Origin of the sequence: Nocardioides sp. Leaf374 (assembly GCF_916862475.1) — a bacterium.
Lineage (GTDB): Bacteria > Actinomycetota > Actinomycetes > Propionibacteriales > Nocardioidaceae > Nocardioides > Nocardioides kribbensis.
The window spans coordinates 54,480-109,465 of the sequence record NZ_CAKASO010000008.1 but is presented as its reverse complement, the minus strand read 5'-3'; the positions used below and the strand labels follow the sequence as shown (position 1 = coordinate 109,465).

Below are 54,986 nucleotides of genomic sequence, written 5' to 3'. Positions count from 1 at the left end.
ATCGCCCCGACGTCTTCGCGGACGTGCCCGACCCGTCGTGAGCCTGCTCCCGCGCGGTGCCACGGTCCGGCGCGACGCCGGGCTCTACGGCTACGAGCGCGCCCTGCGGCGCCACGGCATCGAGACCGTGGCCGGGGTCGACGAGGCCGGGCGCGGCGCCTGCGCCGGCCCGCTCGTGGCCGGGGCCTGCATCCTGCCCGCCGGTCGGGCGGGGATCGTTCCGGGACTGGCCGACTCCAAGCTGCTGACCGAGCGGGCCCGCGAGCGGTGCTACGACCAGGTCGTGCGGCGTGCCCTCGCCTGGTCGGTCGTCGTGGTCTCGCAGGAGGAGTGCGACCGCCTCGGCATGCACGTCGCCAACATCGAGGCGCTGCGCCGTGCGGTGGCCCTGCTCGACGTGGCCCCCGACTACGTGCTCACCGACGGCTTCCCCGTCGACGGCCTCGGCGCGCCGGGGCTGGCGGTCTGGAAGGGCGACCGGGTGGCCGCCTGCATCTCCGCGGCCTCGGTGCTGGCCAAGGTGACCCGCGACCGGATCATGACCGAGCTGCACGAGCAGTGGCCGGCCTACGACTTCGCCACCCACAAGGGCTACATCACCGAGACCCACACCGCGGCGCTGCGCGAGCACGGCCCCTCGCCGGTGCACCGGATGCGCTTCGTCAACGTCCGCCGCGCCGCGGGTCTGGAGCCCCCCGCGGGCTCAGAGCCGCTCGGGCAGCCCGAAGCGGGTCTGCACCCCGGTCGAGAACAGCACCGAGTCGGGCGCTGACCCGCTCACCCCGGGGAGCCCGGCCGCGGCGACCAGCTCGTCGTCGAGGGCGCTCACCCGGGCGCGGCGCAAGGGCCACGGGCCGTGGGTGTTGGGCACCCACAGCGTGCGCCCCAGCACGCTGGTGTGCAGCCCGAAGCGGGCGGTGAGGAAGAGGTCGAGGGGGTCGGGCTCGGCGACCGGCTCGCCCACCTCGATCTCGAGGCGACTGCGCGCGCGGCCGCGGGCGCGGCGTACGGAGTCGTAGCGGACGCGGGCGCCGGTGACGTCGGCGTCGTGGGGGAGCGCGGCCGGGTCCATCCTCATGCCGGCCCAGCGGTAGGGCACGTTGAAGGTGAGGTTGGCGCCGGCGACCACCGCGAGCCGCTCGGCCTCGAGGGAGCGGAAGACCACGCCGTGACGGCCGCGGTCGTCGGTGGAGTAGAGCCTGACGTTGGTCTCGAGGAAGGTGCCGAACCACGGCGCCGTGCTGCGCCGCCCGAAGCCCGCCTCCACCATCCGGAAGGGGATGAGGCCGACCCAGGCGCTGCCGTCGTACAGGTCGGGGCGCACCCCCGGTGGGAGCAGCGGTGCCACCCGGTCGGGATCGACGCGCCAGTGGACGAAGGTGATGTCGCGCCACCACTGGTTCATGATCGGGCGGCCCGGCAGCGGGGGCCCCTGGGCCTCGACGGGCCGCCCCGGGCCTGGGGGCACTCGGGTGTCGCTCACGTGTCTACGATGCCAGTGCGCACGGCCCGCGACCCCACCCCTCGGGCCCGCCCGCACCGACGACGAGGAGAGCGATGAGCGCCGAGGATCTCGAGAAGTACGAGACCGAGATGGAGCTGACCCTCTACCGCGAGTACCGCGACGTCGTGGGCATCTTCAAGTACGTCGTCGAGACCGATCGGCGCTTCTACTTGTGCAACCAGGTCGACGTGAAGGCGCGCACCGAGGCCGGCGACGTCTTCTTCGAGGTGTCGATGAGCGACGCCTGGGTCTGGGACATGTACCGCCCCGCCCGCTTCGCCAAGAACGTGAAGGTGCTGACGTTCAAGGACGTCAACGTCGAGGAGCTCAGTCCTTCGGACATGGATCTGCCCGAGAAGTAGTCCTTTCGGGCCATCTGCCCCCAGCTGGCCGCGCGCCCCTGAGCGCCTTCCCTAGCCTCGCTCGTGGAGCTCGGGGGCTGCTGTGCGGGGTGAGGGAGACATGGGTCTGCGACAGGGACGCGACCGCGAACGGGGCGCGGCCGCGGTCGAGTTCGCCCTCGTGGCACCGCTGCTGCTGCTGCTCGTCTTCGGCATCATCACCTACGGCTACATGCTGAGCTTCCGCCAGGCGATCAGCCAGGGTGCGGCCGAGGGCGCCCGCGCGGCCGCCGTCGGCGCCCAGGCCTTCAACACCACCCAGGAGGCCTCGCGTCGCACGGCGGCCCTGGCGAGCGTGAACGAGGCGCTCCAGAGCTACGGCGTCTCCTGCAGCTCCGGTGCCACCTGCACGGTCACCTTCACCACCTGCGGCAGCGCCCGCTGCGTGCAGGTGCTGGTGTCCTACCCCTACGCCGCCCAGCCGCTGACCCCCAAGCTCCCGCTCGTGCCGCTGCCGCAGACGCTGAGCTACACCGCGACGGCGAGGGTGAGCTGATGCTGCGGGGCACCTGGTGCGTCCACCGTGACGATCGCGGCCAGCGCGGCGCCGTCGCGGTCTTCCTCGCGGTCACCATCGCCCTGCTGCTCGCCGTGGCCGCGCTCGCCGTCGACCTCGGCACCCAGCGCGTCGTGCGCCGTGACATGCAGGCCATCGCCGACGTCGTCGCGCTCGACATGGCCCGTGAGATCGACGGCCGCTCCCAGGCCCAGCTGGCCGCGCTGGTGACCACCTCGTCCACCTCGCTGCTGAGCCAGAGCGTCGCCCGCAACAGCACCACCCTCGGCGACGACCTCGTCGTGACCGCCGACTGGGGATCGTGGAACGGCACGACCTGGAACACGACCGCCGAGCCGCCCACCGCCGTCAAGGTCGTGGCCAGCGCGAGCACCGACTTCGCCTTCGCCGCCGGCTCGGGCAGCGCGACGCGCACGGCGTACGCCACCTCGACGACGACCGCCTGCCACGCCCTGGGGTCCTACGCCGCGGCGGTGCGCAGCGACGACTCGGCCCTGCTCGCCCCGCTCAACAGCCTGCTGGGGGTCAACCTCACGCTGGTCGGCTACCAGGGCATCGCCAACACCGAGGTGAGCCTGGCCCAGCTGGCCGCGACCGCCGTGCTCGGCACCGAGACCGAGCTGCTCACCGCGCCGGTGGCCTTCGGCGACCTGGTCAAGGGCACCATCGACGTGCTCAACAAGGAGAAGCCGGCCGGCTACAGCGCGGCCGTCAGCGCCCTCGGCTCCTTCCTGGCCGTCGCCGGCAGCGTGCCGGCGGTGCGGCTGGGCTCGCTGCTCAACATCTCCCCGACCGACAGCGCCGCCCTGGAGACCGGGCTCAACGTGCTCGACCTGATCGCGGGCTCGGTCGGCGTCGCCACCGGCCAGCACGCCGTGGCCATCCCCAACCTCCAGGCCCAAGTGCCGGGCCTCGGCAGCCAGGTGACCGGCGGGATCTTCGTGCAGCAGGGCAGGCAGACCGCCTGCGGCGCGCCCAACTCGGCCGAGGCGCGCGCGGCCACCAGCCAGATCTCCGGCGACCTGGGCCTGACCTTCGTCAACCTCCCGAGCATGAACCTCAACCTCGGCCTGGTGAAGGGCACCCTGCAGACCCCCAAGGCCACCGGGAGCGTGCACCTCAAGCTCGGCAACGCCACCTCCCAGCTCGTCGACCCACCCCAGGTCCACTGCGGCAACGGCACCACGACCGACCCTTCGACCTTCTCCGTGGCCGTGGCCAGCGGGCTCGCGGAGTACAGCCTCACGGTCGACCTCGAGGTCAAGGGCACCCTCAAGCTCGAGCTGCTGCTGACCTCGGTCGACGTGGCGGTCGACGTGGGGGTCAGGCTGACCATGAGCAGCCCCGCCCCGGCCGCGACCAGCACCGTCTCACTGGCGCTGCCTCCCAACGACGTCACGCCGAAGTCGACCGGCGGCACCGTCAACGTGCTCAGCTCGGTGGTGCCCACCATCACCTCCTCCTCCATCACCGCCGCCGGCCTGACCCTCAACGCCAGCCAGATCACCTCCGTCACCACGGCGGTGCTCGACGGGCTCACCAACGGGCCCAACGCCTTCGTCAACAAGACCCTCACCCCGCTGGCCGGCAACCTCGACAGCCAGCTCGTCGGCCCGGTCGCCAGGCTCCTGGGCGTGCGGGTGGGTGGCGCCGACGTGTTCGCCCTCGAGGCGGTGTGCAGCCTCCCCGCGCTGCGCGGCTGAGCCGGTCGCCGTCCTCGGGCGGGACGCGGGCCGTGGTGGATCTGTTACCGATCTGAGGATCTCGCGTTGATTTTACCGAGCGAGCGCTCAGCACGGGTTCAGCCCGACCGATGCTCCTTGTCGCTGACGCGCGTCCACCGGGGGACCTGAGCAGCGCTCCCGAGAGGTGACCGGCTGTGGGCACGAGGCGAGCGGCACCGCAGCGCTCCGAGCGGGGCGCGACCGTCGTCGAGTTCGCCCTGCTCATGCCGGTGCTCTTCCTGCTGCTCTTCGGGATCATCCAGTACGGCCTGTACTTCTGGGCCATGCAGGGCGGCAGCGACATCGCCCGCAACGCCGCCCGGATGGCGGCCGTCGGCGACCCCGCGACCTGCGCCGCCTACCGCACCGCCGTCGCCGCCGACATCCAGGGCCTCACCGGGTCGGGCTCCACCGCGACCGTGCGGCGCAGCTACGCCACCGCGCTGCCGAGCCAGGTGCAGGTGGGCGACGTGGTCACGGTGACGGTGCAGTTCGACAGCTTCGACCTGCAGCTGCCGATCCTGCCCTTCGTCGACGACGGGGAGGTCAACGCCACCGCCGAGGCGCGCGTCGAGTTCGTGCCGCGCCAGCCCGAGGCGTGCCCGTGACCGGGTGGTGTTGCGCCCGCCCCGCCGCTCCCCGGGCGGCGGGGCGCTGCCGGCGTACGCGGGACGAGGGCGGGGCCATGGCGGTGATGATCGCCGTGATGGCCGTCGTGCTCTTCGGGGTGTCCGCGCTCGCGGTCGACCTCGGCAACGCCTGGTCCCGGGGGCGCGCGGTGCAGAAGCAGGCCGACGTCACGGCGACCAGCGCCGGGTGGCGCCTGCCGATGAGGGTGTCGGTGCCGGCGGCCGCGCCCGCGGCGATCGCGGCCGACGCGGCCCGTTACCTCAACGCCAACCGCGCCCCCGGCCAGCCGGTCGCCACCGGGTCGGCCCTGCTCGACGGCCAGCGCGCCAACGGAGAGGTGTCCTTCGAGCACGCCGACGGCACGGCCTGCACCGACGTCTGCGTGCAGATGGAGGTCGTGGCGCCGGCCGCCCACGTCGAGTTCGGCCTCGCCGGCGTGCTCGGCCGGACGGCCGTCGACGTGCAGCGGGTCGCGACGGTCAGGGTGGTCTCGCCGCTGCCGTCGCCCGCCGACATGGTGCCCTTCTGGCTGCCCGACGGGTGCGCCCTCGGCCCGGCCGCCGCCGACACCACCGGCGGCAACTCGCTCGCCGCGACCACGACCACGACCGTCGCCCCCAGCCCGACGCCCAGCCCGACGCCCAGCCCGACGCCCAGCCCGACGCCCAGCCCGACGCCCACAGCCACGGCAGGCGCCACGGGCAGCCCGACCGCGACGGCGAGCCCGAGCGCCACGACCACGACCGCGACCACGACCACGGTGGCCTCACCCGGCATCCCGGTGGGGTCCCACCGGATCACCAGCCCCCGCACCCTGAGCGTCACGGTCGGGCAGCAGCTCAGCGTCTCCCAGCTCCAGGTCGACTCCATCCCCAGCAACACCGACCGTGCCTCGATCCGGTTCTACTCACCCGACGGCTCCACCTACGTCGACTACGCCGCCCAGGACGTCGGCAAGACCAACCCGCTGGTCGTGCCGACCTTCACCGTGGGCGGCGAGGTGTCGGCCACCCCGGGCACGTGGCGGGTCTACGCCCTGATCCAGGCGAAGGGCAACGCCCGGCTGGAGATCTCCGCCAACCACCTCGACTACGTGGTGGTCGGCCCGTCGCCCTCGCCGACCCCCACCCCCAGCCCGACCCCGACGGCGAGCCCGACCCCGACGGCGAGCCCGACCCCGACGGCGAGCCCGAGCCCGTCCCCGAGCGCCGGGCCCTCGCCCACCCAGAGCTCGTCCCCGACGGCGACGCCGACCCCGACACCCGAGCCGGCGCCGTCGCCGACCGGGGTGCCCGTGGGCTGCGTGGGTCAGGACCGCGGCAACTTCGGCCAGCTCGACAGCCCCCGGCGCGACGGCCTCACGGGGCAGCGACGGCTCGCGGCCAACATCGCCGGCGGGCTCGACCACCAGCTGGTGCCCTACTCCTTCGCCGTGGGCCAGACCGTCACCAAGGAGTGCGGCAGCGGCTCCTCCTGGATCAGCGGAGCCGCGCCCGACGACCAGCCCCTCGACGGCCGCAACTGCATCCTCGGCGACACCGGCAACGACGGTCCGGCCCTCTACGACGGCTTCGTCAGCGGCACGGGGTCGAGGCCGGGGCGCCTCGACGTGCGCAACGGCGCCACCACCTGCCCGGGTCGCGGCGACCTCGTCGTCGGCAGCGTGCGGCTCAACAACGACGTGCTCTCCTGCTTCCTGCGCAACGGCGCGACGCTCGACTCGCTGACCCGCACGGGGGTGTCGGCCACGATGCTCGCGCCGGAGGTCGTCGACTCGCCCCGGCTCGTGTGGCTCCCGGTGGTCTACGCCACCGACCGGGCCCAGAAGCGCTTCCAGCCGATCCTGGACTTCGTGCCCGGCTTCCTCACCGACGAGACCCAGAGCAGCGCCGCCTCGGCCTCCAACGGCCTGGCGATCAACGGCAACTCGGTCAAGGCGCTCCAGGTCTTCGTCTTCGACAAGGCGGCCCTCCCGGTCGACGCGCAGGCGCCCACGGTGGCCTACGACGCCGACCTCGGGCCCAGCATCGTGCGCCTCGTCGGCTGAGCCGACGCGACGTCCGGCCCGGGCCGGACCACGAGTCGTCCACAGACGCGCGCGACCGGAACGTCCTCCACACCCTCCTGCAGCGGCACCCCACGCACCGGCGATCCGGAGGAGCCTCCTTCCCAGGAGGTCCCATGACGACGACGGCAGGATCACGACAGGCCCTGGGTGCCTACGGCGAGGCGCTCGCCGAGCGTCACCTCGTGGCGCAGGGGATGACGGTGCTCGCACGCAACTGGCGCTGCCCGGCAGGAGAGATCGACCTCGTCCTGCGCGACGGCGACGTCCTGGTGGTCTGCGAGGTCAAGACCCGCAGCAGCCTGGGCCGTGGCACGCCGCACGAGGCGGTCACCGACGCCAAGCTCGACCGGTTGCTGCGCCTCGGCGAGGCGTGGCGGGTGGAGCAGGGGTTGGGGCGCGTCGAGCTCCGCATCGACCTGGTGGCGGTGCTGCGGCCCCGCCAGGGCGCCTCGACGATCGACCACGTGCGGGGGCTGGTCTGATGAGCACGGCGACCGCGCGGTCGGTGTCCCTGCACGGCGCCCTGGGGCACCTCATCGACGTCCAGACCGACGTGTCACCCGGCCAGGTGGGGCTCACGCTCGTCGGCCGACCCGACGCCTCGCTCAACGAGTCGCGCGACCGCTGCCGCATGGCCGTCATCAACGGCGGCTTCGAGTGGCCCTCCACCAAGCGCATCACGATCCTGCTGTCCCCGGCCGACCTGCTCAAGCGCGGGACGCACTTCGACCTGGCCATCGCCGTGTCGGTGCTCGCTGCCGACGGCACGGTGCCGAAAGCCGCACTCGACGGGGTCGTGCTCATCGGCGAGCTCACCCTCGACGGCAACCTGCGCGGCGTGCACGGGGTCCTCCCGATGGTGCTGGCGGCCGCGGCGCGGGGGGTGCGCCGGGTCTTCGTGCCCGAGCCGCAGGCGCACGAGGCCGCGATGGTGCCCGACATGGAGGTCCTCGGGGTGCGGTCGCTGGGTCAGGTGGTCGCCGAGCTCCGCGGTGACGAGGTGCCCTGGGCGCCTCCGGTGGCCTCGGCGAGCGGGAGCCGTCTGCTCGCCTGGCGCGGCGACGAGCGCCGCGAGGAGGGCGACTTCGCCGACCTGCTGGGTCTCGAGGACACCCGCTTCGCCGTCGAGGTCGCCGCCGCGGGTGGCCACCACCTGATGCTGGAGGGGCCCAAGGGGGCCGGCAAGACCAGCATCGCCGAGCGCATCCCGACCATCCTCCCCGACCTCACCGGCTCGGAGTCCCTCGAGCTCACCGCGATCCACTCCCTGGCCGGGGTGCTGGAGCCGGGCGCGGGCATGGTGGTCCGGCCTCCCTTCAGCGCCCCCCACCACGACGCCAGCAAGGCCAGCCTGATCGGCGGCGGCAGCGGCGCGGTGCGGCCCGGCGAGCTGAGCCGGACCCACCTCGGGGTCCTGTTCCTCGACGAGTTCCCGCTCTTCCACAGCGACGTCATCGACGCGCTACGGCAGCCGCTCGAGAGCGGCGACGTCACCGTGGCGCGCCGCGAGGAGTCGGTCACGCTGCCGGCGCGGGCCATGGTGGTGCTCGCCTGCAACCCCTGCCCCTGCGGCGAGTACGCCCCGCGGTCGGGCTCGATGAGCTGCGGGTGCACCGAGCGCAAGCGTCGCGACTACCGCGCCCGCATCACCGGTCCCATCGCCGACCGCATCGACGTCGTGCGCTACGTCGAGCCCCTGGCCCCGCACGACCAGCGCGACGTGTTCAGCCGTGCCGAGCCCTCCGAGGTGGTGCGGCGCCGGGTGTCTCTGGCCCGTCGCCGCCAGGCCGACCGCTACGCCGGGTGCAGCTGGCGGCTCAACGCCCACACCCCGGGCCCGCAGCTGCGTGACCGGTGGCGGTTGGACGCCGACGCCCAGCGGGTGGTCGACGATCAGGTCTACGCCGGCCAGCTGACCGGGCGCGGTGCGGTGAGGGTCAACCGCCTCGCCTGGACCGTCCTCGACCTCCTGCCCGACGAGCGGGCCCGACCGGGGCTCGACGAGGTCGAGGTGGCGCTGCGGCTGCGCCGGGGCGAGCCGCTGCTGTCCTCGACGCTCCGGCGCGCCGGATGAGCCGGCGACCCACCGGGTCGGCGCCACGGGTCGGGCTCGCTGACCGGCTGGCCCGCGTCGCGCTGAGCAGGCTCGCCGAGCCGGGCGACCTGCGGATGAACACCCTGGTCACCGATCTCGGACCCGTCGCCGTCCACGAGCACCTCACCTCCCAGCACGACCTGCACGGCCTGCTCGACGACGTCGGGCAGCGGCTGGAGGCCCTCGATCCCGAGCGGGAGCTCGTGCAGGCCGAGGAGCGGGGGATCCGTTTCGTCGTGCCAGGCGACCCCGAGTGGCCCGCGGGCCTCGACGACCTGCGGTCGGCCGACCCGCTCCACGACCGCGGCGGCGTGCCGATCGGACTGTGGGTGCGCGGGCCCCTGCGTCTCGACGAGCTCGCCGGGGGAGTGGCGGTGGTCGGCTCGCGCTCGTCGACGACCTACGGCGAGAGCGTCGCGCGTGACGTCGCCGCCCGGGTGTCGCTCACCGGGCTCACCGCGGTCTCGGGGGCGGCCTTCGGCATCGACCAGGCGGCCCACCGCGGGGCGCTCGCCTCGGGTGCGCCGACCGCGGCGGTCCTCGCGTGCGGTGCCGACCGGAGCTACCCCGCCGCCCACTCGACCCTGCTGGACCACATCGCCGCCGTCGGCGCGGTGGTCTCGGAGACGGCACCGGGACTGCCGCCCACCCGCATCCGCTTCCTCAGCCGCAACCGGCTCATCGCCGCGCTGACCTGCGGCACCGTCGTCGTCGAGGCGGCCGCCCGCAGCGGCGCCCTCAACACCGCCAACTGGGCCGGCCGGCTCCACCGGGTCGTGATGGGGGTGCCGGGACCCGTGACCAGCGCGCCGTCGCAGGGCGTCCACCAGCTCCTGCGCTCCGGTGCCGCGGCACTGGTGACGGGCGGGGCCGACGTCCTCGAGCTCGTGGGAGCCAGCGGCGAGCACCTGGTCGAGGAGCCCCGCGGCCCGGTGCGCCGTCGCGACCGCCTCAGCCGGCGCGACCAGCAGGTCCTCGACGGGGTGCCGGTCGCGCGCGCCGCGCCCGCCGACTCCGTGGCCCGGGCCGCGGGGCTCGGGCTCCTCGAGGTGCAGTCGGCCCTGAGCCGCCTGCACCGCGCGGGGCTCGTGGAGCACGGTGAGGAGGGCTGGCGGCTCGCCGCCCTGGCTCACGACTGAGCAGGCCCGCCCGGCCTAGCATCGCCGGATGAGCACCCCGGCGCCGGACGACAGAGCAGCCGCCGTCGCCGCGTCGCCGGGCACGGGTGGGCCGGCTGACGACGGGCGGTCGGCCGAGCCCACCGAGCCCACCGAGCCCACCGACACGCTGCCGCCGGAGATGAGCCGCGTCCTGGCCGACTACGAGCGGCACCTCGCCGTCGAGCGCGACCTGAGCCCCCACAGCGTCCGCGCCTACCTCGCCGACGTCGCCGGCCTCCTCGAGCACGCCCGTCGCCTCGGCCACACCGACGTCGGCACCCTCGACCTCCGCACGCTGCGCAGCTGGCTGGCCAAGCAGCAGACGATGGGACTCTCCCGCACGACCCTCGCCCGCCGGGCGACCGCTGCGCGCGTGCTCACCGCCTGGCTCGCCCGCACCGGGCGGGCCCCCCAGGACGTCGGCGCCAGCCTCGCCAGCCCCCGGGCCCACCGGACCCTGCCCCCGGTCCTGCGCGCCGACGAGGCGGCCGACCTGATCCGGGCCGCGAGCGAGCTGGCCGACGACGGCAGCCCCGTGGGCCTGCGCGACGTCGCGATGCTCGAGCTGCTCTACGCCACGGGCGTCCGGGTCGGCGAGCTCGTCGGCCTCGACGTCGACGACGTCGACCGCGAGCGCAACGTCGTGCGGGTGCTCGGCAAGGGCCGCAAGGAGCGCACGGTCCCCTTCGGCCGGCCCGCCGCCCGCGCGGTCGACTTCTGGGTCCGGCACGGGCGACCGGCCCTCGTGCGCGCCGGGTCGGGCCCTGCGCTGTTCGTCGGCGTCAGAGGTGGTCGCATCGACCAGCGCGCCGTGCGGACCCTCGTGCACCGACGCATCGCGGACGTGCCCGGAGCCCCCGACATCGGACCCCACGGCCTGCGTCACACCGCGGCGACCCACCTGCTCGAGGGTGGCGCCGACCTGCGCTCGGTGCAGGAGCTGCTGGGCCACGCCTCCCTGGCCACGACGCAGCTCTACACGCACGTCACGACCGACCGCCTGCGCCGGGCCTACCAGCAGGCCCACCCCCGCGCCTAGGCCCACCGGGTGGCGCCTGCGCCGTGAGCCACCCGGGCCGTGAGCACCGCTGCCCGCGCCGCGGCACGGGTCGTCGAGCCGTCCGGGGCGACAGCACCGGTCGTGCGTCAGCCCCTCGGCCCCTCGGCCCCTCGGTCCACCAGCCCCAGCCACGGAGCCCACGGGACCCAGGCCACCCATGCGCCCCGGGGGAGCGGGGGCGCCCACGGCACCGGCGACGTCGCCGCCGGACCGGCCGGGCGCGGCCGGACCGCTCCCGCCCCGCCCGACCCCAGGGGGAGCAGGCGCACGGGCCCGGCCCCCACCAGGCGCAGGGGGTCGAGGTAGGTGTCGGGATCCGCGATCCACCCCCAGTGCAGGCAGGAGCGGGGCGCGCAGTGCGAGCCGCCGACCTGCAAGGCCCCGATCTCCTCACCGCCGGAGACGGTCGAGCCCACCGCGGCGGTCCCGGCCACCGGCTCGTAGGTGGTGCGGGTGGCGCCGTGGTCGACCACGACCACGCCGCGGCCCGCGATGGTGCCGGAGAAGGAGACCGTGCCCGGCAGCGCCGCCCTCACCGCCTGGCCCGGCCGGCCGAGCAGGTCGACCCCTCGGTGGCCCGGCGCCCACGGTGAGGCCGGCGCGTCGAAGCGCGCCGTCACCTCCGGAGGCGGGAGCAGGGGCCAGGTGCCCACCGGGTCCTCCCCGGCGCTGGCCGGCGCGACGACGCCGAGCAGCGACGCCAGCGTGAGTCCCGCGCCCGCCAGGAGCCGCCTCCGTGCCCGAGCGGAACCCGGCGGGCCGGCCGAGCCGGTCCCGGTGGTCCGGGGCGTCACGGCACGGACGGGGAGGGTCGGCGGGTGACGGCGCATGACCCCAGGCTCGAGGACCGTCGGGTGGACCGGGGAGGAGCGGGCGCACGGTGTGGAGGGGGCGCGGCGTCGCGCCGCCTGGGGGCGACTCGTGGGTCGTCGGATTGGGCTGCTGCGGCGGCCAGCGCGTAGGCTGGAGAGTGCGATCAGTGCGGCATGTCCGCAGTGGTCGACTTCGCACGTCGGCAGACCGCGTCGACCGCCCTCACCGGGGTGGTCGGTCTCCCGTGGGCGACGACCCTCGGTCCTGTGGCTCCCACTGCGCAGGTCGGGTCGCGTGCCGGCGTCAGGGCTCCCAGCACCCGCTGGGGGCGAACAACCGAGAACACGACCGGCCTCGAGCGCCGGTGCGTCCTCCCCGCCCCCGGGCGGAGGGCAAGGACGCACGCACGGGCTTGCGGCCACACAGGAGAAACCACACCATGGCAGTCGTCACCATGCGCCAGCTCCTCGAGAGCGGCGTCCACTTCGGGCACCAGACCCGTCGCTGGAACCCCAAGATGAAGCGCTTCATCATGACCGAGCGCAACGGCATCTACATCATCGACCTGCAGCAGTCGCTGGCCTACATCGACCGCTCCTACGCCTTCATCAAGGAGACCGTCTCGAAGGGCGGCACCGTGATGTTCGTGGGCACCAAGAAGCAGGCCCAGGAGGCGATCGCCGAGCAGGCGACCCGCGTCGGGATGCCCTACGTCAACCAGCGGTGGCTGGGCGGCATGCTCACCAATTTCCAGACGGTGCACCAGCGGATCAACCGTCTCAAGGAGCTCGACGAGCTCGACTTCGACAACGTCGCGGGCTCCGGTCGCACCAAGAAGGAGCTCCTGCAGATGAAGCGGGAGCGCGACAAGCTCGAGAAGACCCTGGGCGGCATCCGCGAGATGGGTCGCACCCCGTCGGCCGTGTGGATCGTCGACACCAAGAAGGAGCACCTCGCCGTCGAGGAGGCCCGCAAGCTCCGGATCCCGATCATCGGCATCCTGGACACCAACTGCGACCCCGACGAGGTCGACTTCCCGATCCCGGGCAACGACGACGCCATCCGCGCCGTCGGTCTGCTGACCCGCGTGGTCGCCGACGCCGTGGCCGAGGGCCTCATCGCCCGCTCCGGCGCCAAGACCGGGTCCGAGAGCGCCACCGCCGAGGAGCCGCTGGCCGAGTGGGAGCGCGAGCTCCTGGCCGGCGACGCCGAGAAGGCCGCCGAGACCGCCACCGCCTCCGACGCCACCGCGGAGGCCCCGGCCTCCGAGGCGACCGGTGCGTCCTCCGAGGGCGCCGAGTCCGCCGAGGTCGCCGCGTCGGCCGAGCCGGCCGCCGAGGCCCCCGCCGAGACCGAGACCGCCGAGGCCCCCGCGGCCGACGAGGCCAAGGCCTGATCCTGCTCCAGCCGTGACCACCGTCCGCGAGCGACGCTCGCGGACGGTGGCACGCCCGGACACCTCCCACTCACACAGAACCGAGGGACGAAGCACATGGCGAACATCTCCGCCGCGGACGTCAAGAAGCTCCGCGAGACCAGCGGCGCCGGCATGATGGACTGCAAGAAGGCGCTGACCGAGGCCGAGGGCGACTTCGACAAGGCCGTCGAGATCCTGCGCATCAAGGGTGGCAAGAAGATGGCCGAGCGCGCCGCCGAGCGCGAGGCCACCGCCGGCCTGGTCGCCACCTCCGGTGGTGCCCTCGTCGAGCTGCGCTGCGAGACCGACTTCGTCGCCAAGGGCGACGCCTTCGTCTCCGCCGCCCAGCGCATCGCCGACGCCGCCGACCAGGCCAAGGCCGTCGACGCCGAGGCGCTCAAGGCCGTCCCGCTCGACGGCAAGACCGTCGGCGAGGTCGTGGACGACCTGGCCGTCTCCATCGGCGAGAAGATCGAGCTGGGTCGTGTGGCCTACTTCGAGGGCCCCGTCGTGGTCTACATGCACAAGCGTGCCGCCGACCTCCCGCCGGCCGTGGGCGTCCTCGTCGAGTACGACGGCGACGAGACCGCCGCCAAGGGTGCCGCCATGCAGGTCGCCGCCATGCGCCCGCAGTACCTCACCCGCGACGAGGTCCCCGCCGACGTCGTTGCCAAGGAGCGCGAGATCGCCGAGGCGACCTCGCGCGAGGAGGGCAAGCCGGAGCAGGCCATCGCCAAGATCACCGAGGGTCGCCTCAACGGCTTCTTCAAGGACGTCGTGCTGCTCGAGCAGCCCTCGGTCACCGAGAACAAGAAGTCGGTCAAGGCCGTCCTGGACGAGGCCGGCACCACGCTGAAGCGCTTCGCCCGCTTCGAGGTCGGGGCCTGATCGCCACGACCCGTTCCGGCGTCATCCACTAGGTTGGCGCCACACGCTCGACGAGGAGGCCGGCCGACGATGACTCAGACCCTGATCATCGCCGCCGGCCTCCTCGCTGTGCACCCCCCGACCCGCTCTCGAAGGGACCGTCCGTGACCGGATACAAGCGTGTGCTCCTCAAGCTCTCCGGCGAGGTGTTCGGCGGCGGCAACGTCGGCATCGACCCCGACGTGGTGCAGGGCATCGCCAAGGAGATCGCCGCCGTGGCCGAGGCGGGCGTGCAGATCGCCGTCGTCACCGGCGGCGGCAACTTCTTCCGCGGCGCCGAGCTCCAGCAGCGGGGCATGGACCGTGTGCGGGCCGACTACATGGGCATGCTCGGGATCGTCATGAACTGCCTGGCGCTGCAGGACTTCCTGGAGAAGATGGGCGTCGAGACCCGGGTGCAGACCGCCATCACCATGGGTCAGGTCGCCGAGCCCTACGTGCCGCGCCGCGCGATCCGCCACATGGAGAAGGGCCGCGTCGTCATCTTCGGCGCCGGCATGGGCATGCCCTTCTTCTCCACCGACACCGTGGCCGTGCAGCGCGCGCTGGAGAGCCGCTGCGACGTGGTGCTGGTGGCCAAGAGCGGGGTCGACGGCGTCTACTCCGCCGACCCCCACCTCGACCCCACCGCGACCAAGTACGACGAGCTGACCTACGACGAGGCCATCTCGCAGGGCCTGCGGATCATGGACCAGACGGCGTTCGCCCTGTGCGGGGAGAACAAGCTGCCCATGATCGTCTTCGGCATGGAGCCCGAGGGCAACATCCTGCGCGTCGTGCAGGGTGAGAAGATCGGCACGCGGGTGAGCGCGGGCTGAGCGCCCGCCCCGCCCGCAGCAGTCCGCGACGACACAAGGAGCCCCTTCGGTGATCAACGACATCCTCAACGAGGCCGACAGCAAGATGAGCAAGTCGGTGGAGTCGACGCGCGAGGAGTTCGCCGCGATCCGCGCCGGCCGGGCCCACCCCAGCATGTTCAACAAGATCGTGGTCGACTACTACGGCTCGCCGACCCCGCTGCAGCAGCTGGCCAGCTTCACCGCCCCCGAGGCGCGGGTCATCCTGATCCAGCCCTACGACATGGGTGCGATGAACAACGTCGAGCGCGCGATCCGCGACTCCGACCTGGGCGTCAACCCCTCCAACGACGGCAAGGTGCTGCGCTGCGTGTTCCCCGAGCTCACCGAGGAGCGGCGCAAGGAGTACATCAAGGTCGCGCGCGGCAAGGCCGAGGACGGCCGGGTCGCGGTGCGCAACCTGCGTCGCACCGCGAAGCAGAACCTCGAGAAGCTCGAGAAGGACGGCGAGGTCGGCAAGGACGACGTCACCGGGGCCGAGAAGCGCCTCGACGGCACCACCAAGAAGCACACCGACGCGATCGACGAGATGCTCAAGAACAAGGAAGCGGAGCTGCTGGAGGTCTGAGACCTCCCACCACCGACTCGATGACAGACACCTCCCCGGACACCACCCCCGGCGCGACCCCACCGGTCAAGGACCACGGTCGCGCCGGGCGTGACCTGCCTGCCGCGTTCGCCTCGGCCTTCGTCCTGCTCGCGGCGATCGCCGCGTCGCTGCTGTTCTACAAGGCGGCCTTCATGGTCATCGTGGTCGCCGCCGTCGTGGTGGCGATCTGGGAGCTGCACCGTGGCTTCGGCGCCAAGGGCATCGACCTGCCCGAGCAGCCGCTCATGGTGGGTGGCGCCACGATGGTGGCCGTCGCCTACTTCTTCGGCGCCTCGGCCCTCGTCACCGCCACCGCGGTCGCCGCGCTGGTGATCATGCTGTGGCTGCTGCGCCGGGGCATCGACGGCTACGTCATGAATGCCACGGCGTCGGTCTTCACCCTGGTCTACGTGCCGTTCCTCGGCTCGTTCGTCGCGCTGCTGCTCGCCGAGGGCGGCTCGAGCGGCGCCGGCCTCGACAACGACGGCGTGCTGGCGGTCATCGTCTTCATCCTGGTCACCATCGCCTCCGACACCGGTGGCTACGTCGGCGGCGTGCTCTTCGGGCGCCACCCGATGGCGCCGGTCATCTCCCCGAAGAAGTCCTGGGAGGGCTTCGCGGGGTCGGCGGTCGCCACCGTCGCCGGCGGCACGGCCCTCGTGGTGTGGCTGCTCGACGGCGACTGGTGGGTCGGCGTGGCCCTCGGCCTGATCACCGTCGTGATGGCCACCCTCGGTGACCTGTGCGAGTCGGTCATCAAGCGCGACCTCGGCATCAAGGACATGAGCCAGGTCATACCGGGTCACGGCGGCCTCATGGACCGTCTCGACTCCCTGCTCGCCACGGCCGCGCCGATCTGGCTGCTGCTGCACTACGCCGTCTTCTGAGCCGGACCCTGCCGTGGCCGTCCACCTCGTGCGTCACGCGCGCCCGCTGGTCGAGCCGGGACGCCCGCCCCACACGTGGGGGCTGGACCCGGCGGGCTTCGACGAGGTCTGGGCGCTGCGCGAGTCGGGTCGGCTGCCGCGGCGGGCGGCATGGCTCAGCTCGCCCGAGCCGAAGGCGGTCGGGACCGCCCAGCTGTTGACCGACGGCGAGGTCGCCGTGCTCGACGGGCTGCGCGAGCACGTGCGGGAGTCGACGCAGTGGCTCGAGGACTTCCCGGCGGTCGTACGTCGTGCCTTCGCCGCCCCCGACGAGTCGGCCCACCCGGGCTGGGAGCCGCTCGCGGCCTGCCGGGAGCGGGTCGTGCGGGCCGTCGACGCCGTGCTCGCCGACCACGACGGGGACGAGGTCGTGCTCGTGGGCCACGGCACGGCGTGGACCCTGGTCGCGGCGCACCTGCGCGGCGAAGCGCCCGACCTCGACCGGTGGGAGGGGCTGGGCATGCCCGACGTGATCCGTGTCGACGACCCGCGCCGGGGCCCGCAGGCGCGGTGAGCGGCCCGCGCGGGCCCGCAGGTGAGATATTGCCTCCCATGGACACGACCCCCGACCGGCCCGTCGCGACCTCGCCGGACCCGTCGCACGAGCCCGCGACCGCGGAGGCCAGCCGCGCCCGGACCTCGGAGGTCGACCCGCCCGACCCGGGCGGGAGCAGCAGGGCCGACGAGGCCGCCCAGGAGGACGAGGGCGCCGGCGGCCCGAGCTGGTGGCACCGTGACCACCCGACCTTCACCGCGCTGTCCGGCTTCTTCACCGGGCTGCTCTTCCTCATCCTGGTGCCGGGCGTCTACGGCGCGGTGCTCAACGCGATGGTCGCCTACGACACCGCGGAGCGGCTCTTCCCCTACGTGCTCGTGGCGCTGCTCGTGCCCGCGGTGCTGCTCGTCGTGCCGCGCACCCGGCGGTTCGGCCGCTACATGGCGCTCGGCCTGGTCTCGACGGCCGTGGTCGTGCTGGGCGTCGGCGGCCTCGTGCTCTGGATCCTGGTGGCCCGCGGCTGAGCGGGCTGGCCGTGCGACCGGCTCAGCCGGGTGGTGCGGCGTCGGGGTCCTCGTCGACCACCCAGTGCAGGGTGCGCTGCACCGCGCGGTCCCAGGCGGCCCGCTCCCGGCGGCGCACGACGGGGCTCATCGACGGCTCCCACAGCGCCGCGCGGCGCCACGTGCCGCGCAGGACGTCGAGGTCGGGCCAGAAGCCGACGGCCAGGCCGGCGGCGTAGGCCGCCCCGAGCGAGACCGACTCGGCCACCAACGGCCGCTCGACCGGCACGTCGAGCACGTCGGCGACCGTCTGCATCAGCAGGTGGTTGGCGGTCATGCCGCCGTCGACCCGCAGCCGCGACAGGGTCAGCGAGGTGTCGAGGTCGACGGCCTCCACCACCTCGCAGGTCTGCCAGGCGGTGGCCTCGAGCACGGCCCGGGCGAGGTGACCGCGGGTGACGTAGGACGTGAGGCCCACGACGACGCCGCGCGCGTCGGCCTGCCAGCGGGGGGCGAAGAGGCCGGCGAAGGCCGGCACGATGTAGCACCCGCCGTTGTCCTCCACCCGACGTGCGAGGGTCTCGATCTCGGGGGCCGAGGAGATCATCTCCAGCGAGTCGCGGAACCACTGCACGAGCGCCCCGGCCACGGCGATCGACCCCTCGGTGGCGTAGACGGGCCTCTCGCCCTCGAGGGCGTAGGCGACCGTCGAGAGCAGGCCGTGCGTGGAGGGCGTGACGCTGGCGCCGGTGTTCATCAGCAGGAAGGCGCCGGTGCCGTAGGTGCACTTGGCCTCGCCCTCGTCGAAGCAGGTCTGCCCGAAGAGCGCGGCCTGCTGGTCGCCGAAGGCGCCGCCGATGACGACACCCGGCAGCCCGACCGTGCAGGTGCCGTAGACCTGGGCGTTGGGGCGGATCTCGGGCAGCATCGCCGCCGGCACGTCGAGGGCGTCGAGCAGGCGCTGGTCCCACTGCAGGGTGTGGATGTCCATCAGCATGGTGCGGCTGGCGTTGGTGACGTCGGTGACGTGGACGCCCCCGTCGGGGCCGCCCGTGAGGTTCCAGATCAGCCAGGACTCCATGGTGCCGAAGGCGACCTCGCCGAGCCGGGCCCGGCGCTGCAGGCCCGGCACGTGGTCGAGCAGCCACCGCAGCCGGGGTGCGGCGAAGTAGCCGGCCGGTGTCAGCCCGCAGACCTCCTCGAAGAGCGGCGCGGCGGCGCTGCGGCCGAGCTCGGCGACCAGGTCGGCGGTGCGGGTGTCCTGCCAGGTGATGGCGGGTGCGACCGGTCGACCGGTGGCGCGGTCCCAGACCACCGTGGTCTCGCGCTGGTTGGCGATGCCCACCGCGGCCACGTCGGAGGGCTGGAGCCCTGCGAGCGCCAGGGCCTCGGGCAGCACCCGCAGCGTGTTGGCCCAGATCTCGGCCGCGTCGTGCTCGGCCCAGCCGGGCCGGGGGTAGTGCTGGTGGTGCTCGTGCTGCGCGACCGAGACCATCCGCCCCGCGTGGTCGAAGAGCAGGCACCGCGTGGAGGTGGTGCCCTGGTCGATCGAGGCGACGTACGACGCGCTCACAGCCGCTCCTGCAGGGTCGAGGAGACGGCGTGGGCGGCGGCGACGACCTGCGTGACCAGGTCGTCGCGGGGCTCGCCGGACGGCCCGAGGACGCGGTCGCGCGGTCCGCTGACGCCGAGCGCGCCCACCCCCACCCCGAGCCTGTGCCCCAGGTGGCGGCGCAGGGGAGCCGCGAGGGTGGCGACACCGGGGCGCAGCGTGCTGTCGACGCAGGCCCATCCCTGGCGGCGGGCCAGCTGCACCGCGCGGGCGAGCGAGACCCGGGGGGTCGGGTCGCCTGCCTCGCGGGCCGCGGAGGCGCTCACCGCGGGGGAGAAGGCGAGCAGCACGAGTCCGAGGGCGCTGGTGGCCAGCGGCTGCAGCTCACCGACGCGCAGGCGCTGGGGCGAGCCGTCGGGGCGGAAGACGTGGTGCACGAGCTCGACGGTGCGCCCGGTCAGCACGCCCAGCTCGACCTCCATGCCGGTGCGGGCCGCGAGCCCGTCGGCCCAGTTGACGGCGCGCGAGCGCAGCAAGTGGGGATCGAGCCCCTCGCCCAGGGTGGCCAGGCCCGAGCCCAGGGCGTAGCGGCCGGTGTCGGGCTCCTGGGTCACGAAGCCGACCTCGCACAGGGTGCGCACGATCCCGTGCACCGTGGGCTTGGGCAGGTCGAGCAGCCGGGAGAGCTCCCCGAGCGCCACCGGCTCGTGCACCGCGCCGAGCACGTGGAGCACGGCCGCGGCCCGCTCGATGGACTGGATGGTGGCCATCGGTCGATCGTAGGCGTTCGACATCGACGAACGCACGTTCGACGATGTCGAACGACGGGCCTCGCCTGTGACGCGCGTCTCGTGTTGGCTGTGACCGGCGCCACCCCCGAGTCCCGGAGGAGCACGGCGCGTCCGGGAGGAGAGACAGTTGCGGTCCACGAAGAACCCCCTGGTCGGCGAGCTCTGTGCAGAGTTCGCCGGCACGATGATCCTGATCCTGTTCGGCACGGGCGTGGTCGCCCAGGTGTCGACCAGCGCCGACGGCAGCCTCGGCGACCACGACTCGATCGCCTGGGCCTGGGGCCTCGGCGTCACGCTGGGCGTCTACGTCGCCGCCCGCCTGTCGGGCGCCCACCTCAACCCCGCGGTCACCATCGCGCTCGCGGCGTTCAAGGGCTTCTCCTGGCGCAAGGTGCTGCCCTACTCCCTCGCCCAGCTCCTCGGCGCCTTCGTCGCCGCACTCATCGTGCGCGCCACCTACGCCGACCTCATCGCGACCGTCGACCCCGACCACACCATCAAGACCCAGGGCATCTTCTCCACGCTGCCCGGCAACGGTGGCGCGGGCGTCAGCATCCCCACGGCCTTCCTCGACCAGGTCGTCGGCACCGCGATCCTCGTCTTCGTGATCTTCGCCCTCACCACGGCGTGGAACAACCCGCCCCTGGCCAACCTCGGCCCGGTCGTGGTCGGCCTGCTCGTGGTGGCCATCGGCATGGCCTTCGGCGCCAACGCCGGCTACGCCATCAACCCCGCCCGTGACCTCGGGCCGCGCCTGGCCTCGCTCATGACCGGCTACGGCGGGGCGCTCAACGACCAGAACGGCGACCTGTACTTCTGGTTGCCGATCATCGCCCCGATCATCGGCGGCCTCATCGGCGGCGCGCTCTTCAAGCTGCTCATCGAGAACCACCTCACCGAGGACCCCGCCGACGGCGCCCAGGACGAGGCGGTCAGCGAGCCCCGGCCCAACCAGTGACCGGGCCCGTCACCGGCCCCACCCCCGGCACCACCCCCAGCACCACCCCCGGCACCACCCCCAGCACCAGCAGCACCCACCCACACCAGGAGGCACGCATGGCCGAGTACGTCGGAGCCGTCGACCAGGGCACCACCAGCACCCGCTTCATGATCTTCGACCACGGCGGCAACGAGGTGGCCCGCCACCAGCTCGAGCACGAGCAGATCCTGCCGCAGGCCGGCTGGGTGGAGCACGACCCGGTGGAGATCTGGGAGCGCACCCGCTCGGTCATCGAGACCGGGCTCGGCAAGGCCAAGCTCACCGCCGAGGACCTCTGCGCGCTCGGCATCACCAACCAGCGCGAGACCACCGTGGTGTGGAACCGCAGGACCGGGCGGCCCTACTACAACGCCATCGTGTGGCAGGACACCCGCACCGACCGGATCGCCAGCAAGCTCGAGCGCGACGGCCACGGCGACTTGATCCGGGAGCGGGCGGGCCTGCCGCCCGCGACGTACTTCTCCGGCGGCAAGATCCAGTGGATCCTGGAGAACGTCGACGGGGTCCGCGAGGCCGCGGAGGCCGGCGACGCGATCTTCGGCAACACCGACTCCTGGCTGATCTGGAACCTCACCGGCGGCACCGACGGCGGCGTGCACGTCACCGAGCCGACCAACGCCAGCCGCACCATGCTGATGGACCTCGAGACCCTGCAGTGGGACGACGAGCTGCTGGCCCTCTTCGACATCCCGCGCCAGATGCTGCCCGAGATCCGCTCCTCCTCCGAGCCGGGCGGCTACGGCACCACCCGGGCCAACGGCCCGCTGCGCGGCGAGGTGCCCCTCACCGGCATCCTCGGCGACCAGCAGGCCGCCACGGTCGGCCAGGTCTGCTTCGCCCCCGGCGAGGCCAAGAACACCTACGGCACCGGCAACTTCATGCTGCTCAACACCGGCACCGAACTGGTGCGGTCGAAGTCGGGCCTGCTCACCACGGTCTGCTACAAGTTCGGCGACCAGGACACCGTCTACGCCCTCGAGGGCTCCATCGCGGTGACCGGCTCGGCGGTGCAGTGGCTGCGCGACCAGCTCGGGATCATCTCCGGCGCCGCGCAGAGCGAGTCGCTGGCCCGCCAGGTCGACGACAACGGCGGGGTCTACTTCGTGCCGGCCTTCTCGGGCCTCTTCGCGCCCTACTGGCGCTCCGACGCCCGCGGCGCCATCGTCGGGCTCTCGCGCTTCAACACCAACGCCCACCTGGCGCGCGCCACGCTGGAGTCGATCTGCTACCAGTCGCGTGACGTCGCCGAGGCCATGGAGAAGGACTCCGGCGTCACCCTGGAGGTGCTCAAGGTCGACGGCGGCGTGACCGCCAACGAGCTGTGCATGCAGATCCAGGCCGACGTGCTCGGCGTCGAGGTCAGCCGACCCGTCGTGGCCGAGACCACGGCGCTCGGTGCCGCCTACGCCGCCGGTCTGGCCGTCGGGTTCTGGAACAACACCGACGAGCTGCGCGAGAACTGGAACGAGGCGAGGAGATGGTCGCCACAGTGGGATGAGGAGCGTCGCCAGGCGGGTTACACCCAGTGGAAGAAGGCGGTCGAGCGCACGCTGGACTGGGTCGACGTGGAGTGACGTCGACCCCGGCCCGGCCGATCGCCGCCTGACCGGCCGGCCCGGGCCCGCTCCACCCCGGCACCACGCAGCCCAGGCACCACCGGCACCACCCGTCGTACCGCACCCGCCCCACCGTCGAGAGGACACCCTGATGAGGTCCGTCGCCCTGTCACCCGAGCTGCGCGAGCAGTCCCTGGAGGCCATGGCCTCCGAGGAGCTGGACATCCTGGTCATCGGCGGTGGGGTGGTCGGCGCGGGCAGCGCGCTCGACGCCGCCACCCGCGGGCTGAAGGTGGGGCTGGTCGAGGCCCGCGACTTCGCCTCCGGCACCTCGAGCCGCTCCAGCAAGCTGGTCCACGGTGGCCTGCGCTACCTGGAGATGCTCGACTTCCGCCTCGTCGCCGAGGCGCTCAAGGAGCGCGGCCTGCTGCTGCAGGAGCTCGCCCCGCACCTCGTGCACCCCGTGGCCTTCCTCTACCCGCTCCAGCACCGCGGCTGGGAGCGGCTCTACGCCGGCTCCGGCGTCGCGCTCTACGACGCCATGAGCCGCATCTCCGGGCGGGCGGGCGTGCCGCTGCACCAGCACCTCACCCGACGCGGCGCCCGCAAGCTGGTGCCGTCGCTGCGCAAGGACGCCCTGGTCGGCGCGCTGAAGTACTACGACGCCCAGGTCGACGACGCCCGCCACACCATGTTCATCGCCCGCACCGCGGCGGCCTACGGCGCCCACGTGGCCTCCCGCGCCCGCGTCGTGGAGCTGCTGCGCGAGGGGGAGCGGGTCACCGGCGCCGTGGTGCGCGACCTCGAGAACGACCGCACCGTCACGATCCGCGCCAAGCAGGTCGTCAACGCCACCGGCGTGTGGACCGACGAGACCCAGTCGCTGGGCGGCCAGCGCGGCCAGTTCCACGTGCGCGCCAGCAAGGGCATCCACCTCGTCGTGCCCAAGGACCGCATCCGCTCCGAGGTCGGGATGATCCTGCGCACCGAGAAGTCGGTGCTCTTCGTCATCCCGTGGGGCCGCCACTGGATCATCGGCACCACCGACACCGACTGGGCCCTCGACAAGGCCCACCCCGCGGCCAGCGAGGCCGACATCGACTACCTGCTCGAGCACGTCAACGCCGTGCTCGAGACCCCGCTGACCCGCTCCGACGTCGAGGGCGTCTACGCCGGGCTGCGCCCGCTGCTGGAGGGGGAGTCGGAGGCCACCTCCAAGCTCTCCCGCGAGCACGCCGTCGGCCACCCGGCCCCCGGCCTGGTCGTGGTCGCGGGCGGCAAGTACACGACGTACCGGATCATGGCCCAGGACGCCGTCGACGAGGCCGTCTTCGGGCTGTCCTCGCAGTTCGACCGCGTGGTCGGCACGTCGGTCACCGACAAGATCCCGCTGCTGGGCGCGGAGGGCTACCACGCGCTGCTCAACTCCCGCCACGTGCTGGCCCAGCGCTCGGGCCTGCACGAGGTCTGGATCGAGCACCTGCTCAAGCGCTACGGCTCGCTGGTCCACGAGCTGCTCGACCTGGTCGCGGCCGACCCGGGCCTCGGCGAGCCGCTGGCCGCTGCGCCCGACTACCTGCGCGTGGAGGCGGTCTACGCCGCCAGCCACGAGGGCGCCCGCCACCTCGACGACGTGCTCACCCGTCGCATCCGGCTCTCGATCGAGACCTTCGACCGCGGCGTCGGGGCGGCCGAGGAGGTCGCCGAGCTGGTCGGCGGCGTGCTCGGGTGGAGCGAGGAGCAGCGCTCCCTGGAGATCGAGCACTACCGCAAGCGGGTCGAGGCCGAGCGCGAGAGCCAGCAGATGCCCGACGACGCCACCGCCGACGCCGCCCGCCTCGGCGCGCCCGACGTGGTGCCGCTGAGCTGACCTGCCGGCCCGGCCGCCGTCCGCGGACTCGCCGCGGGCGGGGCCGGGGTGGGAGAATCGGAGCCCTGATGTCCCAGAACCCTGACCCGACCCCCGCCACCGCACCGTCCGCCGGCACCACCGGGACCCCTGCGGCCCCCGGTGCCTCCGCCGACGCCGTCGCGGCCGGCGCCCCCGAGGGTGCACTCACCCTGCCGCTGGTCTTCGAGGAGCCGCGGGGGCGCAAGAAGCCGCCGCGCCACCTCGCCGACCTGACCTCCGCGGAGCGCAAGACGCTGCTGGAGGACAACGGGCTGCCCGGCTTCCGGGCCAAGCAGCTCTCGACGCACTACTTCGCGCGCCTGGCCGACGACCCCGAGCAGATGACCGACCTGCCGGCCGCCCAGCGCGCCGAGCTCGTCTCCACGCTGCTGCCGAGCCTCATGACGCCGCTGCGCACGATGGAGGCCGACAAGGGCACCACGCGCAAGACGCTGTGGAAGCTCTTCGACGGCGCCCTGGTCGAGTCGGTGCTCATGCGCTACCCCGACCGCGCCACGGTGTGCGTCTCGAGCCAGGCCGGCTGCGGCATGGCCTGCCCCTTCTGCGCCACCGGGCAGGGCGGTCTGCAGCGCAACATGAGCACCGCCGAGATCGTCGAGCAGGTCGTCGCGGGAGCGCGCTCGATGGCCCGCGGCGAGGTGCCCGGCGGCCCCGGCCGCGTCTCCAACGTGGTCTTCATGGGCATGGGCGAGCCGCTGGCCAACTACAAGGCCGTCATCGGCGCCGTGCGGCGCCTCACCGACCCCGCGCCCGACGGCCTCGGCATGTCGGCGCGCGGCGTGACGGTCTCCACCGTCGGCCTGGTGCCCCGCATCCGCCAGCTCACCACCGAGGGCATCCCGGTGACCCTCGCGCTGAGCCTGCACGCCCCCGACGACGAGCTGCGCAACGAGCTGGTGCCGATCAACACCCGCTACTCGGTCGCCGAGACCGTCGAGGCGGCGTGGGACTACGCCCGCCAGACCAAGCGCCGCGTCTCCATCGAGTACGCCATGATGCGCGGCATCAACGACCAGGCCTGGCGCGCCGACCTGCTCGGCGACGTGCTCGGCTCCTACGGCGACTGGGGCTGGGTGCACGTCAACCTCATCCCGCTCAACCCCACGCCGGGATCGAAGTGGACCGCGTCCGACCCCGCCGACGAGCGGGAGTTCGTGCGTCGCCTCGAGGCCAAGGGCATCCCGACCACGGTGCGCGACACCCGCGGGCGCGAGATCGACGGCGCCTGCGGTCAGCTGGCCGCCGCCGAGTGACCCTCCGAGGCCCGGGAGCAGCATGACGCTGACGCACGAGGACGTGGCCGCGGCGGCGGCGGCGTGGGTGTGGGTGCCCGACAACGCCCGGCGCATCCGGGGCGAGGGATGGCAGCTCGTGCGCTTCCCCGACTGGTTCGAGCACCCCCTGGAGCTGGTGTCGCTGGACCCGGACCGGGACGTCGCGGCGCTCGTCGACGACGCGCTCGTCGCGGCGCGGGCCGAGGCGGTGCCCGGTGTCGTCGAGCAGGTGGTCTGCTGGGCCAGGCTCGGCGCGGCCGACGCCGTGGCCGACGCGCTGCTCGCACGCGGCGGCGTGCTCGACGAGACCCTCGACGTCATGGCCCTCGACCTCGCCGGTCCGCCTCCCGACCTGGGTCAGCCCCCGTCGGCGGAGGTCGAGCTCCGCTGGACCGTCGACGTCGCCACCGCCCAGGACTCCTTCGCCGTCGGCGCCGAGGTGTTCGGCGGCAGCACCCCCTCGCTCCCCGAGGTCGAGGCCTACGTCGCGCGCGCGGGCGACGACCTGGCCGCCGGTGCCGGCGGCGCCGTCGTCGCCTACCTCGGCGACCGACCGGTCGCCAGCGCCGGCCTCACCGTCGTCGACGGCGTGGCCCGCCTCTGGGGCGGCGCGGTCGTCGCCTCCGAGCGCGGCCGTGGGCTCTACCGCACCCTCCTCGCCGAGCGGCTCGTCTACGCGCTGGCCCACGACGCCCGCATGGCCCTGGTCAAGGGACGCGTCGAGACCTCCGGCCCGATCCTGCGGCGCGTCGGCTTCGTGCCCCACGGCCAGGAGCGCTCCTACGCCGTGCCCCTGACGGCACCGCCGGCACCGCCGGGGCCGCCGGGCGCCGCGGGTGCGCCGGGAGCGCGCGCGTAGGAGACCGACGGGCACGCACGGTTCACGTGCCGGTCACCCCGTCGGCCCGGGCCGTTGCCCGGCGCTCCCTAGCGTCCGAGGCGTGACGAGGCTCCTGCAGCTGCGACCCGCCCCGACCTCCCGGACCGCCCAGGGTGGTCGCGACCACGCGGCGGTCCCCCTGCGACCCGGGTCCCTGCGTCCCGGGTCCCTGCAACCCGGGTCCTTGCCACCCGGCGGTGCCACCGACCGCCCTCTGCGGGTGCTCGTGGTGGCGGAGTCGTTCCTGCCGCAGGTCAACGGCGTCACCAACTCCGTGCGGCGGGTGCTGGAGCACCTCGCGGCGGAGGGCCACGAGGCCGAGCTGGTCGCCCCGACCGGCCCGTCGTCCTACGCCGGCTTCCCGGTGACGCTGGCGCGGGGCGCGACCCTGCCCTTCTACCGCGACTTCCGGATCGGCCTCGAGACCCGGCGCCGGTTGCGTGCGGTGATGCTGCGCTTCCGGCCCGACGTCGTCCACGTCGCCTCGCCCGCGACCCTGGGCCACCAGGCCGTGCGGGCCGCCGACGAGCTGGGCGTGCCGACGGTGGCGATCTACCAGACCGACCTGGTCGGCTTCGCCGAGCGCTACGGCATCGCCGGCGGCACGCGCGCGATGGCCCGCCTGACCCGCCGCATCCACACCCGGGCCGACCGGACCCTGGCGCCGTCGCGGGCCAGCCTGGCGCAGCTCGAGGCCCTCGCCGTGCCCCGCACCGCCCTGTGGCCGCGCGGTGTCGACCTCGACGCCTTCCACCCGCGGTGGCGCTCGGCCGACCTGCGGCGGGGGCTCAGCCCCGACGGGCGGCTCGTGGTCGGCTACGTCGGCCGGCTGGCTCCGGAGAAGGAGCTGCACCTGCTCGCCCGCCTGGCCGACGACCCGCGCTACGCCCTCGTGGTCGTCGGCGGGGGGCCCGAGGAGGGCCGCCTGCGCGAGCTGCTGCCCGGCGCGCACTTCCTCGGCGTGCTGCACGGCGACGACCTCAGCTGTCTCTACGCCTCGCTCGACGTCTTCGTGCACACCGGGCGTCACGAGACCTACTGCCAGTCGGCGCAGGAGGCCCTCGCCGCCGGGGTGCCCGTGGTCGCGCCCCGCTCGGGGGGACCCGTCGACGTGGTCACCGACGTGGTCTCGGGGTTCCTCTACGTGCCGGGCGACGCCGACGACCTGGCCGCCTACGTCGAGCGCCTCACCGACGCCGCCCTGCGCCAGCAGATGGCCCGCGCCGCGCGCGAGAGCGTCGCCGGCCGGTCGTGGCGCGCCGTCAACGAGTCGCTGCTGACCCACTACCGCGAGGTGGTGGCCCACCGCTCCGGGGCCGCGCCGGCGGCTCCCCGGCAGGTCGGGCTCAGCGGCGACCGGATGGCCGGCTGAGCACCACGGCTGCCGCCTCCTCGACGCTGTCGACCAGCGCCACCGGCATCGTGCGGCCCCGGGCCAGCGACTCCAGCAGCGGCCACGCGGGCAGCTCCTCGGTCCAGTGGTGCCGACCCACGAGCACCATGGGGGCCACCGACGACTCGTCGGCGTAGTAGTTCTCGCAGGCGTCCTGGAAGACCTCCTGCACCGTGCCCGCGGCGCCGGGCAGGAAGACGATGCCCCCGTCGCAGACCTCCAGCAGCACCGCCTCGCGGGTGGCGTTGCGCACGTACTTCGCGATTGCGGTGGCCAGCACGTTGGGCGGCTCGTGGCCGTAGTGCCAGGTCGGGATGCCGAGGGTCTCCACCGGGTCGGGGCCGGCCGCGACCTCGAGGGCGGCCTCGGCCCACGCCTGCACCGAGGGCCGGTACGACGCCACGCCGGCCAGCCGCGCGAGCGCCGCGTCGAGCTCGGCCTCCGGGCGCCCCGACAGCCGCGCGCCGAGGTTGGCCGCCTCCATCGCGCCCGGCCCGCCCCCGGTGGCCACGGTCAGGCCTCCCGCGCCGAGCAGCCGACCCAGCCGCGCGGCGTCGGCGTACCCGGCCTGGCCGCGCTGCAGCGCGTGGCCGCCCATGACCCCGACGAGGCGCCGGCCGGCGACCCACGCGGTGAGGGCCTCGTCGATCGCGTGGTCGTGCAGGGCCTTGGCCAGCGAGTCGTCGGGCCCGCCGCGCTGCTGCGACCACGCGTAGGCGCGGGCGTCGAGGCTGTCGGCGTAGCGCGCGGCGTCGTAGAGGTCGGCGGCGGTGTAGAGCCCGGCGCGGTAGACGTCGAGCGGCACGTCGGCCAGCGCGGGCAGCACCAGCGCGCCCGCCGCGCCGAGGCGCTCGGCGTCGCCGGGGGCGAAGGTGCACCCCAGGAAGAGCGCGCCGGCGACGCGGCAGCCCAGCACGGCCTCCCCGCGCTCGCTCAGGTCGACGCCGCGCACCCGCCAGCCCGACAGCGAGGTGGTGCCGGCGGCCAGGCGCGCGTCGAGCTCGTCGAGGCTGCCGAGGTCGACGACCCGCCCGCGGTGGCGCCTCACGCGGTGCCCGACCCTGCGGTGCCCGGCCCGGGGGTGCCCGGACCCGCGGCGTCCGGTCGTGGGGTCCAGCGCTCGTCGTGGAGCACCGAGGCGAGGGGGGAGCGGTGGCGCCAGCCGTGGCGCTCGAGGTCGGGCACGTCGGGTAGGTCCTCGACCCGACCCACGCAGAGCCAGGCCACCGGCCTGACGTGGGCGGGGAAGCCGACCAGCTCGCCCAGGACCTCCTCGCGGTAGAAGCTCACCCAGCCGACGCCGAGCCCCTCCGCGGTGGCGGCCAGCCAGAGGTTCTCGATGGCCAGGCACACCGAGTAGAGCCCGGTGTCGGCGATGGTGTGGCGGCCCAGCACCGAGGGCCCCGCGCGGCGCGGGTCGTAGCCGACGACGACGCCCAGCCCCGACTCCACGACGCCCTCGACCGTGATCGCGGCGAACGTCTCGGCCCGCTCGCCCTCGAGCGTGGCCGCGAACCGCGCCCGCTCGGCGCGGACGTGGTCGCGGAAGGTCGCCAGCGTCGCCGGCTCCCGCACGAGCACGAAGTCCCACGGCTGCGACATCCCCACGCTGGGGGCGCAGTGCGCCGCCGAGAGCACCCGCTCCAGCACCTCGGGATCCACCGGCTCGCCGGTGAACTCGCGTCGGGTGTCGCGGCGGCGCCGGACGGCGTCGTAGAGCAGCAAGGCCGGGCTCCTCGGTGCGGTGAGGGGGCGGAGGTGGGACGGAGGGGGAGGGGCCCGGCCACGCTACTGCCGGCTCAGAAGGCGTGGGCCACGAGGTCGCCGAAGAGGTCCTGGGCGTCGACGTCGAGACCGCGCGCCCGGAACCACGTGCACATGTGGTTGCCGAATCGCACGCGGTCGAGCGGCCGTGTCGGCGCCGCCGCATAACTTGGCGACCATGCCGGAGACGACCACATCGCTGACTGATGAGCTACGCGAGATTCTTTCGTTCGAGCGTGGCTGGTGGAAGTACGCCGGCGCGAAAGAGACGGAGATCCGACACCGATTCGACATGAGCCCGACCCGCTACGCGCAGGTGCTCCTCGGCGTCATCGACCATCCCGCCGCGATGGCAGCCGACCCCACCCTCGTGCGGCGCCTGCAGCGCCTCCGCGATGGCCGACGGGCGCAGCGCACCAGACTGACCTGACCTCGCGAGTAGCGACTACTTCTGGACCACGTCGACCAGGACGAGAGCGGCGAGCAGCAAGCCCGCGATGATGATGGCTCGGAGCCATCCAGGGACCTGCTGCCACTGCTCCATGGCGAGCAGTCTGCCTCACGTCCGCCTCTGTGCGTCCGGTTCTGCGGTGAAGTCACGAGCGAGTGCGCGTGCAGCGGCGAGCTGTTCGATGTGGTCTCGGCGGAACCAGCGTCGTCGGCCGACCATGGCGTGCGGGATGGTGCCGCGGCGGGCTGCGGCGTCGACGCCGGCGGTGGTGATGCCGAGCATGATCGCGACGACGGGCGAGCGGAGCCAGACGTGCTCGTCGTCGGGCGGGCCGGCGGCGGCCTCGCTGGCGGCACGGCGCTCCTCGGCAGCAGCGGCTTGAGCGGCGCGCTGCTCGGCCCGTCGGGCACCCCATGCTTCGACGGAGGTACGGAGCAGAGCGGGGTTGGCGCGGTGCGCCTGGCGACGTTCGATCTCGCCGGCCTGCGCGGCGCGCCAGACGGCGTGGTGGTCGGTGCCGGTCAGGGCCGCGGCGTCCTCGTAGGAGACCCAGCGGGCCCGCTCTTCGGCCTCGGCGTGGACCGAGGTGGCGGTGAAGCGCCAGCGGCCGTCGACGGGCTCGCCCTCAATGTGACCGTGACGCGCGAGCCAGCGGACCTGCTGGGGTGAGCGGTCGAGGATGGCGGCGGCCTCAGCGCTGGTGAGCCAGCCGTCTTCGTCCGTCACGAGGGCGAGGATGCCCGCGCCGTTGTTGGCTACACCTCGGGGAAGCTGATGCGGTCGCGCGGCATCCAGGCCTGCACCGTGGCCCAGCCGGTCGGCCACCGCTCGGGATAAATCACCAGGCCCTCCCAGCCGCCGTCGCCGGTCGCACGCCACTCCAGGAACATCCCGGGGCGGAAGACGCCGCCGGAGTCCATGACGTAGGCGTGGCGCACGGTCCCGATGTCTGAGGGCGTGACGTTGCTGCCGCCCGGTGGGCGGCGGGACATGTCCTGGCCCGTGCCGTGGCCGAGGCTGCTCACGTCGACCTGGTGCCGATCTTCGAGACCGACGTCAGCACCGACTCGAAGGGGGTCGCCTCTATCAGCTGCTGGACCATGTCGGTGTAGTCGATGCCTTCGACGGTCAGGCTGGTCACGCTGGTCATGTCGCCGGCGATGGGTCGGTACCTGCCGGTGATCTTCACGGCTGGAAGGTACGCCCGGGGCTGGGGCAGCGCTATGGCCATCAGCCCTCGACGACGCGCACCGAGAGCAGTACCTGGCCCCCGGGGGTCCGGTCGCGCAACTGCTGCACGAGCTCGGCGTGGTCGGGGCCCTCGACGGTGACCTCGTCGGAGAGGGCCATGGTGTCGTTGGTGGGTCGGTAGGCGCCGGTCATCTTCATCTTCCGAACGGTAGGCGCCGGTGCCGACAGTCCGACTTGGCCGGAATCAGCCGGCCACCTCTCGCGCGCGAACAGCATCCTGCGCTTTACTGTCCGGCGTGAGCAGCGACCTCGAGCCTGCCGATCACGAGACGCTGACTCAGTACGTGTTCGCTGGCGATCCACCCCGTCGGGAGCCCCGACCCGTCGACATTGGGCGGCTCTCTGTCATCCGAGGGCGCCTCGACGTGTCGGCTGCCGGTGATCTCGTGAGGAAGAACGGTCTCGTTCACCTCGGCGACTCAGTTCGGCACGCGACGGCCCGATCCCTACGTGACGCAGGGTTCGTTGTGGAGGCGACGCCGACAAGAAGGAATCCCGCCCACGCCTCCGTCAGTTACGAAGAAGGGGAGTGGGACACGGCAGCTTGTGCAAGATTCGATTCGTGTTTCGACACCCCCAGTGCAACACTCGCGAGAGGAGGAAGATTTTGAACACTCTGAAGAACGTCCTGCCGGTGCAGACTGGCAAGCGGCCGTGGGAGCCGAGCGACCTCGTTACGGTCGGCGAGGTACTCAACGAGTACGACGTGCCGCTGACCGGGCTGCTACACCACTTCGGCGGCACCTACCTCTTCACCAACTTGATCGATGCCGGCGAGAACTCCCTGTGGGCTTACGTGGCACTCACGGAGTCAGACCTGAAGAGGCTCCTCGAGTCTTACGGTCCCAAGGAGCAAGACGCAGCGGTCGAGGCGATGCTGAAGAACCGTTGTGTGACCATGGCAACGGCATCAAACTTCGAGATTCGACAGATCCTCACCCTCGATGCCGGCCTCGAAGGGTCCCTGGAGTTGGCCCAGCGATTTATCCGCAGCCTCTCGACCCAATTGAAGCGAGACACTGAGGAGACGAAGGCTTTGGCTGGCGACTCCGGCCTAGTCGACGCCTAGCGTCTGATCGCATCCGACGGCCCTTGACCGACACCGGTCAAGGGCCGTCGTGCGTCACTATTCCTACGACCGACATGACAAAGCGCCCCCGCCGCCCGTGCGTGAGGGGTGGCGGGGGCGCGTCTGGGCGCGAGCGGGTCAGGCGACCCGGGCGGGCGCGATCTCGGTGTAGGCCAGCATCGAGGGGCCCTGGTCCTGCTCGACGACCGGAAGCACGGTCCCGGCCGGCGCGGTGGCGGCCTCGCCGGCGACGACCTGGCCGTCGGTGGTGGTCCGCGCGATCACCTTGGCGTTCGGGGTCACGGCGTACCGGGTCCACAGCCACTGCACGACCGGCCCGACGACGACCACCACGGTGGCGACGGTCTCGGCGTCGAGGTCGGCGGCCCACCCCAGACCCAGGGAGGCAAGCAGCGCGAGGACCATCGCGATGGCGCGCACGAGCGCCGGCTCGGCCTGGGCCTTCGTCAGCTTCTTTCGGCGGCCGCCGCGGGCGCGGCGCTTGGGCGTGGTGGTCATCGGTGCTCCTTGCTCGAGGTGGTCAGCCAGATGGCGCGCACGCGCCAGCGGATGCGCAGGGCGTGCTTGTGGTCCGAGCGAAGGCGCACGCCGGCGACGGTGTGCACGACGTCGGTGTCGAGCACCTTGATGGCGCCGCGGACGACGACGTTGTCGATGCGGTGGCCGTTATGGACCTTCCCGCCGATGCGGCGGGCGAGGACGTCGGGGTTCGGCCCGGCGTCGCCGGTGACGGAGTTGGTGTCGCCGGTGGCCATCCGCGGGCGCAGCCGGGACAGGGCCCGTCGCGCGCGGCCGCCCTCGACGCGTGGGCGCATGACCTCGGCGACGGCGTCGAGGCCCTCCTGCTGCAGCCCCTCCCAGCCGCGGGCGTTGCGCGGCGGCTGATGCCACACCAGCCGGCCGATGCGCCCGAGGCGGTAGAGCATGAACGAGCGGGCCTCGTGGGTCCCGGGGCCGTGGGTGCGGGGCCAGGTGCGGTGCAGGTCGATCCACGACGGCCCGGCGGCGGGCAGGTCGTCGCGGACGTAGGCGGCGACGTTGGCGCGCTCGCGGCGCCGCTTGCCGCCGGTGTTGCGCAGCAGCCGGTAGCCGGGCAGGTCGGGCAGCCGGTTGCCGACGCACTCCACCAGGTCGATCGTGGCCGGCCGGGTCGAGGCGATCGCGCGCAGCTCGCGGGCGACCTGGTCGTCGGCGCGGTGGTTGTCGAGGTTGTAGAACCACGACACCTCGGTGCGCCTCGTCGCGATCGTGCGGGCGGTGGCGACGAGTCGCCGCAGCCACCCGGGCGCGGTCTTGCGCCGGCTGGTGCTCACTCGTCGGCCTGGTCGACGCCGAGGGCCTCGGCGAGCTCGTCGAGCTCGGTGCGGGTCAGGGCGCCGTCGCGGCGGCCCTTGCGCGCGAGGCGCTGGGCGGCGGTGATGGAGCGGGCGCGGGTCTTCTCGCCCTGCGCGACGACGGTGGCCTTGATGTCGGCGACCTCCTCGCGCACAGCCTCCGAGACGATGGTCTTGAGCTCGGCGGGGGTGTAGGGCATGTCGTCCTCCTGGGTGGTGACGCCCCATGGGGCGGTCGAGTCGTAGCCGACCGCCGCGGTCGCGACGGAGACGTGGCAGTGGTGGTCGTGCGGGTTGGAGCCGGTGTAGGACCGCCAGACCCAGCCGTAGGAGGCCGAGGCGATGCGGCGGTTCCAGATGACGTAGGCACCGGCGCCGAGGGCGGGGTGGCCGCGCAGGGCCAGCTGGCGGATGGCCTCCGCGATCGCGCCGGCGTCGCAGCCGTCGGCGGGGTCGTGGGTGAAGTCGCGGGCCCGGACCACCCCGACGCCGTGGGAGTCGATGACCCAGGGGTTGTGGTCGCTGGTGCGCGACGCGTGGGCGGCGTCGCCGATCGAGCCGTCGCTGATCTTCGAGCGATTCGGGGCGGAGGCGTTGATCTCCGCGAGCAGGGTGTCGAGCGAGCGTGCGACGCGCCAGAACATTAGTCCTCCCACACGATCTGGGTGGCGCCGCCGTGGCCGTGGATGGCCTCGGGGCCGGCCATGTCGGCCCACACGACGGTCGAGCGGTGCTCGCCGGCGATCCAGTGGATGACGACGGTGCCGTCGGTGAACTCGACGCCTTCGGCGACCCGGCCGGTGCCAGAGACTCCGGAGACGTCGGTGTCTCGCTGCAGGTGGAAGCGGCGCACGGTGTGCTCCTCGTGGTGGTGGGTGGGCATGACGGGGTGGCCCGCGCGCCAGATGAGGCGGGCGAGCAGGAGACGCGGGGTCAGGGGTTGGCGGGGTCGGGCTCGGTGGCCAGCGCGCCGGGGGTGCGGCAGTCGAGGCTCACCCCGCCGGCCTCGCCGATGGTGAAGCCGGCGACGTACTGCCCGTCGGGACAGGAGTAGGTGCCGGGGTTCGCGGTCCCCGCCGGCCCCTGGGGGCCCTGCGACCCGGCAGGTCCGGCGGGGCCGGGGACGGTGGAAGCGGGACCGACGGGGCCTCGGCAGGCGGCCAGGCCGAGCTCCTCGACGCACGACAGGCCGGTGGGGCCCGGGACGGTGGAGTCGTCGCCGTCGCGGCCGGGCCGTCCGTCGGTGCCGGGGCGGCCGCGGGGGCCGGTGTCGCCCTGGGGGCCGGCGGGGCCGGTGGTGCCGCGGCAGGCGGGCAGGCCGAGCTCCTCGACGCAGGAGGCGCCGACGGGGCCGGGGATGAGGGTCGCGGTCGGCTCGTCGCCGGCGTCGATGTCGGCCTTGACCTCCTCAGCGCGCTGGCAGAGGTCGGCGCGGGCCGATCCGTCGTCGCCGGGGTTCTCGGTGCACTCCGCGAGCAGCTGGTCGACCACGGAGGCGGTGACGGCGGTGGCCTGGTCGCGCTCGACCTCGCGCTGTCCGGCCAGCAGCCAGGCAGCACCGAACCCCGCGACCAGGACCAGGAAGGCGACGGCGGCGAGCCAGCCGGCCCGAGCGCGGTGACTGCGGATCATGGGATCTCCTCGGGCTTGACGCCCTCTTTGATGAGCATCTGGCGAAGGACGTGGATCTTGCCGAGCGCCTCTTCGAGCGCGCCGGCGTGGGACTCCTTGAGGTCGCGGATCTGCTCGCGCAGGGCGTCGACCTTGCGGTCGAGCTCGGCGACGCGGTCGTTGCCCTGCTTCTCCAGGGCGTCGCGTTCGGCCTCGACGCGGATGCGCTTGTCGCGCTCGGTCTGGGTCTCGGCTCGGGCGCCGGAGACGTCCTCGGCGCGGGCCTTGCGGATCTCCTTGGAGGCCAGCCACAGCAGCGCGGCGATGGCGACGAGGAAGCCGTAGGGCCCGGAGTAGATGTCGCCGGGGATGGAGGTGGGGTCAGTGACCAGCGCGTGCACCCGTCGTGCTCCCGTCGCGTCGTGGGAGTGGCCGCATGACGAGGGCGATCGCTCCGTGCCAGATCACCGCCCCGAGTGGCGCGACGAGTTGCCCTGGGCCGGCGCCGTAGTCGACGACCGAGGAGAGGGTGGTGAGGCTGATGCCGACGTAGATGGCCCACAGCAGGCCGTGGCCGCACCAGACGGGGAAGTGCTGGCGGGCGGCGTAGGCGGCCAGGAGCGCGGCGTTGCCGGCGATGAGGGCCAGGCCCCAGGTGTGCAGGCCGACGGAGTTGTCCAGCATCAGCTGGGACACGGTGCCGGGCTCGCGGATGAAGGCCCAGTCGACGCCGCGGAGCAGCGAGAGTGGCAGGAAGAGCAGGGTGATGGTCAGGACGAGCTTGGCGGGCAGGCTGGGGGGCTGCAGGTCGCCGCGCATTGGTGGGGTCACTGCCCGGGGCGCGCGCAGGTCTCGCACTCGCGGGTGCAGGGGTAGCGGGCCGCGGGGACGGGGTCGCCGAGGGTGTAGGCGGTGAGCATCTTGGCCAGGTTCAGCGCGCCGTTGGCGGCGGCGTCGTGGAGGGCGGCGCGGGCCGCCTGGTCCTCGTCGCTGGTGGAGGAGATGAATGCCGCGATCGCGGCGATGGTCTCGGCGTCGAGGATGGCGTCGAACTCGACGCCGCGGTTGTCGATGAGCAGGACGACGGCGTCGGTGAGGTGGGCGAAGGAGTCGTAGTTGACCGAGCGTCGAAGGGGCCCGGGGACCAGGGTGGTGGTCGGCTCGGGCTGCGCCTCGTCGGGGGTCTGCTCGGGGCTGGGGTCGGTCACGGGGTCTCCTTGGTGGTCGGGGTCAGGCCGCGGTGATGCCGGCGCCAGGGGTGGACTCGAGGGAGTCGTCGGCCTTGGGGATGGAGGCGATGACGTCGGCGAAGTTGCGGGGCACCATGCCGAGGGGGTTGAGGGTGATCTGGCCGGATCCGTCGAGGTAGTCGGTGGAGCCGATGACCACGTCGACGACGCTGGAGCCGGCGCCGTCGGGGGTACGGACTCCGAGGAGGCGCACCATGCGGCCGGCGGTGACCTGGGCCAGCGAGGCGCGTTGGCCGCCAACGTCGCGGAGCTGGGCGGAGGTGACGGTGAGGCCGTTGGTGATGGAGAGCCGGGCGCCGGTCTTGGCGAGGATGCCGGTGGCGATCGCTCCGGCCTGGGCCGAGGTCAGCAGCCCGCGGTCGGTGAGGTCGACGAACAGGGTCGCGCGGCCGTACAGCGCGGCCTGGTCGGGTGCGGAGGCCAGGGCGGTGGCCCATGCGGAGGGCGCCGAGGGGGTCCCTGAGACCGCGGAGACGTAGTAGCAGTAGACGTGGGTGGCCCAGTCCTCGTCGGTGCGGCCCAGGGAGGCCACTCCGGGGGCGATGACAAGGCTGGGGACGGTGGGGTCGGCCTCGAAGCGCAGGATCCCGTCGGCGCGGACGGTGGCGCGGGTGCTGGTGGACGTCGCGGCCGCAGCGATCGCAGCGTCGAGGTACTGCGGGCCCGTGGCGGGGACACCGGTGGGGGCGTCGCCGTTGTAGGTGATCTTGAGCCCGTCGACGATGGCCTGGGTGATGCCGGTGTTGACGCTGCTGGTGGGCTGGTTGGCGCTGGTGACGCAGAGGTAGCGCGAGGCGTCGCTGAGCGGGCCGACCGCCAGACAGGCGGAGGTGTCCTCGCCGGGCTCGGAGAGTCGGCCGTACCAGACCCGGATGATGCCGTCGAAGATCTCGACCTCGGCGCCGCGGCGCAGCACGGGGAAGGAGAACGCGCCGGGTCGCTGGGAGATCGACCACGATGCCTCGAGGCAGCCGCCGTCGGCGCCGTGCTTCCACCGCAGGTCGCTGACCTTCGTCAGGGCGTGCAGCCAGGTTCCGTCCACGCGCACTCGTGCCACCGCTGCCTCCTAGGACTCGGGGTGGGTCAGCCACCGCGCCCAGCCGCCAAGCTGGACCAGGGCGTCGAGGGCGTTGGTGGTCACGACGAAGATCTGGTTCGACCCCGGGGGGAACTGGTGCTCGTCCCAGATCGCCACGGTCCCGTCGACCCCGCGGGCATCGGAGCGGTCGGCTTGGGTGCCGACGTAGGCCGCCGGGTAGGGCAGGGCGGGGGTGGCGGCGTCGAGCCACAGCCGGCTTGAGGACCCGCCCGCTGCCGGGGAGCCGGTGCCGCAGTCGATCATCGACAGGTGGGCGGAGCCGTCGTCGGGGAGGTAGAACAGCCACGCCTCGTCGACCTCGACGGTGCTGGAGCCCAGATCGAGAGCGATGCGGACCAGCGCGGAGGACCCCTCAGGCACCGCAGTGGGCGGCAGGACGAACGACCCGACGGTGACGAACTTCCAGTTCGCCCCGGTGGCGGTGCCCGGCAGCAGTACGTCGACGGACCGGGTCTGGGCGGGGGTCATGTCGACGCCGTTGATCCTGGTGGTGGCCGTGGCGATGACCTTGACCGTCGAGCCGGAGGTGGTGTTGCGGCGGACCTTGACGATGAGCTGGTAGGGGCCTGGGGGCAGGGTGCTCGCAGGAACGTCGTAGGTCTGAGCGGATGCCCGGCTCTTGCCGGAGATCAGAGTGGAGTCGCTGCTGGTCGAGTTGACCCCGTACAGCGACAGCGCCGGCACGTAGCCGTTGGCCAGCTCGGGGCAGGTGTAGGCCAGCACCATCCCCAACGTCGAGGTCAGGTGCGAGATCTGCAGCGAGCCCGGGGTGCGGGCCGAGCCAGGGACCTCGACGGTGGCGACCTTCTGTCGCCGGGTGCCCAGGGTGGGGCCCTGGTTGGTCTTCGTGACGTTGTCGAAGAACGCGGTCACCGACGGGAAGGACGACCCGCCGTTGTAGACCGAGATGTCGGGCTCGAACTCGAACACCGTCACCGAGGGGTCCGGGCACAAGAACAGCGTCCGGCTGTAGCCCGGCGCGTCGGGCGAGTTCACCGTGGACAGGCGGGTCAGCTCGGAGCCGTCGGCGTAGGCCTTGAGCGGGCGCACCGTGCCGCCAGGGGAGCTCTCGATCTTCCAGTCGACGTAGATGTAGGGCGTGGTGCTCATGTCGACCTGGCCCGTGCGGCGCGCGCGGCCGTCGCGGTCGTGGTACTGGGTGCTGTACGTCGTCGAGCGACGCATACTGACCGGCATCCGGATTGCTCCACTGACCGAGGTCACGGTGACGCCGTCGATCGACGCCGACCACCCAGCCGCTGAGGTGCCCGCGTCGACCACCGTGGTCACCGGTGCGGCGGCCGAGGTGGCACCCTCGAGCAGGAACGGATTGACCGAGCGGGCGAAGGGCAGCGCGCGGAACGTCACCTCGTAGTTGCGGCGCCCCCACAGCACTTCGGCGAGGTCCCAGTCATCGGCCTCTGCTGGAGCGGCGTCTGCCCAGACCACGTCGAAGATCGCCGGGGCGCCGAACCCGTCGGCCGGGGTGTAGAGCAGCGCGGAGATCTCGGCCTGGCACTGGCGGTATATCGCGGCCTCGTAGGCCGCCATCTTCGCCCCGTCGATCCCGTGAAGACAGAGCAGCACCGTCAGATCGCGGTTCTCGTGGCGAGTGATCCGCTCAAGCGCCCCGTCCTGCAGCAACGAGGCCACCGCCTCGACCACCGGCACCGGGCGACCCCGCTTGACCGAGTAGACGTCGACGCGAACCTCGCCCGATGCCAGCGACGGCTGAGCCTGAGGCGACCAGTCGAGGTCGCCCCACGTCAGGCCCCAGGTCTCGTGTGTCGTCATCGACGGTGCCCCCTTCTGCGGTGCCCGTTCGCGGCGGCACCGTTGACCTTGTCCCCGACGTCCTGAGCGTTCTGCTTCTGGCCGTCGCGGTTGGACTTGTCGGCCTTCTCGATGGCCCGCTCGACCCTCCGCAGATCGGCGCGCACACCGCGCACGACCTCGGTCTGACGGTCGTAGGCCTTGCGGTTCTCCTTCAGCTCGTCGCCGACCACAGCGAGCGCACCGGAGTCGCCGGCCTCGCCGAGGACGTCCTCGCGCTTTTTGTAGAGCCGGTTGAACTCCCGGAGCTCCGCGCCCGACATCGAAGCGGCGGCCGCAACCTGGTTGTTGTCGATGAGGTACCGCAGCGCGCCATCGCCCAGGAACCGGTCGATCTGGGCGATCTGTCGCTGCTCCTCCTTGGCGGCCTCGATGTCGGCTCGAAAGATGTCGGCCGGGCTCTGCGTGACCCCGAGGGAGGCCTGCACCGACGCCTGGGCGCTGGTGAACGCGAGCAGTGCCTCGGTCGACATCTGGGAGTAGTTCTCAGGCAGCGCGAGCCCGGGCACGTCGGGGCGGGCGAAGACGTCGGAGCGGTGCCTGTCGGCGATGGTCTGCGCGATCGACTCGCGCTCCTGCCGCAGAGCGTCGAGACGCTCCTTGATCGCGTCGCGCTCCTTCTCCTCGCGCTCAAGCATCTTCTCGAGCAGCTTCTGTCGCGCCGACAGCTCGACTCGCAGTCCGCGGCTGCTCCCGGCGACGCCCATCGCGAACTCGCGCAGCTTGTCCGCGGCACCGCCGAGGGCCTCCGCGACCTCATCGCCCTGAGAGCCGGGCCGGCCTGCCGCGTAGCCACTCGCTGGGCTGTACGTCTGCGAGGCGTACAGACCGCCCGTGGCGTGCCAGACCACGCTGCCGCCGAGCTCGTTCGCGGTGAGGTTGAGGATCTCCTTCGCCCGTCCGCGCCGGTGGTCGTTGGCCAGCGGGATGTAGGCCTCGCCCTGGGTTTCCGGCTCACCCCACACCCGGGTCAGCGGCCCGCGGTAGAGCTCGGCCTCGTGTGCGTTGGGCCGGTCGAGCCCGCCCATCGCGTAGGCCACCGAGGGGAAGTAGTTGCCCTCAGCCGACTTGCCGAAGAACCGGCGCACCGTGTCGATGTACATCGTGAAGACGTTGCCGTCGACCGACTGCCCGGCACGCTTGGCCTCCGCCGCCGCGTTGCGCGCGCCGGTCGCGTCGCCGTCCATCTGCGCGAGCGCGCGGTACCCGTCGAGCCACAGCAGGTCGGTGCGAACCTGGCCGCTGCTGCGGAAGAACCGTGCCGGGTCGAGGTCGGCCTTCGGGTTGGCCCGCTGCCCGTCGAGCTCCTCCAGATCGCGTCGCACCCGGGCGGCCTGCGCCTCAGCGGCCCGGCCGTCGACATTGATCTTCGGCTTCGGGTGGGTCAGCCCCAGGTCGTCGAGCTTCGCGATGAGCCGCTCGATCTCGGCACGCGCCTGCGGGCCGGCGCCCTTGGCCAGCTCGCTCAGCGAGCGACGAGCCCCGGCGAGGAAGTCCTCCCGCAGCTCGGGGCTCTTGATGGCCTGGGCGACCTGCGCGATCCCGCGGGCGGTGGCGTCGAGCTGCTCGACGTCCTTCGGGCCGAACCCGTTCTTGAGGCCCTTCCCGAAGTCCTTGAGCGACTCCTCATAAGCACGCACCGCGGCGCGCTTGTCGAGCCACCCGTTGAGCTCGGCCAGCGCCGTGGAGAACTGCTGCGCACCGCTCGCCGCGGACCTGGCACCTGCGCCGGCCTCGCGAAAGTCGCCACCGAGCTCGCCCGCGGCGTCACCTGCGAGTCGGGCTGAGTTCTCGGCGCCGGCGAGAGCGTCGCGGTACTGCGGGAGCATCCCGAGGAGCTGGCTCGTCTTATCCGACGACAGGCCCATGTCGCGTGCCAGGGCCGCGAACGCCTCGCCCGCGGCCGGCGCGCCGCCGGTGGCCGCGATGTTCGCGAGGGCCGCGTCAATGGCCTCGAACTGCGCCGTGGCCTCGTCGACCCGGGAGTCGGAGCCCAGGAACGAGAACGACTCGTAGACCTGGTCCTGGAACTGCTGGGCGTAGTTGGCGTCGGTCAGCCGCGCGAAAGACTCCCCGAGGTTGTCGAACTCCCCGCCCAGCTTCGCCGGCGCGCCGGAGTTGCTGAGGTCGAGGAGCTGGCTCGTCACGCCGTTCAGGCCGGTGTCGAGCCCCTCGAACTGGGTCTGGAGCGAGTCGACCACGGCCAGAGCGGCCAGGGTCGCGCCAGCCACTCGCGCGGCGGCAGCGACCTTGTCGAGGCCGCCGCTGGTGCGCTCGGCGCCGATGCCGACCCGGTCCAGGTTGGTAGCAAGCGCAGTCGACAGCGACCCGCCGATCGCGGCGGCCCGGTTGAAGGTGACCAGCGCGGCGGCCGCAACAGCCAGCGGGGGCCCCACCGGCGACGAAGCGATCGCGCCCAGCGCGTCGACGAACATCGTCAGGACCGGCACCACGTCGCTGCCGAGCGGCGCGGTCGCCTCGACGATGCTGGCGACGGTCTGCACCATCGACCCGAGCAGGTCGATAACGAGGGGACCCGACTCGCGGATGTAGCCGACGAAGTCCTGAAAGCTGTCGTTCTCGGAGAGCTGGCTACTCCACTCCGCGAAGGACTCGGTCATCTCGACCATCCCGCCGGAGAAGTCACGGGCGACCGGGGCGAACCCCACGATCAGGTTCGCGATGCCCTCGGTGACGTTGCCGAACGACTCGCCCAGATCGCGCAGCGTGGGCGCGGCGTCGGTCTCGAGGTAGTCGAAGAACTCCGTGTAGCCGTCGCCGGCCAGCCCTTCGCCCGACTCACGGGCCAGCTCACCCATCGCCGACGCGAGCTGGGAGACGATCGAGGTCACCTCGGGACCGCGTGTCAACAGCGCGTCGATGCCGTCCTCGAGCCCGGGCAGCAGCCCAGCGCGCGCGGCCATCTGCAGCTCGGAGAGCTGCGGGGCGATCTCCTGCAGGTACCGCACGAACTGCGCACCAGCGGGACCGAGCTTCTCCATCTCGACCCGCATCGCCTGCAGGTTCTCGGCGGTCGGCTCGAGGCGGGCCTTCTCGACGGCCTTCATCGCGTCGCCGAGACCCCGCATCGCCAGCACAGTCACCCCGACCCCGCCCGCAAGGGCCGCGAACTGGCCCGTCAGCGCGACGAGGCCGCCCACTGCAGCAGCACCGAGAGGCACCACGGCGGGCCCGAGGGTCACCAGCAGGTCCCGGGCGATCGTGAGGCGCCCCGAGAGCTTGTCGACCTCCTTGCCGGCGCCGTCGGCGCTGCGACCCAGGCCGTCGACGTCGCCGCTGGCCTTGCGGCTCGACTCGCCGACCCCGTCGATCGCCTTCGAGCCCTTGATGCTGGTCCCGTCGACCTTCCGGATCGCGGCGTCCAGCTCGAGGGTCTTCGCGATCGGCTTGTCGAGGCGCTGGCTGTACATGTCCTCGAGCTGCAGCAGCACCTTCTCCAGGCGAGTGGCCACGGGTCGCCCTCCTTCGTTCGGGGGTGCTCGACGGCCACACGCCGGGGCATGTGGGTCAGGCGGGGCTCGGGGGCGTGCGGGGTGCCACCTCGGCGGTGAAGGCCAGGTCGTCGGGGGCGTAGTCCTGGTCGGCGACCCACACGGTCACGCCGTCGCTGTGGTGGTACGGGAACCGGTCGCTGCGCTTCTCAGCCCACCGCGTGAAGGTCCCGTCGTGGTAGGGCCGGTCCTCGTGCAGGCGCTGGTACTTCGCCAGCGCCGCTGCCCGCTCCATCGAGGCCTGGCACACCCGCAGGTGAGGGAAGAACGGGCGCTCGGGGTCGGAGCACTCCTCGACCGGGCGGCCGCAGTGAGCGCACTCGCTATGGCGGCGCTCCTGCTCGGCAGTCCACCGCGCGATCCACCAGCCCTGCTCCTGCTCGGGCAGGGCGTACCACTCCTCGGTGGTTCGGCCGAGGGCCGCGGCGAGGTCTAGGTCGCGCTGGAGGTGCGGATTGCGCTCGAGAACCTCTCGGCTTTTGGGTCGGCGACCAGCCCCCGGTTCAGGTTCAGCGCGCTGATCCACAGGGTGTCGAACTGGCCGGCCGAGAGTCGACGCAGCCGCTTGCGGAACGCCGCCTCGGAGTCGAAGACCGGGCCCACCACGGTGCGGTGCGTCTCGTCGTCGGGATCGACGAAGTGCAGCAGCGCCTGGGGAAACGTGTCGGTGTTGACCATGAACCCGCGGTCCTCGGGGTGGACGACCTCGACGGCGTTCCCGTCGGCATCGGTCTCGCTGCTCTTGCGCGGCAGGTGCTCGCGCAGCAGCTCACGGAACTCGACGTGCCCGATCGTCTCCACTATCCACGCCTCGGCCCGCTCGGCAGCCTCGTCGGCGAACGCCGCGTAGGCAGCCTGGGCATCGATCAGCGCCAGCGTCTGGTCGGCGCCGGTCTCCCCGGTGTCACCGCGCCGACGCGGGGCAGCGGGCACGAGATCGGCCCGGTGGGCGTTGCGCTCGGCGATGCCGACCTTCGTGCGCAGGTCGACGAGCTGCTCCATGTCGCCGTCGGTGTAGATCAACACGGTGTGTCGCATAGGTGGTCCTTCGCTCTGGGCGGGCCCGACAGGGCCGACAGGTGGTGCACTCCCCGGCGCGGCTGTCGGACCCGCGCCGGGGAGTGGTCTTGCGGTGGGCGCTCGCTCAGGCGATGAGCGGGCGCAGGAACGCCGGCTGCGCGGTGATGGCGAAGCCGCACGTCGCGGCAGCCTCGCCGGTCTCCCCGGCGCCGGCCTTGGTCGGCATCGAGGGGCCGAACGAGTTCGGGAAGACATCGACGAACTGGCCGATGGCGAAGTCGATCTCCTTGGCCACCGCCAGGCGCCGCACGAGGAACCCGTCGACACCACCGAGGAACAGCTCCCAGGCCTTCTTGCCCGGGGAGGCCGCGGCGGCCTGCGGCGACAGCGCGTAGAGCATGTCGCCCCCGCCGAAGGTGGTGGTCCCGATGCGCTCGTACTGCGCGGTGTCGCCCTTGCGGCGCTCGGCGGTGACCCGGTTCGTGCTCTGGGTCGGGTCACCGGTGGCGTCGAAGAGGATGTCGGTGATGTCGAGGGCCGAGGTCGCGGTGACCTCGGTCAGCTTGGGGGTCTGGATGTCCGCGATCGCGGGGACCCAGATCCAGTTCTCGCGACCGTAGGTGACGGCGGGGTCGGGCCGCATCGGCTTAGGCACTGGCGTTCTCCTTGGTGGTGTCGGTCTGCTGGCCGTCGGTGTCGGTTCCCGACAGGGACTCGGCTCGCTCGTCGTCGGCGCTCAGCGCGGCCGCGAGCTCCTTCTTGTTGCGCGGGGCCTCCACGACGACGAACTGCTGCTCGTCGCCTCGGGCGTCGTTGCGGCGCTCGACCTCCTGCTCGAGGTCGGCCTTGAGCCACGTCATGTAGCCCTCGGCCGGCTCGCTGGCAGCGGCGGTGGCTGCCTCGTCGGGGGCGACGGCGTAGACCGGGGCCAGGGGCTCCCCGGTGAGCGGGTCGATCGCGTCACCGGGGAGCTCGGTGTACGCGCCGTGCGGGAGGGCGCTGCGGCGGATGGTGCGCTGGTGGCCGGTGTCGTTGTCGAGGACACGGACCCAGGTGGAATCGGGCATGCGGCTGCTCCCCTTTCAGGGGCTCGGGTGGTGCGGGACGGTGGGTCAGAAGGTCCAGGTGTCGGAGCCGACGAACAGGTCGCCGTCGGGCTCCGTCGCGGTCGAGGACTCGAAGGCGATCGGGCCGAGGTCCCCGGGCAGGATCTGCTCCTCGAGCGCGGCACGGACCTCGCCGCGGAAGTCGCTGACCGTCGCCTTGAGCGCTGCGGCGTACTGGGTCGTGATGCGCCCCGCGCTCACGGTGACGATGCCGCTACGCCGCGTTGGGGCAACGAACCGGCGGTACAGGCTGACCACGATCTTGTTGCGGGGGTCCTTCGCGGCGGTGTCGGAGTCGACCGCTCGCGGCCGCTCGGGGTAGCGGGCGTTGATCGCTGCCACCACCGCCGCGAGCTGCTGCTCCTCGGTCAAGGGGCTCACCACAGGATCCGGCCCATCATCTGCTGGACCTCCTGGCCGAACGAGGGGCCGATGACGTCCTGCGAGCGCAGCAGGTTGTGGTGCGGTACCGTCTGGCGCCCGACCGCGTCCTCGAAGCCGGTGGCCATGCCGCCCTGACGGCGAGCGACGTCGGGCCCGTACTCGGCGCTGTAGGTCGCGGTGCCGAACCCGACGAACGTCGGGCGGGGCTCCCATGTGAAGGCCCGGTGGTAGTGCTTGCCGGGCTTCCCCGCGCGCTCCCGGGCCGACTCCTTGGCCAGCATGTTGCCTGCCCGGGCACCTGAGTCGACGACCTTGCGGGCCTCGGCGGGCAGCTTGCGGCGGCTCTTGGCCATGTCGCCGGCCAAGCCGGGCAGGCCGCTGCTCATCGATGCGCGCACGTCACCACTCCTCGGGTCGAGCGACGGCAACGACGGAGACCCTCAGCGCGGTGGCGAGGTCTTCGCCGTCGGCCTCGACGACGCGGAGTACTAGGCCGGCGTGCTCGCCGGCCTGGATGTCGACGTAGTCGTTGTCGCGCAGGTTGGACGTCCCGGCGGGGAACTCCGCCATCCGGGCTGCGACCTCGAACTCGACCCCGCCGACGGTCTTGGTGGTCGAGGGGGAGGAGGTCCCAGCGCCGGAGAGCTGCATCGGCAGGTTGGTGTGCTCGTCTGCCCAGACCGGCACCCGCACGCCGTCTCGGGCCACGGTGTCACCGGTGGGGCGCCGCACCCGCACCCGCGACCGCATGAGCTGCTCGCGGGCCAGGCGCCGGCGGCGCAGGATCCCCTCGACGTTCACCCGCCGAGACCCACGACGTAGACGCCAGGGGCGGCGTAGGCGGTCGCCACGGGCCGTAGCAGGACGTACTCGGCCGGGGTGATCTCGAGCAGCCCCGAGGCGGCGGCCTGGTCGGGCTCCCAGGAGACGTCGTCGGCGCTCTCACGCTTTGATCCGTCGAGGTTCTTGAGCACCCGCAGAGCGGCCTGGGCGAGCACCTGCACCACGTCGGCGCGGAGGTCGTCGGCTGCGGGGGTGCCAGCGTCGAGGCGGGTGGCGATGTCGGGGACGTTGCGGCGGACCATGCGCCAGGCGTCGGCGAGGAACGTCTCTGCGTTGACCGTCTCCTGGGGGTTGAGGGAGCGCCACCGCTTGGTGACGTCGGCGGGGGTGGCCGGGTTCTGCATGGTGACGCTCCCTTCCCGGGTGGTTGAGCTCGGTCAGATGAGGCGGGTGGCGCCGGTCTCGACGTTGCGCTCGACCTGCACCTCGGTGCCGTCGGGGCGCTTGGCGGCGTAGGTCTCGACCCGGTCGTTGCTGGTGTCGCGCTCCGCCACGGTCTGGGTGACCGGAACGACGCCGTTGACGGTTCCGTGTCCCGCGGCTGCGGCGGCGGCCTTGTCCGGGCTGACCGTGCTGGCGATCTCGGTCGGGTCGGTGGTGTCGGCCGGCCCGTCGCCGGGGGCCGTGGTCGAGGGCTTGCTGGTGTCCTCGTCGAGCCGGGTCTCGCTCGGGTTGGTCGAGGCGTCGGCGGCGGCGACGTCGGCGTCGAACTTGGCGACGGCCGCGCGCTTCTCGTCGGCGGTGCCCTCCGAGGGCAGACCGCGCTCGTTCAGGGCGGTCTCGAGGTCGTCGCCGGTCAGCTTGGTGGTCATGCTGTTCTCGCTTTCGGGGTGGCGGATGGTGCGGTGCGGTTCCTGCTGGGCCCCAGCGCGGGCGGCGCCGCCGATGTGGCGGGCCGCCCGCGGGGTGGGGCACGTGGCGCCGGGGCGCCGGGTGGGTCAGCGGTTGCGGACGCCGCGCAGACGGGCCGCGGCCTTGCCGCCGAAGGTCGCCAGGCCGCAGTAGAACTCCAGGCGGTGGCGGTAGACCGGCTTCTCGTTGATCTCGCCGAGGTCGTAGGCGTCGACGCCGCCGTTGGTGAGCCCGGTGACGCCCTGGTCGCCCTCGTCCTCGCCGAACTTCACCGCGTAGACGCTGGAGGCGTCGGTGCTGGTGCCCTGGGTCTCGGTCTGGGGGATGATCGCGGTCCCGTCGGGGCGCAGACCGATGTCGAGCACGGGGATGCCGTTGTAGACCGCGACCCGCTTGCCGGTGAGGTCCTCCTTCACCAGCTCTGCACCGCCGAGGCGTCGACCGGCCGAGAGGATCCGCTGCACGATGAAGCTGTTGGCGTAGACCGCGCCGTTGGCGGCGTTGATGCCCGGCACCGCAGCGAGCAGCGAGTCGAGGGCGTCGAAGAAGTCGTGACCGCCCTCGACCACGCCCATGCCGTTGGTGCCGGCGTCGATCACCTGGGCGCCGACGAGGCGCTTCTTGAGCCCGTCGAAGCCCTTCGGCTCCACGACGATGTCGCCGTTGATGAAGGTGTCCTGGTACTTGTACGAGGCCGCCTTGATCTTCATCGCGAGCTGGGTGGCGCGCTGGTCGTTGAGGTTGCCGCGGGTCTTGACGATGAACCGGTCGACGTCGGCGTCGCCACCGAGGATCGACAGGGTCTCGGTGCGCTGCACCACGGTGCCGGTCGACTCGACGTAGGCCTCGTTGACGCCGCGGAACGCCACTCCCGGCAGGGTCGCCTCCTGGTTGTAGGCGTAGGCGTTGCCCTCGATGGGCATGAGCGGGATCCGGTCGAGCAGGGGGGACTCCTGCACGAAGGTCTCCTGGACGCCGCGCTGGAGGTCGTCCTTGGACAGCAGCGCGGCCTGGGCGAGGGTGAGTGCCATGTGGGCGGTCTCTCTTTCTGGGGTGGGTGCTGGGGCCCGGGCGCGGCTGGTCCGCGGGGGCTACTTCTTGGTGCCGGCCTCGATGGCCGCGCGCATGCGGCTGCGACCGGTGCCGGTGTCGGTCTTCGAGCGGTCACCGGTGACGCCGATCCCGGCTTCGGCGGCGGTCGCCGGGGGCGGCTTGCCGTCGTCGAGCAGGTAGGGCTTGCTCTTCGCGAGCCCGTCGACGAGGGCCTTGAGCGCCTTGGCGTCGACCTCGCCGTCGTCGTCGACGGTGATCTCGGAGAGCTTCGACCCGAGCTGGGTGATGACGTCGGAGGGGTCACGGAACTTCGCGCTGATGGCCAAGACCTTGGCCTCGGTGCGCACGACCCGGGCGTTGGCCCGCTTCGTGGCCTCCGACTCGCCCTCCTTGCGGGCCGCGTCGATCGCCTTCTCCTGCTCGCTCTTAGATGCGTTGCGCATCTTCTCGAGCTCGGCGGCGTTCGCCTTCGCGTCCTTCTTGGCCTGGTCCCGCTCGGCCTTCATCCGGTCGAGCGCCTGCTTCCCGGCGTCGCCGAGCGCAGCAGCAGCCGCGTCCTCCTCCGCCTTCGCCGCCGCAGCAGCAGCAGCAGCAGCAGCGGCGGCGTCGTCGCCCCCGCCTCCTCCGCCGTCGGGGTTCTCCTCCATGCGGAACAGGCCGTGACCGAAGCGGGCCTGGTTGCGGGCCATGAACTCGTCGGCGAGCTGCTGGATGTCGGCGGGGATGACGAAGGGGTTCTGCATGGTGGTGCCTCCGTTGCGGAGTCAGCCCGACGCCTTGCGCGTCAGGTGGTCAGGTAGCCGTAGAGCCGCAGCAGACGCAGGACGTCCTCGGGGCTCTCGGCGTAGCGGTAGATCGCCTCGGGTCGCAGCCGGACCCGGCGGGTGGGGTTCGCGCGGCGCCACTGCGCACGCTTCGTGGTGCCCTCGGTGGTCGCCTTGACCCGCCGGCCGAGCACCTCAGCGGTGACCATGCCGCGGCGGGCGTTGATGACCTTGCTCGGGTCGGCGCCGTCGCGGATGGCGTCGGTGTCGGCCTTCGAGAGGCCGCGGATCATGCCGCGGTCTAACGCCTCCTGCGGGGAGAAGACATAGCCGGCGTCGTGGGCGTCTTCCCAGGACTCCACCGGCACCATCACGCAGTCACAGGTGGGCGGGTGACGATCGAACTCCTCGACGTCGCGGTAGACCCGACCGGCGAGCACGACGCAGCGCGGGCACGAAGGCCCCACGAGCACCCGCACGTAGTTCTGCCACTCCGGCCGGGCCACGATCTCGGCCTGGGAGGCTGAGCGGGCGGCGTCGCGGACCTGCCCGGCGACGACGTTCTCGACGTCGGTGATGAAGTCGACCACGCTGGTCCACCACGGCTCGGGGAGCTCCTCGACCGGGGCCGGCTCCACGGCGTCGACGACCGCGATGATCTGCTCAGAGGCAGGCAGGCCGATCGAGGAGACACCGGCGAACGCGCGCGGATCGATCAGCGGCCTGCGCGAGCCCGACATCGCGGCGATCGCAGTCACGGCGGAACGAGCACCGGCGAGCTGGTAGGCCGCGAGGGTGTCCATGACCCGTCGCATCGGCGCGCGGACCTGCAGCAGCTCCGCAACCGCCGCGGCGGCCGCCACCGCGATCTGCGACTGCGCGGAGTAGTGGCTACGCGCCTGCTGCTGCGTCGGCGTCGCCGGCACCGCTGATCGCCTTCATCCGCGCCTGCGTGGCCGGGTCGAGCAGCTCGAACGGCTCGGCCGCGCGCTCCTCGCGGAGCTCCTCGAGCCACCGGTCGACCTTCGTGATCGTGGCGCCCGGGATCATCGCCCACGCTGAGCCGCGCGGGAAGCCGGTGGCGATGAGCTTGGTGATCGCGTCGATGGTCTGCGCGAACGAGCGGGCCTCGCCGTCGCCCCAGATGACCTCAGAGGCAACGTCGTCGATGTCTTCGCCGCGCGCCCGGTTCGCCAGGCGCATCACGTGCTCGTGGGACTCCCCGGCCGCGGTCTGCAGGTCACCGACGAGCGCCGCGAGGGTGGACTCCGCGCCGGCGAGCGCGTCGCCCGACAGGTTCGCCATCCGGGTCAGCAGGTACTGCGGCGGGACCTGCCCGGTCGCGAAGAGCTGCGAGAGGAACGAGTCGAGCACCTCGATGTAGTTGCTGAGGTTCGACTCGGCCAGGTCGAAGACCTTCGTGTCCTTGCCCGGGAACACCAGCGCCCGGTCCACACCGACGCGGCCCGGCTTCGACAGCAGCGCGATCGGCTGACCGCGCTCGTCGAGCACGGGCGTCCCGTCCGGGTTGCGCTGCAGCACCGGGTTGCCCTGCGCGTCGCGGATCACCGGGTCGTAACCGGTGAAGACCCGCTGGCGGTAGGCCGAGAACTGCATCGCGAGGAGCGTGTTGAAGCGGATCGTGTTGACCGCGTCCTGCTGCGGCATGAGCTGGTCAATCGAGGGGTGGGTCTGGCCGTCCTCGTCGATGTTCAGCGAGTACGGCACGAACGGGACCTCGCCGAGCGGGTTGACGCCCTCGGTCACGAACGACCACAGGCCCGAGCCGTTCTCACGCTCGAACCGCACGAACGAGTCCTCGTCGTAGACGATGCCCACCTCGCCCTGGGTGGCCACCGGCGTCGGGGTCCACAGGGCGGTCGCGTTGCGCTTGCGGACCGCGAACGTCTTCACCGCCCACGACACCCGGGTGGTGTCCTCGGGGTCACGCTCGAGCCAGACCCGCTTGCCCGACTCCACCCGTAGCAGCGGCGACTTCGGCCGCGCGGCGTTGGGCCAGACGCCCATGATGCCCAGGTCGTGCACCATCATGTTGATGTAGAGTTGTCGCTGGATGAAGTCGCCCCGGTTGGCCTGCCAGACGTCCTCCCACGCCGTCTTGTCCGCGGCCTGGTCGCGACCGGTGCGGAACCCGTCGACGCGGAGCCGCTGCACCGGCGCCTGCATGGCCAACTTGAGCCAGTTCGCCGTCGACTGGTCCTGCAGCGCCTGGTACTCCTCGTTGACGCCCTCAGGGGCATACGGGGCGTCCTGATTGCCGTCGAAGTAGTCGCGGCGACGCTTCCACCGCGGCGCCTGCTCCTTGAGGCTGGCCGAGCCCATGTCGAGTCGCTCGAGAGCGGTCTTCCGGTCCATCACGGGCCGCTCCCTTCTGCTAGCTGAACCCGTACATGACGTTCGAGATCCCAGCCGGCTGGCGGTCCAGCCAGCCCGCAGCCCGCTCCGCCGAAGCCGCCTCGTGGGCGAGGATCGAGGTCACGGCGGCGTCGATCTTCTGGTGGGCCGCCGGCTTGCCGAGGGTGTAGGTACGCCCACCCCTGGAGATCAGCTTCCGCGCGTTGCGCATGTGCGTGATCGTGATCGGACAGCCGTCGTGGGTGATCCATGACAGGTCGGCCTCAAACCGCCGGATCGCAGGGAACATCCGCGCCAGCGAGGTGGTCGGGAACTCCAGGAACCGGTCCTCGCCCCACCGGGCGGCCCACTGATCGATCTCGGAGGCCCACGACGTCTCGTCATGGAACCCCGGGTCACAGAACGCCTGGCGAAGGTCGTAGGTCTCGACGATCTCGACCCACGCGGCGAAGACCTCGCTGCGCGGAATGTGCCCGTCGTAGTCCTTCGGGTTCCACACCGTCGGCCGCCGGTCCGGACCCCACCGCGGGGTGAAGATGAGCCCCTCGCGCGTCTCGGCCTTGATCGCGGTCCAGTCGTCGGACTCACTGCCGTCGAAGCCGGCACAGATGCCCGTCCCGGGTGGGGGACTAGGCAGCCACATCAGCGCGCCTCGCGTTCCACACACCCTCGGGCAGCCACGCGCCGCCGCCGGCCACGACCCGGTTGCCGAAGAACCGCTCCGCCTGCGCCGGGTCGCCAGCTGTGACGAGCTTGAGCGCGAGCGCCTCGATCGAGTCGAGGTTGACGTGGTCGGAGCCCTCGTAGACGTAGGCGTGGATCTTGCGCCGGTTCGTCTTCGTCAGGTAGCTCAGCGGCTTCCCGTCGGGCCCGAACAGCTCGGGGTTGGTGTCGGGGTTGCGGTAGTAGGTGAAGACGTCGGGCAGGTTCTGCTCGAAGTACGTCTGCGCGAACGACTGCACCGCGGGGTCCCAGCAGTTGCTGGTCTGCTTCCCCCGGCCGCCCATGCCCGCCGCGCCGCGCTCCTGGGCGTCGGCGACGTCGACCATGCCGTTGTGGACGGTGTAGAGCCCGGACTCGTCGTGCAGGTAGTCCGAGATCGGGTTACCCAGTCGAGAACGGGCGCTCGAGGTGACCATGTCGATGCGGTCCGACTCCGGGTCGGACCCCTCGGCCACCACGCGGATGAAGTCGCCGCGGGGCAGCAGCAGGTCGGCCAAAGGGGAGCCCTTGCGCCGGATCATCGAGTTCAGCGGGCCCCACACGTTCTTCACCTGGTCGGCGGAGTTGGCGGTGAGCTGGATCAGCGGCGACGGGTGACGGGTGGCCATCGGCTCACCCGGCTCGTACTCGAAGTACCAGCCGCACTTGCAGCCCTGCTGGTCACAGCGGTAGACGTCCCCGCGCTTCGCCCAGCCTGCGAACAGCTCCGGGCCCACCGCTGAGACACAGGTCAGGCATGCCGCCCACGGACCCTTGCCGGTCTTCTGAGGCGCGATGACCTGGGTCAACCGGTACTGGAACGCCTGGTTCATCGGCGGGTCGTCGGGGTCGTAGACCGCGTCCTCGCGCACCCGGTAGTGGTTCGCGGTGCACCAGAACTGCCAGTCGTACTGCCGAAACGGGCGCCCCTTCTTGAAGCCGCCCGGGATCACGCAGTGCTGCTCGATCCACTGGTCGACCAGGTCGCCTGTGGTCGGGAAGTCGATCTTCCCGGGTCCCTCGGAGTGCAACCTCAGTCCCGCATCCGGCGACGGGTCCGGCGCTGGCCGACCTCATCACCGGTCGCCGGGTCCGAACCGCCGTCAGCCCCGTCGCTCGGCGCCGCCGGGGGAGCGCCAGCACCGACCTCGACGGCCGCGATCGCCCAGCCGTTCTCTCGCATCCCCGCCGGGGTCAGCGCGATCTGGTCGGCGAAACGGTGCAGGCTGCCCTTGTCAGCGGCCGTCGCGTCACTGCCTTCGCACACCACGAAGGTCCGCACGTACATCGCCACCGTGGGCCACCGCCACGGCTCCATCGACCAGGCGCACGCCTGCGGGTAGGTCCAGACCTGCTCCCACAGCGCGAGCTCGCGCTCGTGGCGCGCCTGAGTCGCCTCGTCGTCGCGCACCTGGTAGCGCCGCTTGCCCTCCGACTCCCACCGCATCACGGCCACAGCCGGCAGCGGGAACGCCGGCACCTCGTCGGCGTAGCCCTCGTTCGGCAGCGCCTGCAACGAGTAGCCCCGTCGCTCCGAGGTCCGTGACTTCGGGTCAGCACCCGGCCCGGAGCGGTTGCGGCGGCCTCCACTGGTCACGGCGATCGACCCCCCTCACGGCGTAGCGCCGCAGCGGCTCGACGACCCCGCGCCGCGCTATGCGCCTGGTGGTGTCCCCGAAATCTTTGAACCCCGCACACCTCGGAGACGCCTCCTCCGCGGTCCCTATGACCGGGCCCGCCAGGGGGTGCCCCCAGGGGGTATCTCACATGTGAGATGCGTAGGAGGTGGCGAGGTTGCCGGGCGGGCACTCGGGTCCGCGGAGGATGGTGCGGTCGGCGTCGTCGTGGCCGAGGTGCCATGAGGCTGGGTCGACGTGGTGCGGTTGGCCCTTCTCGGCGCAGCGCCAGCAGGTGAACTGTTCGCCTGCGTCCATGCGGCGCTGCAGGTCGCGCCGCTCGCGGTCGTAGCTGGTGTCGTAGCCACGGGCTTGGCGTCGGCCTCGTGCTGCGTCCCGGTGTCGTGCACAGGCTGGGCAGCGTGTGCTCGTGGTGGGGGCGGAGCAGTCGAGGCAGGGACGCTTGGCCACGAGGGCTGACCTCCTGCGCAGACAGCGAACGGCGCCGAGTGAGAGATCACCGGCACCGTCCGTTACAGCGTAGAGCATGGGCCGGGATCTGGGTACACAGATGGTCAGGTCCGGCGTGCCGGGGTATGGCAGCCTGACGCCCGTGACCGACGAGGACCAGAAGCCGCAGCCCTCTCGCGCCTCTCGCGCGCTGATGTTCGTTGAGCGCCACGCGGTAGCGCTGGCCTCGCTGCTCGGTGGGCTGATCGTGGGTGGGCTGCTCGGGTGGTGGGTCGCTAGCTACGTGCAGTGCTCGGCTGGGGACAGCGGGTGCGAGACCAACGTCGACGCGGTCGGCGCGGCGGGGACGTGGGTCGGTGGGCTCGGCACCATCGGTGCGGTGCTGTTTGCCGTCGTGGCGTTCCGCAGCGAGGAGTCAGCCCGACGCCAGGAGCGGCAGTTGGCCGAGGTGGCCGAGGCCGACAGGCGCCGAGAGCTTGAAGCAGCAGCCGAGGAGCGCGCAGTTCTTGCTGCAGACCGCGAGCAGCGCGAGCGAGAGCGGGCAGAGGCGGACGCTCGA

65 protein-coding genes (2 of these 65 cut by a window edge) are annotated in these 54,986 nt (G+C 72.6%); 27 read left to right on the top strand and 38 right to left on the bottom strand.

The window, feature by feature from the left end; all coding sequences use genetic code 11:
- Positions 1-41, top strand: the 3' portion of a protein-coding gene (lepB, locus tag LPA27_RS06065; RefSeq protein ID WP_082499912.1) for a signal peptidase I. Its footprint begins 808 nt before the window's first position; 41 of the gene's 849 nt are visible here — the last part of the coding sequence; the start codon falls outside the window, past its left edge; it ends in the stop codon at positions 39-41.
- Entirely contained in the window at positions 38-772 is a 735-nt protein-coding gene (locus tag LPA27_RS06060; RefSeq protein ID WP_056862373.1) for a ribonuclease HII, read from the top strand. The genes lepB and LPA27_RS06060 overlap by 4 nt, the downstream gene beginning before the upstream one ends.
- Here the strand turns inward: LPA27_RS06060 and LPA27_RS06055 are convergent.
- Complete coding sequence (locus tag LPA27_RS06055) at positions 704-1,483, bottom strand: YqjF family protein (protein ID WP_228941875.1); 780 nt, start codon at positions 1,481-1,483, stop codon at positions 704-706. The two genes, LPA27_RS06060 and LPA27_RS06055, sit on opposite strands and share 69 nt — an antisense overlap.
- 74 nt (positions 1,484-1,557) lie before the next feature.
- Between LPA27_RS06055 and LPA27_RS06050 the strand changes: the two genes are divergently transcribed.
- The 9 genes from LPA27_RS06050 to LPA27_RS06010 all read left to right on the top strand — a co-directional run bounded on the left by LPA27_RS06050 (position 1,558) and on the right by LPA27_RS06010 (position 11,138).
- Entirely contained in the window at positions 1,558-1,866 is a 309-nt protein-coding gene (locus tag LPA27_RS06050; protein ID WP_056862375.1) for a DUF2469 domain-containing protein, read from the top strand.
- Between the two features lie 100 nt (positions 1,867-1,966).
- The gene (locus LPA27_RS06045) at positions 1,967-2,401 is read left to right on the top strand and encodes a TadE/TadG family type IV pilus assembly protein (protein WP_056862376.1); all 435 of its coding nucleotides are present in this window, start codon (positions 1,967-1,969) and stop codon (positions 2,399-2,401) included.
- Positions 2,401-4,125, top strand: coding sequence for a pilus assembly protein TadG-related protein (locus LPA27_RS06040; protein WP_228941874.1), 1,725 nt, complete (start codon positions 2,401-2,403; stop codon positions 4,123-4,125). The genes LPA27_RS06045 and LPA27_RS06040 overlap by 1 nt, the downstream gene beginning before the upstream one ends.
- A gap of 176 nt (positions 4,126-4,301) precedes the next feature.
- Entirely contained in the window at positions 4,302-4,754 is a 453-nt protein-coding gene (locus LPA27_RS06035) for a TadE/TadG family type IV pilus assembly protein (protein WP_056862378.1), read from the top strand.
- A gap of 77 nt (positions 4,755-4,831) precedes the next feature.
- On the top strand, positions 4,832-6,823 hold the full coding sequence (locus LPA27_RS06030) for a hypothetical protein (protein WP_228941873.1): 1,992 nt from the start codon (positions 4,832-4,834) through the stop codon (positions 6,821-6,823).
- Positions 6,824-6,957: 134 nt separating this feature from the next.
- Complete coding sequence (locus LPA27_RS06025; RefSeq protein WP_193664983.1) at positions 6,958-7,326, top strand: YraN family protein; 369 nt, start codon at positions 6,958-6,960, stop codon at positions 7,324-7,326.
- Positions 7,326-8,918 carry a YifB family Mg chelatase-like AAA ATPase gene (locus tag LPA27_RS06020; protein ID WP_056862381.1) on the top strand — a complete coding sequence of 531 codons (1,593 nt, stop codon included), beginning with the start codon at positions 7,326-7,328 and terminating at the stop codon, positions 8,916-8,918. Before LPA27_RS06025 ends, LPA27_RS06020 begins: the two co-directional genes overlap by 1 nt.
- Positions 8,915-10,078: a DNA-processing protein DprA gene (dprA, locus tag LPA27_RS06015; RefSeq protein ID WP_228941872.1), complete on the top strand. Its 1,164-nt coding sequence runs from the start codon at positions 8,915-8,917 to the stop codon at positions 10,076-10,078. Before LPA27_RS06020 ends, dprA begins: the two co-directional genes overlap by 4 nt.
- A 160-nt stretch (positions 10,079-10,238) precedes the next feature.
- Positions 10,239-11,138, top strand: a complete 900-nt coding sequence (locus tag LPA27_RS06010; protein WP_056862902.1) for a tyrosine recombinase XerC — start codon at positions 10,239-10,241, stop codon at positions 11,136-11,138.
- Positions 11,139-11,245: 107 nt separating this feature from the next.
- On the opposite strand, the gene LPA27_RS06005 is transcribed toward LPA27_RS06010, so the two are convergent.
- On the bottom strand, positions 11,246-11,812 hold the full coding sequence (locus tag LPA27_RS06005) for a M23 family metallopeptidase (protein WP_228941871.1): 567 nt from the start codon (positions 11,810-11,812) through the stop codon (positions 11,246-11,248).
- Positions 11,813-12,411: 599 nt separating this feature from the next.
- Here LPA27_RS06005 and rpsB point away from each other — a divergent pair.
- From rpsB to LPA27_RS05970, 7 genes are all read left to right on the top strand, one after another.
- Positions 12,412-13,368, top strand: a complete 957-nt coding sequence (gene rpsB, locus LPA27_RS06000) for a 30S ribosomal protein S2 (RefSeq protein ID WP_056862383.1) — start codon at positions 12,412-12,414, stop codon at positions 13,366-13,368.
- Positions 13,369-13,464: 96 nt separating this feature from the next.
- Positions 13,465-14,277 (top strand): translation elongation factor Ts, encoded by an 813-nt coding sequence (gene tsf, locus LPA27_RS05995; RefSeq protein WP_056862384.1) that lies wholly within the window; start codon positions 13,465-13,467, stop codon positions 14,275-14,277.
- A 143-nt stretch (positions 14,278-14,420) separates the two neighbouring features.
- Entirely contained in the window at positions 14,421-15,134 is a 714-nt protein-coding gene (gene pyrH, locus LPA27_RS05990) for a UMP kinase (RefSeq protein ID WP_056862385.1), read from the top strand.
- A 52-nt stretch (positions 15,135-15,186) separates the two neighbouring features.
- Positions 15,187-15,741: a ribosome recycling factor gene (frr, locus tag LPA27_RS05985; RefSeq protein WP_200918953.1), complete on the top strand. Its 555-nt coding sequence runs from the start codon at positions 15,187-15,189 to the stop codon at positions 15,739-15,741.
- Positions 15,742-15,761: 20 nt separating this feature from the next.
- Positions 15,762-16,649, top strand: coding sequence for a phosphatidate cytidylyltransferase (locus LPA27_RS05980; protein ID WP_056862387.1), 888 nt, complete (start codon positions 15,762-15,764; stop codon positions 16,647-16,649).
- A 13-nt stretch (positions 16,650-16,662) separates the two neighbouring features.
- Positions 16,663-17,202 (top strand): histidine phosphatase family protein, encoded by a 540-nt coding sequence (locus LPA27_RS05975; protein ID WP_228941870.1) that lies wholly within the window; start codon positions 16,663-16,665, stop codon positions 17,200-17,202.
- 38 nt (positions 17,203-17,240) lie between these two features.
- Positions 17,241-17,708, top strand: a complete 468-nt coding sequence (locus LPA27_RS05970) for a hypothetical protein (RefSeq protein ID WP_228941869.1) — start codon at positions 17,241-17,243, stop codon at positions 17,706-17,708.
- A 22-nt stretch (positions 17,709-17,730) separates the two neighbouring features.
- Here LPA27_RS05970 and glpK (LPA27_RS05965) read toward each other — a convergent pair whose 3' ends face one another.
- Together glpK (LPA27_RS05965) and LPA27_RS05960 are read right to left on the bottom strand one after the other, a co-directional pair.
- Positions 17,731-19,260 carry a glycerol kinase GlpK gene (gene glpK, locus LPA27_RS05965; protein ID WP_056862389.1) on the bottom strand — a complete coding sequence of 510 codons (1,530 nt, stop codon included), beginning with the start codon at positions 19,258-19,260 and terminating at the stop codon, positions 17,731-17,733.
- A complete protein-coding gene (locus LPA27_RS05960) occupies positions 19,257-20,009 on the bottom strand; it encodes an IclR family transcriptional regulator (protein ID WP_056904597.1) in 753 nt (250 codons plus the stop codon). The genes glpK (LPA27_RS05965) and LPA27_RS05960 overlap by 4 nt, the downstream gene beginning before the upstream one ends.
- Positions 20,010-20,157: 148 nt before the next feature.
- On the opposite strand from LPA27_RS05960, the gene LPA27_RS05955 reads away from it, so the two are divergent.
- The 6 genes from LPA27_RS05955 to LPA27_RS05930 all read left to right on the top strand — a co-directional run bounded on the left by LPA27_RS05955 (position 20,158) and on the right by LPA27_RS05930 (position 28,024).
- Entirely contained in the window at positions 20,158-20,988 is an 831-nt protein-coding gene (locus tag LPA27_RS05955; protein WP_227489291.1) for an MIP/aquaporin family protein, read from the top strand.
- 98 nt (positions 20,989-21,086) lie between these two features.
- Positions 21,087-22,604 carry a glycerol kinase GlpK gene (glpK, locus tag LPA27_RS05950; protein WP_056904990.1) on the top strand — a complete coding sequence of 506 codons (1,518 nt, stop codon included), beginning with the start codon at positions 21,087-21,089 and terminating at the stop codon, positions 22,602-22,604.
- 133 nt (positions 22,605-22,737) lie between these two features.
- Positions 22,738-24,456 carry a glycerol-3-phosphate dehydrogenase/oxidase gene (locus LPA27_RS05945; RefSeq protein ID WP_056862390.1) on the top strand — a complete coding sequence of 573 codons (1,719 nt, stop codon included), beginning with the start codon at positions 22,738-22,740 and terminating at the stop codon, positions 24,454-24,456.
- 68 nt (positions 24,457-24,524) lie between these two features.
- Positions 24,525-25,751 (top strand): 23S rRNA (adenine(2503)-C(2))-methyltransferase RlmN, encoded by a 1,227-nt coding sequence (gene rlmN, locus LPA27_RS05940; RefSeq protein WP_228941868.1) that lies wholly within the window; start codon positions 24,525-24,527, stop codon positions 25,749-25,751.
- A 22-nt stretch (positions 25,752-25,773) separates the two neighbouring features.
- Complete coding sequence (locus LPA27_RS05935; RefSeq protein WP_228941867.1) at positions 25,774-26,631, top strand: hypothetical protein; 858 nt, start codon at positions 25,774-25,776, stop codon at positions 26,629-26,631.
- 250 nt (positions 26,632-26,881) lie between these two features.
- Positions 26,882-28,024: a glycosyltransferase family 4 protein gene (locus LPA27_RS05930; RefSeq protein WP_228941866.1), complete on the top strand. Its 1,143-nt coding sequence runs from the start codon at positions 26,882-26,884 to the stop codon at positions 28,022-28,024.
- Here LPA27_RS05930 and LPA27_RS05925 read toward each other — a convergent pair.
- Positions 27,999-29,093, bottom strand: coding sequence for a Rossmann fold nucleotide-binding protein (locus LPA27_RS05925; RefSeq protein ID WP_228941865.1), 1,095 nt, complete (start codon positions 29,091-29,093; stop codon positions 27,999-28,001). The two genes, LPA27_RS05930 and LPA27_RS05925, sit on opposite strands and share 26 nt — an antisense overlap.
- Complete coding sequence (gene bluB / locus LPA27_RS05920; RefSeq protein WP_228941864.1) at positions 29,090-29,770, bottom strand: 5,6-dimethylbenzimidazole synthase; 681 nt, start codon at positions 29,768-29,770, stop codon at positions 29,090-29,092. Before bluB ends, LPA27_RS05925 begins: the two co-directional genes overlap by 4 nt.
- 217 nt (positions 29,771-29,987) lie before the next feature.
- On the opposite strand from bluB, the gene LPA27_RS05915 reads away from it, so the two are divergent.
- On the top strand, positions 29,988-30,239 hold the full coding sequence (locus LPA27_RS05915) for a DUF3263 domain-containing protein (RefSeq protein WP_228941863.1): 252 nt from the start codon (positions 29,988-29,990) through the stop codon (positions 30,237-30,239).
- 129 nt (positions 30,240-30,368) lie between these two features.
- On the opposite strand, the gene LPA27_RS05910 is transcribed toward LPA27_RS05915, so the two are convergent.
- Genes LPA27_RS05910 through LPA27_RS05895 form a run of 4 tightly spaced genes read right to left on the bottom strand, consistent with a single transcriptional unit; the run spans position 30,369 to position 31,649 of the window.
- On the bottom strand, positions 30,369-31,085 hold the full coding sequence (locus LPA27_RS05910; RefSeq protein WP_228941862.1) for a helix-turn-helix domain-containing protein: 717 nt from the start codon (positions 31,083-31,085) through the stop codon (positions 30,369-30,371).
- Complete coding sequence (locus LPA27_RS05905) at positions 31,016-31,285, bottom strand: hypothetical protein (RefSeq protein ID WP_228941861.1); 270 nt, start codon at positions 31,283-31,285, stop codon at positions 31,016-31,018. Before LPA27_RS05905 ends, LPA27_RS05910 begins: the two co-directional genes overlap by 70 nt.
- Positions 31,282-31,449 (bottom strand): hypothetical protein, encoded by a 168-nt coding sequence (locus tag LPA27_RS05900; protein WP_228941860.1) that lies wholly within the window; start codon positions 31,447-31,449, stop codon positions 31,282-31,284. The genes LPA27_RS05905 and LPA27_RS05900 overlap by 4 nt, the downstream gene beginning before the upstream one ends.
- Positions 31,450-31,490: 41 nt before the next feature.
- Positions 31,491-31,649 carry a hypothetical protein gene (locus tag LPA27_RS05895; protein ID WP_228941859.1) on the bottom strand — a complete coding sequence of 53 codons (159 nt, stop codon included), beginning with the start codon at positions 31,647-31,649 and terminating at the stop codon, positions 31,491-31,493.
- Positions 31,650-32,073: 424 nt separating this feature from the next.
- On the opposite strand from LPA27_RS05895, the gene LPA27_RS05890 reads away from it, so the two are divergent.
- Positions 32,074-32,580, top strand: coding sequence for a hypothetical protein (locus LPA27_RS05890; protein WP_228941858.1), 507 nt, complete (start codon positions 32,074-32,076; stop codon positions 32,578-32,580).
- Between the two features lie 138 nt (positions 32,581-32,718).
- Here the strand turns inward: LPA27_RS05890 and LPA27_RS05885 are convergent, their stop codons facing one another.
- The 28 genes from LPA27_RS05885 to LPA27_RS05750 all read right to left on the bottom strand — a co-directional run bounded on the left by LPA27_RS05885 (position 32,719) and on the right by LPA27_RS05750 (position 54,274).
- The gene (locus LPA27_RS05885; RefSeq protein WP_228941857.1) at positions 32,719-33,099 is read right to left on the bottom strand and encodes a hypothetical protein; all 381 of its coding nucleotides are present in this window, start codon (positions 33,097-33,099) and stop codon (positions 32,719-32,721) included.
- Entirely contained in the window at positions 33,096-33,914 is an 819-nt protein-coding gene (locus LPA27_RS05880) for a hypothetical protein (protein ID WP_228941856.1), read from the bottom strand. The genes LPA27_RS05885 and LPA27_RS05880 overlap by 4 nt, the downstream gene beginning before the upstream one ends.
- A complete protein-coding gene (locus LPA27_RS05875; RefSeq protein WP_228941855.1) occupies positions 33,911-34,579 on the bottom strand; it encodes a hypothetical protein in 669 nt (222 codons plus the stop codon). Before LPA27_RS05875 ends, LPA27_RS05880 begins: the two co-directional genes overlap by 4 nt.
- Positions 34,579-34,818, bottom strand: coding sequence for a hypothetical protein (locus tag LPA27_RS05870; protein WP_228941854.1), 240 nt, complete (start codon positions 34,816-34,818; stop codon positions 34,579-34,581). The genes LPA27_RS05875 and LPA27_RS05870 overlap by 1 nt, the downstream gene beginning before the upstream one ends.
- 50 nt (positions 34,819-34,868) lie before the next feature.
- Positions 34,869-35,567: a hypothetical protein gene (locus LPA27_RS05865; RefSeq protein ID WP_228941853.1), complete on the bottom strand. Its 699-nt coding sequence runs from the start codon at positions 35,565-35,567 to the stop codon at positions 34,869-34,871.
- On the bottom strand, positions 35,564-35,947 hold the full coding sequence (locus LPA27_RS05860; RefSeq protein WP_228941852.1) for a hypothetical protein: 384 nt from the start codon (positions 35,945-35,947) through the stop codon (positions 35,564-35,566). The genes LPA27_RS05865 and LPA27_RS05860 overlap by 4 nt, the downstream gene beginning before the upstream one ends.
- Complete coding sequence (locus tag LPA27_RS05855; RefSeq protein ID WP_228941851.1) at positions 35,928-36,365, bottom strand: hypothetical protein; 438 nt, start codon at positions 36,363-36,365, stop codon at positions 35,928-35,930. Before LPA27_RS05855 ends, LPA27_RS05860 begins: the two co-directional genes overlap by 20 nt.
- An 8-nt stretch (positions 36,366-36,373) precedes the next feature.
- Positions 36,374-36,754: a hypothetical protein gene (locus tag LPA27_RS05850; protein WP_228941850.1), complete on the bottom strand. Its 381-nt coding sequence runs from the start codon at positions 36,752-36,754 to the stop codon at positions 36,374-36,376.
- A gap of 22 nt (positions 36,755-36,776) precedes the next feature.
- Complete coding sequence (locus tag LPA27_RS05845; protein ID WP_228941849.1) at positions 36,777-37,853, bottom strand: hypothetical protein; 1,077 nt, start codon at positions 37,851-37,853, stop codon at positions 36,777-36,779.
- A 9-nt stretch (positions 37,854-37,862) separates the two neighbouring features.
- The gene (locus LPA27_RS05840; RefSeq protein WP_228941848.1) at positions 37,863-39,689 is read right to left on the bottom strand and encodes a hypothetical protein; all 1,827 of its coding nucleotides are present in this window, start codon (positions 39,687-39,689) and stop codon (positions 37,863-37,865) included.
- Positions 39,686-43,201: a hypothetical protein gene (locus LPA27_RS05835; RefSeq protein ID WP_228941847.1), complete on the bottom strand. Its 3,516-nt coding sequence runs from the start codon at positions 43,199-43,201 to the stop codon at positions 39,686-39,688. Before LPA27_RS05835 ends, LPA27_RS05840 begins: the two co-directional genes overlap by 4 nt.
- Before the next feature lie 55 nt (positions 43,202-43,256).
- Entirely contained in the window at positions 43,257-43,475 is a 219-nt protein-coding gene (locus LPA27_RS05830) for a hypothetical protein (RefSeq protein WP_228941846.1), read from the bottom strand.
- 197 nt (positions 43,476-43,672) lie between these two features.
- Positions 43,673-44,266, bottom strand: coding sequence for a hypothetical protein (locus LPA27_RS05825; RefSeq protein WP_228941845.1), 594 nt, complete (start codon positions 44,264-44,266; stop codon positions 43,673-43,675).
- Positions 44,267-44,384: 118 nt separating this feature from the next.
- Positions 44,385-44,915, bottom strand: a complete 531-nt coding sequence (locus LPA27_RS05820; protein ID WP_228941844.1) for a hypothetical protein — start codon at positions 44,913-44,915, stop codon at positions 44,385-44,387.
- A complete protein-coding gene (locus tag LPA27_RS05815; protein WP_228941843.1) occupies positions 44,908-45,327 on the bottom strand; it encodes a hypothetical protein in 420 nt (139 codons plus the stop codon). Before LPA27_RS05815 ends, LPA27_RS05820 begins: the two co-directional genes overlap by 8 nt.
- A gap of 45 nt (positions 45,328-45,372) precedes the next feature.
- Positions 45,373-45,747 carry a hypothetical protein gene (locus LPA27_RS05810; RefSeq protein WP_228941842.1) on the bottom strand — a complete coding sequence of 125 codons (375 nt, stop codon included), beginning with the start codon at positions 45,745-45,747 and terminating at the stop codon, positions 45,373-45,375.
- Complete coding sequence (locus tag LPA27_RS05805; protein WP_228941841.1) at positions 45,744-46,148, bottom strand: hypothetical protein; 405 nt, start codon at positions 46,146-46,148, stop codon at positions 45,744-45,746. The genes LPA27_RS05810 and LPA27_RS05805 overlap by 4 nt, the downstream gene beginning before the upstream one ends.
- A 1-nt stretch (position 46,149) precedes the next feature.
- Entirely contained in the window at positions 46,150-46,551 is a 402-nt protein-coding gene (locus LPA27_RS05800) for a DUF6093 family protein (protein ID WP_228941840.1), read from the bottom strand.
- Positions 46,548-46,937 (bottom strand): hypothetical protein, encoded by a 390-nt coding sequence (locus tag LPA27_RS05795; protein ID WP_228941839.1) that lies wholly within the window; start codon positions 46,935-46,937, stop codon positions 46,548-46,550. The genes LPA27_RS05800 and LPA27_RS05795 overlap by 4 nt, the downstream gene beginning before the upstream one ends.
- Positions 46,938-46,970: 33 nt before the next feature.
- Complete coding sequence (locus LPA27_RS05790; RefSeq protein ID WP_228941838.1) at positions 46,971-47,405, bottom strand: hypothetical protein; 435 nt, start codon at positions 47,403-47,405, stop codon at positions 46,971-46,973.
- A gap of 126 nt (positions 47,406-47,531) precedes the next feature.
- A complete protein-coding gene (locus LPA27_RS05785) occupies positions 47,532-48,476 on the bottom strand; it encodes a major capsid protein (RefSeq protein WP_228941837.1) in 945 nt (314 codons plus the stop codon).
- Positions 48,477-48,536: 60 nt separating this feature from the next.
- A complete protein-coding gene (locus LPA27_RS05780; RefSeq protein WP_228941836.1) occupies positions 48,537-49,241 on the bottom strand; it encodes a hypothetical protein in 705 nt (234 codons plus the stop codon).
- 41 nt (positions 49,242-49,282) lie between these two features.
- Positions 49,283-50,188: a hypothetical protein gene (locus tag LPA27_RS05775; protein ID WP_228941835.1), complete on the bottom strand. Its 906-nt coding sequence runs from the start codon at positions 50,186-50,188 to the stop codon at positions 49,283-49,285.
- Entirely contained in the window at positions 50,154-51,638 is a 1,485-nt protein-coding gene (locus LPA27_RS05770; RefSeq protein WP_228941834.1) for a phage portal protein, read from the bottom strand. Before LPA27_RS05770 ends, LPA27_RS05775 begins: the two co-directional genes overlap by 35 nt.
- 19 nt (positions 51,639-51,657) lie before the next feature.
- Positions 51,658-52,281 carry a terminase gene (locus LPA27_RS05765; protein ID WP_228941833.1) on the bottom strand — a complete coding sequence of 208 codons (624 nt, stop codon included), beginning with the start codon at positions 52,279-52,281 and terminating at the stop codon, positions 51,658-51,660.
- Positions 52,268-53,371 (bottom strand): terminase, encoded by a 1,104-nt coding sequence (locus tag LPA27_RS05760; RefSeq protein ID WP_228941832.1) that lies wholly within the window; start codon positions 53,369-53,371, stop codon positions 52,268-52,270. Before LPA27_RS05760 ends, LPA27_RS05765 begins: the two co-directional genes overlap by 14 nt.
- A 2-nt stretch (positions 53,372-53,373) precedes the next feature.
- A complete protein-coding gene (locus tag LPA27_RS05755; RefSeq protein WP_228941831.1) occupies positions 53,374-53,820 on the bottom strand; it encodes a hypothetical protein in 447 nt (148 codons plus the stop codon).
- A 283-nt stretch (positions 53,821-54,103) separates the two neighbouring features.
- Positions 54,104-54,274, bottom strand: coding sequence for a hypothetical protein (locus LPA27_RS05750; RefSeq protein WP_228941830.1), 171 nt, complete (start codon positions 54,272-54,274; stop codon positions 54,104-54,106).
- Positions 54,275-54,569: 295 nt separating this feature from the next.
- Here LPA27_RS05750 and LPA27_RS05745 point away from each other — a divergent pair, with 295 nt between their 5' ends.
- Positions 54,570-54,986, top strand: the 5' portion of a protein-coding gene (locus LPA27_RS05745; protein WP_228941829.1) for a hypothetical protein. It continues 381 nt past the right edge of the window; the window shows 417 of its 798 coding nt (coding positions 1-417); the start codon lies at positions 54,570-54,572; the stop codon falls past the right edge of the window.

Bases quoted from the DNA above. Each gene is read 5' to 3' on its own strand.
- LPA27_RS06050 (WP_056862375.1), top strand. From the start codon at position 1,558: ATGAGCGCCGAGGATCTCGAGAAGTACGAGACCGAGATGGAGCTGACC.
- LPA27_RS06045 (WP_056862376.1), top strand. From the start codon at position 1,967: ATGGGTCTGCGACAGGGACGCGACCGCGAACGGGGCGCGGCCGCGGTC.
- LPA27_RS06040 (WP_228941874.1), top strand. From the start codon at position 2,401: ATGCTGCGGGGCACCTGGTGCGTCCACCGTGACGATCGCGGCCAGCGC.
- LPA27_RS06030 (WP_228941873.1), top strand. From the start codon at position 4,832: ATGGCGGTGATGATCGCCGTGATGGCCGTCGTGCTCTTCGGGGTGTCC.
- LPA27_RS06025 (WP_193664983.1), top strand. From the start codon at position 6,958: ATGACGACGACGGCAGGATCACGACAGGCCCTGGGTGCCTACGGCGAG.
- LPA27_RS06020 (WP_056862381.1), top strand. From the start codon at position 7,326: ATGAGCACGGCGACCGCGCGGTCGGTGTCCCTGCACGGCGCCCTGGGG.
- dprA (WP_228941872.1), top strand. From the start codon at position 8,915: ATGAGCCGGCGACCCACCGGGTCGGCGCCACGGGTCGGGCTCGCTGAC.
- LPA27_RS06010 (WP_056862902.1), top strand. From the start codon at position 10,239: ATGAGCCGCGTCCTGGCCGACTACGAGCGGCACCTCGCCGTCGAGCGC.
- rpsB (WP_056862383.1), top strand. From the start codon at position 12,412: ATGGCAGTCGTCACCATGCGCCAGCTCCTCGAGAGCGGCGTCCACTTC.
- tsf (WP_056862384.1), top strand. From the start codon at position 13,465: ATGGCGAACATCTCCGCCGCGGACGTCAAGAAGCTCCGCGAGACCAGC.
- LPA27_RS05980 (WP_056862387.1), top strand. From the start codon at position 15,762: ATGACAGACACCTCCCCGGACACCACCCCCGGCGCGACCCCACCGGTC.
- LPA27_RS05970 (WP_228941869.1), top strand. From the start codon at position 17,241: ATGGACACGACCCCCGACCGGCCCGTCGCGACCTCGCCGGACCCGTCG.
- LPA27_RS05960 (WP_056904597.1), bottom strand. From the start codon at position 20,009: ATGGCCACCATCCAGTCCATCGAGCGGGCCGCGGCCGTGCTCCACGTG.
- glpK (WP_056904990.1), top strand. From the start codon at position 21,087: ATGGCCGAGTACGTCGGAGCCGTCGACCAGGGCACCACCAGCACCCGC.
- LPA27_RS05945 (WP_056862390.1), top strand. From the start codon at position 22,738: ATGAGGTCCGTCGCCCTGTCACCCGAGCTGCGCGAGCAGTCCCTGGAG.
- rlmN (WP_228941868.1), top strand. From the start codon at position 24,525: ATGTCCCAGAACCCTGACCCGACCCCCGCCACCGCACCGTCCGCCGGC.
- LPA27_RS05935 (WP_228941867.1), top strand. From the start codon at position 25,774: ATGACGCTGACGCACGAGGACGTGGCCGCGGCGGCGGCGGCGTGGGTG.
- LPA27_RS05915 (WP_228941863.1), top strand. From the start codon at position 29,988: ATGCCGGAGACGACCACATCGCTGACTGATGAGCTACGCGAGATTCTT.
- LPA27_RS05895 (WP_228941859.1), bottom strand. From the start codon at position 31,649: ATGAAGATGACCGGCGCCTACCGACCCACCAACGACACCATGGCCCTC.
- LPA27_RS05885 (WP_228941857.1), bottom strand. From the start codon at position 33,099: ATGACCACCACGCCCAAGCGCCGCGCCCGCGGCGGCCGCCGAAAGAAG.
- LPA27_RS05875 (WP_228941855.1), bottom strand. From the start codon at position 34,579: ATGTTCTGGCGCGTCGCACGCTCGCTCGACACCCTGCTCGCGGAGATC.
- LPA27_RS05870 (WP_228941854.1), bottom strand. From the start codon at position 34,818: ATGCCCACCCACCACCACGAGGAGCACACCGTGCGCCGCTTCCACCTG.
- LPA27_RS05865 (WP_228941853.1), bottom strand. From the start codon at position 35,567: ATGATCCGCAGTCACCGCGCTCGGGCCGGCTGGCTCGCCGCCGTCGCC.
- LPA27_RS05855 (WP_228941851.1), bottom strand. From the start codon at position 36,365: ATGCGCGGCGACCTGCAGCCCCCCAGCCTGCCCGCCAAGCTCGTCCTG.
- LPA27_RS05840 (WP_228941848.1), bottom strand. From the start codon at position 39,689: ATGACGACACACGAGACCTGGGGCCTGACGTGGGGCGACCTCGACTGG.
- LPA27_RS05830 (WP_228941846.1), bottom strand. From the start codon at position 43,475: ATGGAGCGGGCAGCGGCGCTGGCGAAGTACCAGCGCCTGCACGAGGAC.
- LPA27_RS05815 (WP_228941843.1), bottom strand. From the start codon at position 45,327: ATGCCCGATTCCACCTGGGTCCGTGTCCTCGACAACGACACCGGCCAC.
- LPA27_RS05795 (WP_228941839.1), bottom strand. From the start codon at position 46,937: ATGCAGAACCCGGCCACCCCCGCCGACGTCACCAAGCGGTGGCGCTCC.
- LPA27_RS05790 (WP_228941838.1), bottom strand. From the start codon at position 47,405: ATGACCACCAAGCTGACCGGCGACGACCTCGAGACCGCCCTGAACGAG.
- LPA27_RS05785 (WP_228941837.1), bottom strand. From the start codon at position 48,476: ATGGCACTCACCCTCGCCCAGGCCGCGCTGCTGTCCAAGGACGACCTC.
- LPA27_RS05780 (WP_228941836.1), bottom strand. From the start codon at position 49,241: ATGCAGAACCCCTTCGTCATCCCCGCCGACATCCAGCAGCTCGCCGAC.
- LPA27_RS05770 (WP_228941834.1), bottom strand. From the start codon at position 51,638: ATGGACCGGAAGACCGCTCTCGAGCGACTCGACATGGGCTCGGCCAGC.
- LPA27_RS05765 (WP_228941833.1), bottom strand. From the start codon at position 52,281: ATGTGGCTGCCTAGTCCCCCACCCGGGACGGGCATCTGTGCCGGCTTC.
- LPA27_RS05750 (WP_228941830.1), bottom strand. From the start codon at position 54,274: ATGGACGCAGGCGAACAGTTCACCTGCTGGCGCTGCGCCGAGAAGGGC.